Source organism: Halorubrum ezzemoulense, assembly GCF_004126515.1.
Classification (GTDB): domain Archaea; phylum Halobacteriota; class Halobacteria; order Halobacteriales; family Haloferacaceae; genus Halorubrum; species Halorubrum ezzemoulense.
This window is the reverse complement of record NZ_CP034940.1, coordinates 1,341,414-1,397,333: the sequence shown is the minus strand read 5'-3', so window position 1 is coordinate 1,397,333 and position 55,920 is coordinate 1,341,414. Positions and strand designations below refer to the sequence as shown.

General features: G+C 68.3%; 52 protein-coding genes and 3 pseudogenes (2 of these 55 running past the window's edge). 27 read left to right on the top strand and 28 right to left on the bottom strand.

The features are described 5' to 3' along the window. On the top strand, positions 1-537 hold the 3' portion of the coding sequence (locus tag EO776_RS06995; RefSeq protein ID WP_086220460.1) for a DHH family phosphoesterase. It extends 930 nt beyond the left edge of the window; 537 of the gene's 1,467 nt are visible here — the last part of the coding sequence; its start codon lies off the left edge, out of view; it ends in the stop codon at positions 535-537. 71 nt (positions 538-608) lie between these two features. After that, the gene (locus EO776_RS06990; RefSeq protein ID WP_094494639.1) at positions 609-815 is read left to right on the top strand and encodes a hypothetical protein; all 207 of its coding nucleotides are present in this window, start codon (positions 609-611) and stop codon (positions 813-815) included. Positions 816-837: 22 nt separating this feature from the next. On the opposite strand, the gene EO776_RS06985 is transcribed toward EO776_RS06990, so the two are convergent. Next, positions 838-1,812 carry a sugar phosphate nucleotidyltransferase gene (locus EO776_RS06985; protein WP_094519889.1) on the bottom strand — a complete coding sequence of 325 codons (975 nt, stop codon included), beginning with the start codon at positions 1,810-1,812 and terminating at the stop codon, positions 838-840. 96 nt (positions 1,813-1,908) lie between these two features. On the opposite strand from EO776_RS06985, the gene EO776_RS06980 reads away from it, so the two are divergent. Beyond that, a complete protein-coding gene (locus EO776_RS06980; protein ID WP_049929682.1) occupies positions 1,909-2,217 on the top strand; it encodes a transcriptional regulator in 309 nt (102 codons plus the stop codon). Between the two features lie 16 nt (positions 2,218-2,233). On the opposite strand, the gene EO776_RS06975 is transcribed toward EO776_RS06980, so the two are convergent. After that, positions 2,234-3,544, bottom strand: a complete 1,311-nt coding sequence (locus EO776_RS06975) for a response regulator (RefSeq protein WP_094494638.1) — start codon at positions 3,542-3,544, stop codon at positions 2,234-2,236. A gap of 108 nt (positions 3,545-3,652) precedes the next feature. On the opposite strand from EO776_RS06975, the gene EO776_RS06970 reads away from it, so the two are divergent. Then, positions 3,653-5,059 (top strand): sodium:solute symporter family protein, encoded by a 1,407-nt coding sequence (locus tag EO776_RS06970; protein WP_089307707.1) that lies wholly within the window; start codon positions 3,653-3,655, stop codon positions 5,057-5,059. A 15-nt stretch (positions 5,060-5,074) separates the two neighbouring features. Here the strand turns inward: EO776_RS06970 and EO776_RS06965 are convergent, their stop codons facing one another. From EO776_RS06965 to EO776_RS06950, 4 genes are all read right to left on the bottom strand, one after another. After that, positions 5,075-5,752, bottom strand: a complete 678-nt coding sequence (locus EO776_RS06965; protein ID WP_049929685.1) for a type 1 glutamine amidotransferase domain-containing protein — start codon at positions 5,750-5,752, stop codon at positions 5,075-5,077. A gap of 341 nt (positions 5,753-6,093) precedes the next feature. After that, positions 6,094-6,663, bottom strand: coding sequence for a hypoxanthine/guanine phosphoribosyltransferase (gene hpt / locus EO776_RS06960; RefSeq protein WP_008446308.1), 570 nt, complete (start codon positions 6,661-6,663; stop codon positions 6,094-6,096). Positions 6,664-7,184: 521 nt separating this feature from the next. Then, positions 7,185-7,961 carry an enoyl-CoA hydratase/isomerase family protein gene (locus tag EO776_RS06955; RefSeq protein WP_094519871.1) on the bottom strand — a complete coding sequence of 259 codons (777 nt, stop codon included), beginning with the start codon at positions 7,959-7,961 and terminating at the stop codon, positions 7,185-7,187. A 93-nt stretch (positions 7,962-8,054) separates the two neighbouring features. Further along, positions 8,055-8,276 (bottom strand): hypothetical protein, encoded by a 222-nt coding sequence (locus EO776_RS06950; RefSeq protein WP_049929687.1) that lies wholly within the window; start codon positions 8,274-8,276, stop codon positions 8,055-8,057. A 133-nt stretch (positions 8,277-8,409) separates the two neighbouring features. Here EO776_RS06950 and aroC point away from each other — a divergent pair, with 133 nt between their 5' ends. Then, positions 8,410-9,597, top strand: a complete 1,188-nt coding sequence (aroC, locus tag EO776_RS06945; RefSeq protein WP_049929688.1) for a chorismate synthase — start codon at positions 8,410-8,412, stop codon at positions 9,595-9,597. Positions 9,598-9,658: 61 nt separating this feature from the next. On the opposite strand, the gene EO776_RS06940 is transcribed toward aroC, so the two are convergent. Beyond that, a complete protein-coding gene (locus EO776_RS06940; RefSeq protein ID WP_129452379.1) occupies positions 9,659-10,561 on the bottom strand; it encodes a ZIP family metal transporter in 903 nt (300 codons plus the stop codon). A 72-nt stretch (positions 10,562-10,633) separates the two neighbouring features. Then, positions 10,634-11,236 (bottom strand): TIGR04206 family protein, encoded by a 603-nt coding sequence (locus EO776_RS06935; protein WP_129452378.1) that lies wholly within the window; start codon positions 11,234-11,236, stop codon positions 10,634-10,636. A gap of 133 nt (positions 11,237-11,369) precedes the next feature. Between EO776_RS06935 and EO776_RS06930 the strand changes: the two genes are divergently transcribed. Together EO776_RS06930 and EO776_RS06925 are read left to right on the top strand one after the other, a co-directional pair. Continuing rightward, entirely contained in the window at positions 11,370-12,137 is a 768-nt protein-coding gene (locus EO776_RS06930) for a hypothetical protein (protein ID WP_049929691.1), read from the top strand. Between the two features lie 31 nt (positions 12,138-12,168). Next, positions 12,169-12,465 (top strand): hypothetical protein, encoded by a 297-nt coding sequence (locus EO776_RS06925; RefSeq protein ID WP_094520076.1) that lies wholly within the window; start codon positions 12,169-12,171, stop codon positions 12,463-12,465. 27 nt (positions 12,466-12,492) lie between these two features. Here EO776_RS06925 and EO776_RS06920 read toward each other — a convergent pair whose 3' ends face one another. Both EO776_RS06920 and EO776_RS06915 read right to left on the bottom strand, forming a co-directional pair. Continuing rightward, positions 12,493-12,756 (bottom strand): NUDIX hydrolase, encoded by a 264-nt coding sequence (locus EO776_RS06920; RefSeq protein ID WP_089307713.1) that lies wholly within the window; start codon positions 12,754-12,756, stop codon positions 12,493-12,495. A gap of 160 nt (positions 12,757-12,916) precedes the next feature. Further along, complete coding sequence (locus tag EO776_RS06915; RefSeq protein ID WP_049929693.1) at positions 12,917-14,260, bottom strand: alkaline phosphatase family protein; 1,344 nt, start codon at positions 14,258-14,260, stop codon at positions 12,917-12,919. Here EO776_RS06915 and EO776_RS18930 point away from each other — a divergent pair. Beyond that, complete coding sequence (locus EO776_RS18930; RefSeq protein ID WP_158093604.1) at positions 14,259-14,399, top strand: hypothetical protein; 141 nt, start codon at positions 14,259-14,261, stop codon at positions 14,397-14,399. The two genes, EO776_RS06915 and EO776_RS18930, sit on opposite strands and share 2 nt — an antisense overlap. Further along, positions 14,396-15,367 carry a phosphoadenosine phosphosulfate reductase family protein gene (locus EO776_RS06910; RefSeq protein ID WP_049930091.1) on the top strand — a complete coding sequence of 324 codons (972 nt, stop codon included), beginning with the start codon at positions 14,396-14,398 and terminating at the stop codon, positions 15,365-15,367. The genes EO776_RS18930 and EO776_RS06910 overlap by 4 nt, the downstream gene beginning before the upstream one ends. A 36-nt stretch (positions 15,368-15,403) precedes the next feature. Here EO776_RS06910 and EO776_RS06905 read toward each other — a convergent pair whose 3' ends face one another. Beyond that, positions 15,404-16,657: a saccharopine dehydrogenase family protein gene (locus EO776_RS06905; protein ID WP_094520075.1), complete on the bottom strand. Its 1,254-nt coding sequence runs from the start codon at positions 16,655-16,657 to the stop codon at positions 15,404-15,406. Positions 16,658-16,789: 132 nt separating this feature from the next. On the opposite strand from EO776_RS06905, the gene EO776_RS06900 reads away from it, so the two are divergent. Together EO776_RS06900 and EO776_RS06895 are read left to right on the top strand one after the other, a co-directional pair. Continuing rightward, complete coding sequence (locus EO776_RS06900; protein WP_049929695.1) at positions 16,790-17,053, top strand: hypothetical protein; 264 nt, start codon at positions 16,790-16,792, stop codon at positions 17,051-17,053. Then, positions 17,046-17,255: a hypothetical protein gene (locus EO776_RS06895; RefSeq protein WP_049911035.1), complete on the top strand. Its 210-nt coding sequence runs from the start codon at positions 17,046-17,048 to the stop codon at positions 17,253-17,255. Before EO776_RS06900 ends, EO776_RS06895 begins: the two co-directional genes overlap by 8 nt. Positions 17,256-17,411: 156 nt before the next feature. On the opposite strand, the gene EO776_RS06890 is transcribed toward EO776_RS06895, so the two are convergent. Continuing rightward, positions 17,412-18,506 (bottom strand): IS630 family transposase, encoded by a 1,095-nt coding sequence (locus tag EO776_RS06890; protein WP_129452377.1) that lies wholly within the window; start codon positions 18,504-18,506, stop codon positions 17,412-17,414. Between the two features lie 64 nt (positions 18,507-18,570). On the opposite strand from EO776_RS06890, the gene EO776_RS06885 reads away from it, so the two are divergent. After that, positions 18,571-19,575 carry an arsenic resistance protein gene (locus tag EO776_RS06885; protein ID WP_094520074.1) on the top strand — a complete coding sequence of 335 codons (1,005 nt, stop codon included), beginning with the start codon at positions 18,571-18,573 and terminating at the stop codon, positions 19,573-19,575. Positions 19,576-19,635: 60 nt separating this feature from the next. Here the strand turns inward: EO776_RS06885 and EO776_RS06880 are convergent, their stop codons facing one another. From EO776_RS06880 to EO776_RS06865, 4 genes are all read right to left on the bottom strand, one after another. Then, on the bottom strand, positions 19,636-20,547 hold the full coding sequence (locus tag EO776_RS06880) for an NAD-dependent epimerase/dehydratase family protein (RefSeq protein ID WP_086220510.1): 912 nt from the start codon (positions 20,545-20,547) through the stop codon (positions 19,636-19,638). Positions 20,548-20,636: 89 nt separating this feature from the next. Continuing rightward, positions 20,637-21,533: a DUF4097 family beta strand repeat-containing protein gene (locus tag EO776_RS06875; protein WP_089307716.1), complete on the bottom strand. Its 897-nt coding sequence runs from the start codon at positions 21,531-21,533 to the stop codon at positions 20,637-20,639. Continuing rightward, entirely contained in the window at positions 21,526-22,209 is a 684-nt protein-coding gene (locus EO776_RS06870; RefSeq protein ID WP_233125175.1) for a sensor domain-containing protein, read from the bottom strand. Before EO776_RS06870 ends, EO776_RS06875 begins: the two co-directional genes overlap by 8 nt. 112 nt (positions 22,210-22,321) lie before the next feature. Next, on the bottom strand, positions 22,322-23,080 hold the full coding sequence (locus tag EO776_RS06865) for a sensor domain-containing protein (RefSeq protein WP_049929699.1): 759 nt from the start codon (positions 23,078-23,080) through the stop codon (positions 22,322-22,324). A 161-nt stretch (positions 23,081-23,241) separates the two neighbouring features. Here EO776_RS06865 and EO776_RS06860 point away from each other — a divergent pair, with 161 nt between their 5' ends. The 3 genes from EO776_RS06860 to EO776_RS06850 are packed head-to-tail and all read left to right on the top strand — an operon-like array spanning position 23,242 to position 24,250. Next, entirely contained in the window at positions 23,242-23,598 is a 357-nt protein-coding gene (locus EO776_RS06860; protein WP_049929700.1) for an ArsR/SmtB family transcription factor, read from the top strand. Further along, complete coding sequence (locus EO776_RS06855) at positions 23,595-23,981, top strand: hypothetical protein (RefSeq protein WP_241897969.1); 387 nt, start codon at positions 23,595-23,597, stop codon at positions 23,979-23,981. The genes EO776_RS06860 and EO776_RS06855 overlap by 4 nt, the downstream gene beginning before the upstream one ends. Then, the gene (locus tag EO776_RS06850) at positions 23,978-24,250 is read left to right on the top strand and encodes a DUF7521 family protein (RefSeq protein ID WP_094520073.1); all 273 of its coding nucleotides are present in this window, start codon (positions 23,978-23,980) and stop codon (positions 24,248-24,250) included. Before EO776_RS06855 ends, EO776_RS06850 begins: the two co-directional genes overlap by 4 nt. A gap of 58 nt (positions 24,251-24,308) precedes the next feature. Here the strand turns inward: EO776_RS06850 and EO776_RS06845 are convergent, their stop codons facing one another. After that, positions 24,309-25,673, bottom strand: a complete 1,365-nt coding sequence (locus EO776_RS06845) for a hypothetical protein (protein ID WP_099289211.1) — start codon at positions 25,671-25,673, stop codon at positions 24,309-24,311. 98 nt (positions 25,674-25,771) lie between these two features. Between EO776_RS06845 and glmM the strand changes: the two genes are divergently transcribed. Both glmM and glmU read left to right on the top strand, forming a co-directional pair. Further along, positions 25,772-27,112 carry a phosphoglucosamine mutase gene (glmM, locus tag EO776_RS06840; protein WP_089307718.1) on the top strand — a complete coding sequence of 447 codons (1,341 nt, stop codon included), beginning with the start codon at positions 25,772-25,774 and terminating at the stop codon, positions 27,110-27,112. Positions 27,113-27,165: 53 nt separating this feature from the next. Further along, a complete protein-coding gene (glmU, locus tag EO776_RS06835; protein WP_049929704.1) occupies positions 27,166-28,374 on the top strand; it encodes a bifunctional sugar-1-phosphate nucleotidylyltransferase/acetyltransferase in 1,209 nt (402 codons plus the stop codon). 78 nt (positions 28,375-28,452) lie between these two features. Here the strand turns inward: glmU and EO776_RS06830 are convergent, their stop codons facing one another. After that, positions 28,453-30,672: a hypothetical protein gene (locus EO776_RS06830; protein ID WP_094520071.1), complete on the bottom strand. Its 2,220-nt coding sequence runs from the start codon at positions 30,670-30,672 to the stop codon at positions 28,453-28,455. 109 nt (positions 30,673-30,781) lie between these two features. On the opposite strand from EO776_RS06830, the gene EO776_RS06825 reads away from it, so the two are divergent. Beyond that, positions 30,782-31,945 carry a sensor histidine kinase gene (locus EO776_RS06825; RefSeq protein WP_176454996.1) on the top strand — a complete coding sequence of 388 codons (1,164 nt, stop codon included), beginning with the start codon at positions 30,782-30,784 and terminating at the stop codon, positions 31,943-31,945. On the opposite strand, the gene EO776_RS06820 is transcribed toward EO776_RS06825, so the two are convergent. The 3 genes from EO776_RS06820 to EO776_RS06810 form a co-directional block, all read right to left on the bottom strand. Beyond that, positions 31,942-33,921: a glycosyltransferase family 2 protein gene (locus tag EO776_RS06820; RefSeq protein ID WP_094520070.1), complete on the bottom strand. Its 1,980-nt coding sequence runs from the start codon at positions 33,919-33,921 to the stop codon at positions 31,942-31,944. The two genes, EO776_RS06825 and EO776_RS06820, sit on opposite strands and share 4 nt — an antisense overlap. Continuing rightward, positions 33,918-34,985 carry a HEAT repeat domain-containing protein gene (locus tag EO776_RS06815; RefSeq protein WP_094494924.1) on the bottom strand — a complete coding sequence of 356 codons (1,068 nt, stop codon included), beginning with the start codon at positions 34,983-34,985 and terminating at the stop codon, positions 33,918-33,920. Before EO776_RS06815 ends, EO776_RS06820 begins: the two co-directional genes overlap by 4 nt. A gap of 176 nt (positions 34,986-35,161) precedes the next feature. Then, the gene (locus EO776_RS06810; RefSeq protein WP_049929707.1) at positions 35,162-35,542 is read right to left on the bottom strand and encodes a response regulator transcription factor; all 381 of its coding nucleotides are present in this window, start codon (positions 35,540-35,542) and stop codon (positions 35,162-35,164) included. 92 nt (positions 35,543-35,634) lie between these two features. Here EO776_RS06810 and EO776_RS06805 point away from each other — a divergent pair, with 92 nt between their 5' ends. From EO776_RS06805 to EO776_RS06775, 8 genes and pseudogenes are all read left to right on the top strand, one after another. Then, positions 35,635-36,810 (top strand): sugar phosphate nucleotidyltransferase, encoded by a 1,176-nt coding sequence (locus EO776_RS06805; protein ID WP_086215936.1) that lies wholly within the window; start codon positions 35,635-35,637, stop codon positions 36,808-36,810. A gap of 2 nt (positions 36,811-36,812) precedes the next feature. Continuing rightward, positions 36,813-38,705: a glutamine--fructose-6-phosphate transaminase (isomerizing) gene (glmS, locus tag EO776_RS06800; protein WP_099289353.1), complete on the top strand. Its 1,893-nt coding sequence runs from the start codon at positions 36,813-36,815 to the stop codon at positions 38,703-38,705. Positions 38,706-39,098: 393 nt separating this feature from the next. Then, a complete protein-coding gene (locus EO776_RS06795; protein WP_086215937.1) occupies positions 39,099-39,992 on the top strand; it encodes a TrmB family transcriptional regulator in 894 nt (297 codons plus the stop codon). 122 nt (positions 39,993-40,114) lie between these two features. Further along, positions 40,115-40,661 (top strand): annotated as a pseudogene (locus tag EO776_RS19760) (NAD-dependent epimerase/dehydratase family protein); the annotation flags it as partial. 77 nt (positions 40,662-40,738) lie between these two features. After that, a pseudogene (locus tag EO776_RS19755) lies at positions 40,739-41,506 on the top strand (LAGLIDADG family homing endonuclease); the annotation flags it as partial. A gap of 150 nt (positions 41,507-41,656) precedes the next feature. Beyond that, positions 41,657-42,319, top strand: a pseudogene (locus EO776_RS19750) (NAD-dependent epimerase/dehydratase family protein); the annotation flags it as partial. Further along, positions 42,312-43,295 (top strand): NAD-dependent epimerase/dehydratase family protein, encoded by a 984-nt coding sequence (locus EO776_RS06780; RefSeq protein WP_100050446.1) that lies wholly within the window; start codon positions 42,312-42,314, stop codon positions 43,293-43,295. The pseudogene EO776_RS19750 and the gene EO776_RS06780, both read left to right, overlap by 8 nt. Beyond that, on the top strand, positions 43,292-44,314 hold the full coding sequence (locus EO776_RS06775) for an NAD-dependent epimerase/dehydratase family protein (protein WP_100050445.1): 1,023 nt from the start codon (positions 43,292-43,294) through the stop codon (positions 44,312-44,314). Before EO776_RS06780 ends, EO776_RS06775 begins: the two co-directional genes overlap by 4 nt. A gap of 220 nt (positions 44,315-44,534) precedes the next feature. On the opposite strand, the gene EO776_RS06770 is transcribed toward EO776_RS06775, so the two are convergent. From EO776_RS06770 to aglG, 7 genes are all read right to left on the bottom strand, one after another. Then, positions 44,535-45,992 (bottom strand): sulfatase-like hydrolase/transferase, encoded by a 1,458-nt coding sequence (locus EO776_RS06770; RefSeq protein ID WP_129452376.1) that lies wholly within the window; start codon positions 45,990-45,992, stop codon positions 44,535-44,537. Positions 45,993-45,994: 2 nt separating this feature from the next. Then, the gene (locus tag EO776_RS06765) at positions 45,995-46,972 is read right to left on the bottom strand and encodes an alkaline phosphatase family protein (protein WP_129452375.1); all 978 of its coding nucleotides are present in this window, start codon (positions 46,970-46,972) and stop codon (positions 45,995-45,997) included. 64 nt (positions 46,973-47,036) lie between these two features. Beyond that, entirely contained in the window at positions 47,037-48,443 is a 1,407-nt protein-coding gene (locus EO776_RS06760) for an oligosaccharide flippase family protein (protein WP_100050443.1), read from the bottom strand. A gap of 73 nt (positions 48,444-48,516) precedes the next feature. Beyond that, the gene (locus EO776_RS06755; protein ID WP_100050442.1) at positions 48,517-49,962 is read right to left on the bottom strand and encodes a sulfatase-like hydrolase/transferase; all 1,446 of its coding nucleotides are present in this window, start codon (positions 49,960-49,962) and stop codon (positions 48,517-48,519) included. 75 nt (positions 49,963-50,037) lie between these two features. After that, a complete protein-coding gene (locus EO776_RS06750) occupies positions 50,038-50,976 on the bottom strand; it encodes a glycosyltransferase family 4 protein (protein ID WP_199237907.1) in 939 nt (312 codons plus the stop codon). A gap of 146 nt (positions 50,977-51,122) precedes the next feature. Further along, positions 51,123-52,268, bottom strand: coding sequence for a glycosyltransferase family 4 protein (locus EO776_RS06745; RefSeq protein WP_100050440.1), 1,146 nt, complete (start codon positions 52,266-52,268; stop codon positions 51,123-51,125). A gap of 1 nt (position 52,269) precedes the next feature. After that, positions 52,270-53,190: a glucosyl-dolichyl phosphate glucuronosyltransferase gene (gene aglG / locus EO776_RS06740; RefSeq protein WP_100050439.1), complete on the bottom strand. Its 921-nt coding sequence runs from the start codon at positions 53,188-53,190 to the stop codon at positions 52,270-52,272. Between the two features lie 145 nt (positions 53,191-53,335). Here aglG and EO776_RS06735 point away from each other — a divergent pair, with 145 nt between their 5' ends. Further along, positions 53,336-55,920, top strand: the 5' portion of a protein-coding gene (locus tag EO776_RS06735; RefSeq protein WP_100050438.1) for an oligosaccharyl transferase, archaeosortase A system-associated. 565 nt of this gene lie beyond the right edge of the window; only the first 2,585 of its 3,150 coding nucleotides appear in the window; the start codon lies at positions 53,336-53,338; its stop codon lies off the right edge, out of view.

Genomic DNA, 55,920 nt, shown 5'->3' with positions numbered 1-55,920 from the left:
AAGCGGGACACGACGCCCGCCGACCTGACCGCGGCGGCGTACCTCCACCCGTTCGCGAACCACGACACGCTCGAACAGGTGGAGTCGCCGTCGATGAGTCCGGAGACGCTGGACGTGCTCGCGGAGGCGATCCAGAACCGCGAGGTCCAGGGGAGCCACCTCTTCTCGACGGCCGGGTTCATCCGCGACCGCGAGGCGCTCGCGCAGGCCGCGCAACACCTCCTCAACCTAGAGGGGATCACGACGACGGCCGTGTTGGGCATCGCGGACGAGAAGATCTACCTCGCGGCGCGTTCGAAGGACATCCGGCTGAACATCGGCAACGTGCTCGACGAGGCGTTCTCGGAGATGGGCGACGCCGCCGGCCACTCCACGCAGGGGTCGCTCGAGATCCCGCTCGGGATCTTCACCGGCATCGAGGCGAGCGGCGACAAGCGCGACACGCTCCTCCACCTCACCGAGGAGGCGGTCCGGCGGAAGCTGTTCGACGCGCTCGGCGTCGAGGGCGGGAGCGGCGACTCCTCGAACGGGTCCTGAGCCGCTCCGACCGCCGCCGCTCGGCGCGGTCGTTTTCCGGCTCGGGGACGTACCTCCGACCACCGCGCCGCATGTACGTTCCCGAGGATCCGCCGGCGAACTGTCCCGCCTGCGGTGACCCGTACGACTCGGTCTCCCGACACACCGGCGGGTTCGTGGCGAACCTGCTCGACAACGAGCGCTACCAACGGGTCTGTTTCTACCCCGCGACCGACGGCAGCGAGCCCGCGTTCGACTGCTATCACCACACGCACGCGCAGGCCGGCGTCGACGACTGAGACGGCGGTCGCCCCGAAGCGGTCAGAACTCGTCGCCCTCGGTGATGGAGGTGTGCGAGCCGATCAGCGCGCCAGAGAGGTCGACTCCCTCCAGGGTGGCGCCCGTGTCGATCACGGAGTTGCGGACCTCGGAGTCGGTGATCGTCGCGTCCCCGAAGACGACGGCGCGGTCGAGCGTCGAGTCGGTCACCGTCGCGCCGCCCATCACGTGGACCACGTCGCCCAGGTCGCTCCCCTCGACGGTCGCGTCGTCGTCGACGAGCGTCCCGCCGTCGAGGACGTACTCGACCGCGTCGAGGTAGCTGTCGGCGGTACCGATGTCGAACCACGCGCCGTCGAAGGTGTACGCGTTGACCGCCCCGCGCTCTTGGAGCCACTGGAGGAACCAGCCGGGCTCGTCGGGGTTCTCGCCGTCTTCGAGGTAGGTGGTGAGCTTCGGGAGCGTCTCGGCGGGGAACGCGTAGCAGGCGATGGAGACGAGCGTCGACTCCGGGTCGTCGGGCTTTTCCTGGAAGTCGACCACCTCGTCGCCGTCCAGCTGGACGAGGCCGTACGACTTCGCGCGCTCGCGGTCGCCCACGTCGTAGGCCGCCAGCGTCGGCGTTCCCTTGTCCTCGAAGAAGTCGGCGAAGTCGCCCAGATCGAAGCTGATCATGTTGTCGCCGGCGACGACGATCAGATCGTCGTCGACCGACTCCCGCTCGACGAGCTGTTCGAGCGCTCCCACGACGCCGAACTTCTCGTCTTCCTCGACCGTCTCCTCGACCGAGAGCGTCGGCTTCTCGAAGGGGCTGTCGTCGAGGTACTCCGCGAAGGTGTCGGCGAAGCGCTCGTTCGTCGAGACGAACACCTCGTCGACCCGGTCGTCGGCCTCCAAGTCCTCGAATATCTCGTCGATGACGGTGTTTTCCCCAACCGGGAGGAACATTTTCGGCCGGTGTTCGGTGATCGGCCAGAGCCTGGTCGCGTAGCCACCCGCGAGTACGACGGCTTTCATACTCTCCCGCTCTCACTCCGGTGACATACCTCTTGTGCCCGTGTCGGCGTCGGACGCCGACCGGGCGGTTTTACTCGCCCGTGTCGAACGTTGGGTATGGAGACGACTCGCCAGCGGATCGCCGACGCCCTCCGCGAGGAGCCGCGGACCGCGAGCGACCTCGCGGCGACGCTGTCGCTGCCGACGCCGACGGTGTACGAACACCTCGAACACGTCTCGCGGTCCGTTACCGATGAGAGCGGATCCGAAGAAAGGGACGGCGGGGCCGACGAGGAGTTTCTCGTCGCGCCGCCGACCTGTCGCGAGTGCGGGTTCGACGGCTTCGACGATCCGGTCAACGAGCCGTCACGGTGCCCCGAGTGTAAGAGCGAACGGATCGAAGAGCCTGCGTTCGTGATCCGCTGAGCGGTCGCCCGACGACTCACCCCTCCGCGACGACCGCGTCGCAGCGAACGCCACCCGGGATCCGCCGCATGAAGAGGTCGATCCCGTACATCGCGTCGCCGGCGAGGCCGACATCGAACGGTAGTTCGGCGACGCAACACTCCTCGGCGGACTCGGACCGCGGGTCGCGGACGAGCACTCGGAAGCCGTCGGCCGTCGTTCGCGCGTCGACTGCGACCGCGTCGACCGCCTCGTCGAGCGCGGCTTGGAGGATGTTCCGGACGGCGAGGACGACGGTTCCGCGGTCGCGGTCGATGGACCCGTCCGGGTCCACCGTCACGGTCGCCGTCGCCGAGAGGCCGGCCTGTGACACCGCTTCGCCGACGGCGTCGGAGAGCTGTACGGGGCGGGTCGGATCGGGGGTAGTCGGCGACGAGTCGCCGGTGTCGAGCGCTCCGAGGACCTCGGCGAGGTGCGTGTTCGCGGTCGACAGGAGCGGCGCGTCCAGTTCCGACGGCGGGCGCGAGAGGATCCGGCTCGCGGCCTCGATGCGGCCGCGGACCGCCTGCGAGGCCGCCGCCTCGTCCGCGCCGGTCGGTTGGATGAGCCCGAGGATCGCGGGCTCGCCCCGGTAGGTGACGCGGCTCCCGACCACCGTCGCCTGAAACGTGGAGCCGTCCGCCGCCAGGAGGTCGATCGTGTATCTGACGCGGTCGTCGTCGCCGGACTCTCGCCGTCGGATCGCCCGGACCACTCGGTCCCGATCGTGCGGGGCGACGATCGACGACACCGGCTCGCCCACGAGTTCGTCGCGCCGCATCCCGAGCATCTCGGCGAGGCGGCGGTTCGCCAGCTCGAAGCTCCGGTCCTGTGACAGCCCCGCGCCGATCAGCCGCTGTTCGAACAGCTGCGAGTACCAGTCCTCGACGCGCTCGCGGTCCCGTCGTTCCCTGAGCCGCGTGACGCACGTTCGGATCCGGTTCGCCAAGAGCTCGTACTGCTCTTGGCCGCCGCTCTTCTGGAGGTAGTCGGAGACGCCGGACGAGATCGCCTCGCTCGCGATGGCCTCGCTGCCGCGCCCGGTGAACAGGATGAACGGCTTCGACGGGTAGCGCTCGCGCACGGCGTCGAGCAGTTCGAGCCCGTCGACGTCGGGCATGTCGTAGTCGCTGACCACGCAGTCGAACGTCGACTCGTCGAGCCGGTCCAGCGCCGCCTCGGCGGAGGTGACGCCGACGGCCCTGATGTCGTCGTGCTGTTGGTCCAAGACGTCCGCGGTGAGCGTCGCGAACCCCGGCTCGTCGTCCACGCAGAGGACGCGTATCGGCGGCCGGTCGGCCATAGACATGCGTTCACACGAGACGCGATCGCATAATAACTGTTGTATATAATATCGGATGCTTTTGCCGCGAAACTGAGGACATCGCTTATTCGTTCGCTCGGGCAGGTTGGTAGCGTGATCGGTTCCTCGGAGGCGCACAGCGAGGCCGACGCGTCGAACGCCGAGTCGTTCTACGCGGCCGACCGCCGGATCGGGGGCGTGTTCGGTGCAATGTCGTTGACCGCGACGCAGGTCAGCGCGGGGACGCTCATCGGCACGATCGGGATCCACTACGCCGTGGGCGTGAGCTTCGGCCTGGTGTGGCTCGGCATCTGGGCCGGCTGGGTCGCGTCGCTGCTGTTCGTGGGGCCGCACCTGCGCGCCCGCGGCGGGATCACCGTCTCGGAGTTCCTCTCGGCGCGCTTCGACGGCGACAACGAGGTGGTCGGCGGGACGACCGCGGCCCTCGTCAGCGTCATCTACCTCGTGTACACGACCGCCCAGTACGTCGCCGGGGCGGTCATCCTCGACGCCGTCTTCGGAGTGCCGCGGGTCCTCGGCATCGCGGTGTTCGCCGCGGTCGCGCTCTCGTACACGCTCGTCGGTGGGATGCGGCTGAGCATCTATTCGGACGCGGTTCAGGTCACGGCCCTCCTCCTCGGCGTCGCGGCGGCGGCCGTCGTCGGAGTCGCCGAGACTGGGGGCGCGAGGGCGCTCATCGACGCGGCTGCGGCTATCGACCCGGCGTTGCTGTCGGGCACCTCGGCGCCAGCGCTCACGACCGGGCTGGCGCTGTCGTTCGGGTTCGGTATCGCGGTGGCCCCGTACGAACTCTCGCGGGTCTACGCCATGCGAGACCCGGAGACGGTCAAGCGGGCGATCCCGATCTCCATCGCGATCCAGGCCGTCATCGCCGTGTGTATCCTGACGCTGGGGCTGCTCGCGCGCGTCCGGTTCCCCGGGCTGGCCGACCCGGACGCGTCCGTCGTCCGGCTCGCGCTCGACCTGTTCGGTCCCGCGGTGGGGCTGCTGCTGCTCGGTGCGGTCGTCGCGGCGGTGCTCAGCACCGTCGACTCGGTGCTGCTGGTCACGTCGGCGGCCGTGGCCCACGACATCTACGAGCGGACGCTGCCGGCCCTGGGCCTCGTCCCGGAGCCGACGCCGGCGCGCGTGCGGCGAGTCAGCCGGATCGCGACCGTCGGCGCGGCGGTCGTCCCCGCCGCTCTCGCCGTCAACCCCGGTCCGTTAGGCGGGGTGGTCCAGCTCATCGTCGCGCTCTACACGTCCGTGCTCGGGTCGACCCTGTTCGTTCCCGTCCTCGGCGGGCTTCACTGGGACGCGGCCACGGGCGACGGGGCCTTCGCCGGCGTCGTGGTCGGGTTCGTCACCGCAACGGCGTGGCAGGTCCTCACCGAAGTGTGGACGGTCGACAGGCTCGGATCGCTGACCGCGGTCGACCCGGTCGTCCCCGGCGTCATCGCGAGCGCCGCCGCGTTCGTCGCGGTGTCGCTGGCCGACACCGACCGGCTCGGCTCGGCGTGATCGCATCGGGCACGCTCAGAGCTCGCCGAGCAGCGTCTCCGCCGCCTCGGCCGACGAGCCCGGGCCGCGGGCCGTGATCAGGTCGCCGTCGACGGTGACGCTGGTGTCGGCGTCGAGTTCGGCGTCCCACTCCGCGCCCGCCAGCCGGACCTCGTCTTCGACCCAGTACGGGAGCTTCCGGCCGTCCGGCATCACGTCGTGGTCGTCGACGATCCCGTCCTCCCAGTCGTTCGGGAAGCCAGTGACGGCGCGCCCCTCGACGAGCGGCGTCCCGTCGGCCTCGCGCGTGAACGCGAGGATGCCGACGGCGTGACAGACGACGAGGGCGACGCCGTCGTCGCCAGCGACCGCGTCGAGCAGCAACTGCCGGGCGTGCCGGTCTTGGTTCACGTCCCAGACGGTGCCGTGGCCGCCGGGGAAGACGACCGCCTCGTAGCCGTCGGCGTCGACGGTCGCGATCGGTTCCGGATCGTTCAGTTCGGGGTGCTCCTCGTCGACCTCGCGGAGCTCCGCGACTCGCTCCTCGCCGCCCGCGGCCTCGGGGTCGAGCGAGCGCTCGTCGACGACCGGGGGCGACCCCGACGGCGTCGCGACGGTCACGTCGACGCCCTCCGATTCGAGCGTCGTCAGCGGCTCGATACACTCCTCGGCCCAGTACCCCTCCTCGCTCACGACGAACAACGCGTCAGTCATGTGTAGTCCGCCATTGAGGACCTCGATATAAAAGACGCCCGCGCCCGGCAGCGCCAAAGGGCGGCGTCGGGTTTATAAGCAAACGTCACGGTCGCGGCCGGCGCGCGCCGTCGAGCGGCCGCCCTCGGCGGCCGCGAGAAGCGCGTGCGAGGGAGTCGCTGGCGCGACGAGGACGACCGAAGGGAGTCCGACAGACGCGCCCGACGGGGCTGGGGAGGCGTGAGGCGCGGTGCGGTGCCGGGCGGGGCTTTGGAGGTGTTAACCGCCGGTCCGTCGTCGACTACTAATAAACCTGCGAGTAGAAACTTCGAGGTGGTCCCCCCGGGTCGACAGTTACCGACCTATTCGTCGCCCTGCGCGTCGACGACGACGACCTCGCCGTCCTCGACGGTGACGTTGATCAGCGTCTTCACGTTGTAGTCGGTCTCGTCGAGCTCGTTCTCGCCCGCCTTCTTGATCACGGCGACGACGTCGACGACGTCCGCGCCGACCTCGTCGGTGAGCGCGTCGAGGATGGCCTTCATCGTGCCGCCGGTCGAGAGCACGTCATCGAGGACGAGGACGCGGTCGCCCTCCTCCACGTCGTTGATGTACATCTCCGACTCGGAGTAGCCGGTCTCCTGGAACAGCGGGACCTCGCCGTCGAGGCCGTACTGGCGCTTCCGGATGACGACGAGCGGGATGTCGGTCATCAGCGAGAGCGCGGTGGAGATGTGGATCCCCATCGCCGCGGGGGTGACGATCTTGTCGACGTTCTCCAGCTCCGCCTTCCGGATGATCCGGATGACGATCTCCCGGAGCAGCTCCGGTTCGAGCATGGGGACGCCGTCACTGATCGGGTGGACGAAGTACTGGTACTCGCCTTTCTCGATGATCGGCGCGTCGAGGAGCGACTGCCGCAACTGGTCCATGTCGCGGGTACTCGGCCGGATTAATAAAGCGTGGCGGTTGCGGGATCGCGGTGTGAGTCGATCGCACGACGACTCTCCGCGAGCGAGACGCGGTCGAGACCCAACGCCGGATCGGCTCGAAACCCCGGCTCCGAGGCCGTACGACAACATCATTTATAAGCAGCTGATCGACACGATCACCACCGAACCCCCGGCCGCGAGGCGGGCGCACGCTCGCTGCGGTCCTCGGTCAGTCGCTCGTGTCACTCGCTCCCGCCCTGCGGTCCTTCTGTCGCCTGCGCCCGCCTCGCGCCCGCCCTTCGAGTCCCGCCCCGCACAGCGACCGCACCTCACGCCTCCCCGGCCTCGTCGCCGGCGGCCACGCCGCCGGCTGCCAGAGGCGTCGCGCCTCGCTACCGCTCACGGCCTGTTGGCGGTTCGCGGCGTCCCTCGCACGCGCTTCTCGCGGCCGCCGAGGGCGGCCGCTCGACGGCGCGCGCCACCACACCTCGGCACAGCACCGACAGCGATCCGCTACCGCGTTATTCGAACTCCGGATCGCGCTTCTCCAGGAAAGCCGTCATCCCCTCGCGCTGATCGTGCGTCCCGAAGAGGCCGGCCCACGCACGGCGCTCCAAGGCGAGCCCGGTCGCCGCCGACCCCTCGCCGGCCGCGTTCAGCGCCTCCTTCGCCGCGCGCAGCGCGGTCGTCGGCTTCGCTGCCAGCTCGCCGGCCAGGTCGTCGATCCGGTCTTCGAAGTCGTCGTCCGCGACGACCTCGCCGACGAACCCGACCTCGGCCGCCTCGGTCGCGTCGATGCGCTCGCCGAGGAAGATCAGCCGGCGGGCGACCTCGTCGCCGACGAGCGCCGGGAGCCGCTGCGTGCCGCCCCAGCCGGGGATGATCCCCAGATCGATCTCGGTCTGCCCGAGGACGGCGCTCTCGGCGGCGACCCGCAGGTCACAGGCCAGGGCGAGCTCGCACCCGCCGCCGAAGGCGTGACCGTCGACGGCGGCGATCGTCGGCGCGGGGAACGTCTCGATCGCGTCCGCGACGCGGTGGCCAAGCTCGGCGTACGCCTGCGCCTCGGGCGTCGAGAGGTCGACCATGTGCGAGATGTCCGCGCCCGCGACGAACGCCTCGTCGCCCGCACCGGCGATCACGAGGACGCGAGCGTCGCGCTCGGCGGCCTCGTCGAGCGCGTCCTCGATCGCTTCGAGCGTCTCGGCGGTGAGCGCGTTGAGCTGCTCCGGTCGGTCGACGGTGATCGTCGCGACTCCGCGGTCGTCGACGTCGAAGGCGATGGTGTCCCAACTCATACCCGCCCCGTCTCGCGGCGACGTGAAAACGGTTCGGCAGGCGGATCCGACTCGGTCGGAGGCGGGGCTCCGCGGGCGGCGGCGACTCGACGGTCAGACCTCTTCGCGGCTGTCGATCCCGGTGTAGATGAACCACGCCGTCGTGTACACGCCGACGAACAGCAGGTAGCCGACGATCAGTCCCCCGAGCTGGCGGCTCGCGAGCCCGCCGGGGAGCGTCCGCGAGAGGATGCCGAGCGCGAGGGCGAAGACGACGAGCGAGAACAGCCCCGAAAGGGCGTACACGCCGAGGTCGGAGGTGAAGCGGTCGCGCACGCACCCACCAACGCGTTCCCCTTACATACCGCCGTCGGTCGCGCGCCGGTCGGCGCGTCGTCTCGAAGTCCGGGCGAGCGCCGCTCGTTGCGCGGATTGCAACCCCTATAAGCCCCCGGCCACACGTACCGGTATGAACGGGAACCGGTTCGGCCGACTCTTCCAGCTGACGACCTACGGCGAGAGCCACGGCGACGCGATGGGCGTCACCGTCTCCGGCGTGCCAGCGGGCGTCGAGCTCGACGAGGAGGCGATTCAGGCGCAGCTCGACCGGCGCAAGCCGGGCCAGTCGATGATCACCACCTCGCGGGGCGAGCCCGACGAGGTCGTCGTCAACTCCGGCGTCCAGGACGGCTACACCACGGGCACCCCGATCGGAATGGTGATCCAGAACAAGGACGCCCGCTCGGGGAAGTACGAGCCGTTCGTCACCGCGCCGCGCCCCTCGCACGGCGACTACACCTACTCCGCGAAGTTCGGCACACGCAACTGGGGCGGCGGCGGGCGCTCCTCGGCGCGCGAGACGGTGAACTGGGTCGCGGCCGGCGCGGTCGCCGAACAGGTGCTCGACGCCTCTGACCACGACGTCGAGATCAAAGCGCACGTCAATCGCATCGGCGACATCGAGGCCGCCCCGGTGAGCTTCGGGCAAATCCTCGAACACAGCGAGGAGAACGACGTGCGCTGCGCCGACCCCGAGGCGGCCGCGGAGATGCAGGAGCTGATCGAGGAGTACCAGGAGGAGGGCGACTCGATCGGCGGTTCGATCTACTTCGAGTGCCGGGGCGTCCCCCGGGGGCTCGGATCGCCGCGCTTCGACAGCTTCCCCGCCCGCCTCGGGCAGGCGATGTTCTCCATCCCGGCGACCACCGGCGTCGAGTACGGGCTGGGGAAGGACGCGACGCACGTGGCGGGCAGCGAGCGCAACGAGGACTGGACGTTCGACGACGGCGAGTCGTTCGACCACGTCGAGAGCGAGGAGGGCGACCCCGTCCCCGTGGGCAACGACCACGGCGGCCTCCAGGGCGGGATCACCACGGGCGAGCCGATCTACGGCGAGGCGACGTGGCACGCGCCGACCTCGATCCCGAAGAAGCAGCGCTCGGCCGACTGGGAGACCGGCGAGGAGAAGGAGGTCCAGGTCGTCGGCCGCCACGACCCCGTCCTCCCGCCGCGGGCCGTCCCCGTCGTCGAGGCGATGCTGTACTGTACGGTGCTCGACTTCATGCTGCTCGGCGGCCGGATCAACCCGGACCGCGTCGACGGCAACCCGGGACAGTACGACACCGATTACCACCCGAGTAGCCCGCGCAACGAGTAGCGACCGACGCCCGCACCCGGGCCTGTGCCGCGGTCGTGCGCTTCCAGCGTCCGGCGCCCGCTCACACCACGACGACGGCGTCGACGACGACGAGCAGGACGAAGCCGACGAGGAACGCGCCGGTCGCGGCGTCGGCGTGCCCGTGCCCGTGCGAGGATGGGATCAGCTCGCGGAAGACGACCGCGAGCATCGCGCCCGCGGCGAACCCCGACGACACCGGGAACAGTCCGGCCCCGACCGACACGAGCGAGAAGCCGAAGACCGCGGCGACGACCTGCGGGACCACTCCCGAGAGGGTCGTGTACCAGACCACCCGGAGGTTCGACATCCCGGTCTCCGCCATCGGCACCGCGAACGCGAACCCGTCGGGCACGTTCTGAAGGCCGATGACGACCGCGAGCAACAGCGCGACCTCCTCCAGCCCGGAGGCGAACGCGACGCCGATCGCCAGCCCCTCGGGGGCGTTGTGGAGGGTGATCGCCCCGCCGATGAGCAGCGCCTTCCGGAGCGAGGACTCGCGCTCGGCGAGCGTCCCGGCGTCCTCGTCGACCGATTCCGGCTCCGCGTCGCCTCCCTCGGCGGCGGAGCCCCGGGTGGCGGCACCCTCGGCGACAGAGTCCCCGGTCGGCGGCTCCATGACCGCGGCGTCGTCTGCGGTCGCGCCGCCCTCGACGAACCACGCCCGGTACTCCGCGTGGAGGTGCGGAATGAGGTAGTTTCCGCCAAGCAGCGTCGCCCCGCCGAGGAGCACCCCCGTCATCACCGCGCGGAGCGTCCCCTCCTCCATGCCGGGGATCACGAGGCCGAACACGCTGGCGGCGACCATCAGCCCGGCCGCCAGCCCGAGGGCACCGTCGTAGATCCGGTGTGTCACGCGGTGCCGGAAGAAGACGGGGAGGGCCCCGATCCCGGTCGCGACCCCGGCGACGGTCGTCACGCCGAGGACCGAGGCGAGCGTCGTCATACACTGCGAGACCGCGCACTGGGATATAAATGGGCGGGGACGGCGGGAGGCGGGGCGGGTTCCGGCGGCCGCTCAGCGAGTCGCTATCCCGGCGAGGTCGCGCCCGTAGGCCCCGAGGGCGACGAGGAGCGCCGCGACCGCGCCCGCGGGGATGACCGAGAGCCAGCCAGCGGTCGACCCGACGCCGAAGCGCACGCCCAGCCCCGCGGCGACCCACAGCGTCGCGGCCGCGGCGAACACGAGCAGGCCGCCGGTGACCCGCCGGTCCTCGCGACCGAGCGCGACTCCGCCCGTGGCGCTCCCGAGCGCGAGCAGGTGGAACCCGACGGCGAGCGGCCACGCGCGGATCGACGGAGGGAGCGTCGCGAACGGCCGCGGCTGGTCGAGGAAGTACGACCACACCGGGTACCCGCCGATCCCGCCGTCGGCGCCGAGCGTCACGAATCCCCAGAGGCTCACCAGCGTCGCGGTCCCGTCGCCGCCGGGCACGACCGCCATCGGGACCGCGAGCAACGCGGCGGCGAGGAGCCATTCGACGCGCCCGCTGGTCGACGGGCCGTCCGACTTCGACGCGGGTCGGGGCCTCGATTTCGCCTCCGGCCGTGCGGTCGATTCGGCCGGCGACTGCGACCCCGACCCTGCCCCCGACCCCGAAGCGCCGTCCGGTCTCTCCATGCGAGCGGTTCGACGCCCGGAAGTAAGTATGGTCGGGGCGTCGGGGCGGCGGTGCGTCGGGTCGGCGGTGCGTCGGCGCCGCCGCGCGAGCGGTCCCCGTCAAGCGTAACTCATCGCCGCCCGTAAGCAGGGTGTGAACACTGACGACGGCGGCCACCACGACGCGGCGGTCGACGCGCTGGCGGCGCGAGCGTACGAGCGGGCGGGCGACCGCTACACCCGCGGGGGGCGACGCGTGCTGGCCGACCCGCGGCCGGAGGTCGACCCCTTCGAGCCCGACGAGAAGGGGTGGATCGGACAGGGGCTCCAACAGCTGCTCGCCGCGGCGGTCGCGTACCGCGTCGCGGGCGCCGACGGTCGCGCGACCCAGCGCGCGGTCGAGGGGATCGCCGCGAGCCGCGACTTCGGACGCGTCCTCGACGAGCCGGGGCAGGGGGCCTGCCTGAGCGAGTTCGTCGCAGACTTCCGGGTCGCCGGCGGGCTGGGCGGCGCCGACGACGCGTACGACGACGCGGCAGCCCGCTACGAGGCGGCGGGCGACGGCGTCGACGCGCCGCAGGCGCTCGCGACGACGCCGCTCTTCGAGGCCGCGGCCGCGACGATCAAGCAGGTCGCGCGGGGGCAGGCGGACGGCGAGATCGCGATCAAGTGGGAGGACCTCCACGGCGCCGACCCCGACCGCCCGGGCGATTTCCTCGCGCACCGCGCCCGATTCAAGAAGCAGCGGTTCCGCGGCCTGATCGAGCGCGCGGTTGATGACGGCCACCTCGCCGCGCCCCGAGGGACGACCGAGTACAACAACGACGGGAACCGCTGTCCGAACTGCGGGTCGACCCACGTGAACTGGGCCGGCACCGGGATCCTCTGTCTGCGGTGTTCGACGCCGACCGAGAGCATTTAACGGTCGGAGTCGAACCGGCCGATCGACACCGATGTCGCCCTCCATTCCCTCGTTCGGGAGCGACGAGCGGTCGGACCTCCCGTCCGACCACCTCGCGGTCGACGCGACGGGAGCGTACGTCGCGGAGAACTCGGGCGGATTCAACGATCCCACCCGGGGGCGCATGGTCGCGCTCGGTTCCGGCGGGTCCATGCGGTGGGAGGCGCCGTTTCCCGACGAGATCGAACCGCGGGCCCTGTTCGCCATCGGCGGCCGACTGGTCGCCGTCGAGCGCGAGACCGCGTACGCGTTCCGCGCGGCCCCGGGCGAGCGCTGGTCGCCGCTGTGAGGACTGTGAGTTCGGGGCGTCGTCCGGCTACGCGGTGAGCGCGTCGAGCACATCCGAGACGGAGAACGTCGTGTTGGGTTGCCGTAGTCGGTCGATCGGAATCCACCGCGAGACGTGTTCGGTCCCTCGCTCCGGTTCAACGAGCGCGAACGAATCGCCGCAATACGGCCATTCCTCAGCGATTCGACCCTCGTAGACGCGCCACACCTCGTGGGCAGGCTCTCCACCGCGCTCGAAGACGCGCTCGAAGGTACCGACCGCCGTCGGGTCGAGCGGCTCCACGCCGAGCATCTCGTCGAACTCGCGGACGACCCCCTCGCGGCTGTGTTCGTCGAACGGCGCCGAGCGCGACGAAGCGAACGCCGTCGGTCATCACACGCGATACGCCGTCCGCCCGGAGGGTGACCGTGTCGGATACGCCCGCCGCGGGACGGCGGCGTCGGCGAGGTCGCTACGACAGCAGGCTCTCGCCGTCGAACTCGGCGTCGGCGTCGACGTCGAGCAGGTCGAGCACCGTCGGCGTCACGTCGAAGAGGTTCGCGTCGGCCAGGTCGAGGTCTGGATCGGTCGCGTACAGCAGCGAGTTCTCGAACTTGTGCATCCCGTTGCGCGGTCCCTCGGTGAACACCGCCTCCTTGCCGGAGAAGCCCGACTTGAGGTCGAACCCGTCCGCGGGGATGACGACCAGGTCGGGGGCGATGTCGTCGTGGGCGCCGTCGAAGGCGTCCTCGCCTTTCACGATCCGCTTACACACCTGTCGGCCGTCGGGGCCGGTGAGCGATTCGAGGTCGTCGATGAGCTCCTCGCGCGTCGCCTCGTACTCGTCCTCGGGCACGACGCCGTTCGGCTCGCGGCCCTCCACGTTGAGGTAGAAGCGCCCGGGAATGAGCGAGTACGCGCGCGCCTCGTCGTCGATGTCGGTCAGCGAATCGTGGTCGTCGTCCTCGTATGAGAGCCACCCCTCGTCGGCGAGGAACTGGTTACAGTTCACCTCCCACTCCAGCCGGGTGAAGCCGTGGTCGGAGGCGACGACCAGGGTGGTGTCGTCGTCGAGCGAGTCGCGGATCGCACCGATGTACTCGTCGAGCGTGCGGTAGAACTCGAGGAACTCCTCGGCGTACTCGCCGTCCGTCGCGTAGTCGCCGAAGAGGAAGTGGTTCACGCGGTCGGTGCTCATGAACACGCCGAAAAAGAGGTCCCAGTCGTCCTCGGCGAGGTAGTGGTCGAACGCCTCGTACCGGGCGTCGAGGGTCGCGTGCGCGTCTTCGATGAACTCCGTCTTGTCGTCGTCGTGGCCGAGCTTGGCGTTGACGTCGATCTTGTAGTCGAAGCCGTCGAGCGTCTCGCGGAGCGACTCGTCGCTCGTAGCCGACTCGAGGTCGGGCGAGAGGAAGCCGGAGGCCATCCGCTGGATCCGCGTCGAGGGCGGGAAGGTGACCGGGACGTTGAGGACGGTCGCGTCGCGCCCGGCGTCGGTGACGCGGTCCCACAGCCGGGTCGCCTGTACGTGGCGCCCGAGCGGGACGTACGTCTCGTAGGAGTCGACCTCGCGGTCTTGGAAGCCGTACACGCCCGTTTCGCCGGGGTTCACGCCGGTCGTGAGGCTCGGCCAGCAGGCGCTCGACTCCGGCGGCACGATGCTCTCCAACCGCCCGCCGGAGCCGGTCTCGGCGATGTCGGTCAGGTTCTCGAAGACTTCCGGGTGGTCCTCGACGAGGTCGAGCGGTACGCCGTCGATGCCGAGGAAGACGACGCGGTCGTCGTCCTCGCCGCGGAGCCGGTCGAACAGACCCATGACCGACGATTCCGGGGCGGTCGGCATATCCCTTGTGTTCCGCGAGGGCGCGGCGACGACGGCCCGGCAACGGACCGGCGGCCCCCGGTCGCGATTCAGAAGGCCTATTTCCTTTCGCGGCGACATCTCGGGCGTATGAGCGACGACTTCCCGGCGAGCGTCGACGTCGATTACGCCGACGGCGAGGGGGAGACCCCCGACGACTACCCGTCGATCCAGCACAAAATCGAGAAGGCGGTCGAGGTCACGCGCCGCGGGCTCGAACAGTACGACAACCCCGCCGTGATGTGGACGGGCGGGAAAGACTCCACGCTGACGCTGTACTTCATCAATCAGGTGGCCGAGGAGTACGGCTACGAGAAGCCGACGGCCGTGTTCATCGACCACTTCCAGCACTTCGACTCGATCACCGACTTCGTCGAGCACTGGGCGGACGAGTGGGAGATCGACCTCGTGTACGCCCGCAACGACGACGTGGGCGCGTACGTCGAGGAACACGGCCTCGAACCCGGCGACGACATCCCCGTCGACGCGCTCTCGGAGCACAACCAGCACCACATCCGGGAGATCCTCGAGTTCGAGGAGGACACGTTCCCGTTCCTGCTCGACACCTACGTCGGCAACCACCTGCTGAAGACGGTCGCGCTCAACGACGCCCTCGAGGAGTACGACATCGACGGCGTCATCTCCGGCGTCCGCTGGGACGAGCAGGAGGCCCGCGCCGACGAGACGTTCTTCTCGCCGCGCCACGACCCCGACCTGTTCCCGCCGCACGACCGCATCCAGCCTATCCTCCAGTTCGCCGAGGCCGACGTGTGGGACGCCTTCTGGAACTTCGTCGTCCCCGACACCGTCGAGGCGTTCCCCGACGAGGGGTACATCCCGCAGGCCGACGACGACCTGCCGGAGGGTGTCACGCAGGAGGACATCCCGATCTCGCCGAAGTACTTCGCCGGGTTCCGCTCGCTCGGCAGCGAGGTTTCGACCGAGAAGACGACCGAGGAGCCCGCCTGGCTCCAGAACCTCGAAGGCACGACCGAGCGCGCCGGCCGCGCCCAGGACAAGGAGGACCTGATGGAGCGCCTGCGCGACCTCGGCTACATGTAATCGACGGGCGGGAGCGGTCCGCCCGATACGCTTCTTTTACGACTCGCCGACCGCTGCGGTGAACCCCACGTCGCGGAGTCGCTCCGCGAGCGGGAGCCCGATCCCCGACGCCGGCGTCAACACGCCACCGTCGAACGGGGAGTCGACGTCGTCGCGCGCCAGACAGACGGCCGACTCGCCGAGCATCCGCGCCGTCGCGCCGTAGCCGGGGTCTCGGTCGGCCCCGAACTCGGCCTCGACGGTGAACGGCCCGTCAGCGCCCGTCCCGCGGCCCAACACCCGGATCAGGAAGCTCCCCGCTTCCGCCTCCTCCCGCGTCGGCCCCTCGCCGGGGTCGGGGAAGACGTAGCGCCGCAGCGCGTCGCGCACCGGCCCGACCGACATGGCCGCGGAGAACAGCCCGAGTCCGCCGGCGGCGGCGGTCGCGGTCGCCGCGCCGACCGGTCCCGACCCGGTCGGCACGACCTCTCCGCACTTGAACTCGCGGCCCCACGGGTAGCCGAGCAGGGCGTTGCTCCGCCGGACCACGCGCTCGTTCACCGGCGCCATCGGCGACGGGGCGGTCCACTCGCCCCGGAGCGGATCGCGCCGCGGCCAGCGCTGCTCGCCGGGGTCGACGCCGCTCCGCTCGCCGCGGGGGGCCAGCGAGTACGGGTTCCGGAGCGCCTCGCGGGCGAGCGGGTCGGTCGCGGCCGCCTCGAACAGCTCGCCGAAGCTCGCGAGCGTGCCGCCGCTGACGCTCCCGCTCCCGCCGTCGAGGTAGATCCGGACTGACTCGCAGGGCGCGCCGTGGGCCTCCGCCGCGAACGACTGGACGAGCAGCGTCCCGATGTCCGCCGGCACGGAGTCGAACCCGCAGCTGTGGACGATCCGCGCCTCGTTCTCGACGGCGGCCTCGTGGAACCGGTCGACCGTCTCGCGCACCCAGTTCACCTCGCCCGTGAGGTCGCAGTAGTCCGTCCCGGCCTCGACGCAGGCCTCGACCAGCGGCGTTCCGTACGCCGTGTACGGGCCGACCGTCGTACAGACGACCTCGGTGTCGCGGGCGATGGCGCGCAGGCTCTCCGGGTCGGTCGCGTCGCCGACGACGACGGGCACGTCGTCCCACGCGTCGCTCCGCCGCGTGAGGTCGTCGACGAGCGCGTCGAGCCGCTCTCGACTCCGCCCGCCGACGGCGAGCGAGAGGGCTTCGGGGTCGTATCGCTCGGTCAGGTACTCGGCCGCGAAGCGCCCGGCGACGCCGGTCGCGCCCCACACCACCACGTCGTGTTTCCGATCCGCGTTCGACATCCGTGAGCGCGTACGGGCCGGCCGCCTAAACCAACGGGGGTACGCGTCGCCGGAACCGGGACGCCGCCGAACCCGACGCGGCAGGACGCTGTGACGCGCTACCTCTTTACACTGGCAGCCGCAACGGATCGCATGGCCGTTGGCACTCGGTTATCACTACAGCTCGCCGACTTCGGCACCCGATCGCTCGTCACCCACGCGCTCATGGCGGTGGGGTTCGTCGGCGCAGTCGTCACGGGGTTGTTCGTCGACGGACAGCTCGGCGTCGTCTCGATGGCGGCGTTCATCAACTTCACCGCCGGCTTGTGGATCTGCCAGTCGATCCACTCGCTCGGCAACGCCGCCACCGAGGACGAGTATCAGGGCGTGCTCAAGGAGATATTAAATCGTGTCTAGCGAGCCCGGCATCGACACGGGCCGTTTCGGGCGAACGCTCGTGCTCATCGGCTTCGTCACGACCGTCTTCCTGTTTCTCATCGCCGAGCGCCTCTCCGGCGACACGTTCCGGATCGGCGCTATCGCGATCGGGACGGTGGCGCTGATCACCGCGATCACCGGATTCCTGATCGCCGCTGGCAGCGCGGTCGAGGGGCACTAGCCCGGCCGCGACCCGCGACGCGCCCGTCTCGACAGGAGCAGCCCCCGCGCGCTCGCGTCGCCGCACGCGTCGGCCCGCATCGCCGTGCGCGTCGGTCCGCGCCGGAAATTGTCGGATCACCCGCGTTCTGCCCGAAATATTATTGTGTAGTAATGATTAAGATAACATTCGAAAGTCAAGGAACTGTTCACACCACTTCTTTGCGAAGCTGACGCGTTTCGTTATTTTCTCAAAAGTTTCCTGAACGAGGTCTTTGAATTCCGCTTCGCTCTCAACGACGATTGGTGCCATCGTCCATTTGAGATACTTCCAGACTTGCTCGATTGGGTTGAGGTGCGGTGAGCCTGATGGAATGAAAATCAGGTCAATCCCGAGTTGATGCGCACGCTTGCGCGTGTGTTTACATCTATGTGAACCGTGCTTATCCAAGACGAGCAGAATCCGCTTGCCCGGATTCTGCTCGCGGATCTTCTCTAATACCCCGCAAATCTGCTCTTTCTCTTCGTTCTCAGTGAACGTTACCAGACTCTCACCGTTGAGCGCGTAGAATCCGACCGCAGAATCGTGTGTCTTGACTAACTCCCGTTCGATGTGAGGGTCGTCAACGTACCAAACACGCCGCGAGTTATCGTACGGCTGTGGCTTCGATGCATCAAAAAACCCGAGGACGGTACCCCCATCAGTACAAATATCATCCTCAACAATCCACCCTTCTTCGTCTTCTCCCTCACGTTTGTTGTGTGGCTGGTCGTCCTCGTCGAGCGCGTCATCGACGCGCTCTTCGAGGATTTCATCAGGATTCTCTGGCCGATGTGGACGCTTTGGTCGTGGTTTCGCGTACGAGAGACCGAGTTTCCGAAGGAAAGTACCGAGGTAATTTGGGCTGTAGGAAACGCCAAATTCCTCCTGAAGAAGATGCTGAATCTCCTGTGATTTCCACGGTTGGCCGTCACGAAGCATCTCCACCAGCTCGTCTTGCTCATCCTCGTCGAGTTTCGGGGGCCGGCCGCCCCCGAAACTCGGCATCAGTCCTTCTAGGCCATCCTCGTTCCAAGCATCCGCCCAGCGACCACCGGTGGCGGCCGACCGACCTTCGCGGTCGGCGGCCTCCGGAATTGAGTCACCCCGGTAGAGATTCTTCAAAAATCCAAGACGGCGGAGGTGGTGATCGTCTTCGGCCTCACGTAGCAGTTCATCGATTTCTTCCTCAGTCAAGTGATGCTCAATCTCTTTTCGACGTGAGCGCTCCATTACTCTTCTATCAAGCTTAACTAACAAAAGTTTTCATACTCATTAAAACACAATAATATACACGATGATACGGCGGTTCCTCACAGGGATCAAGTCGAACCTGATCTACGTCGTGGTCGGGTCGCTGGCGGCGGGGCTGATCGTCGGGCAGTTCACCGGGGCGTCGTTCAAGCGACTCCTCCAGTCCGCGGTGGTCCCCGTGCTGTTCCTGATGATCTACCCGATGATGATCAACATCGACCTCAGGGAGGTGGTGAACGTCCGCAGCCACGCGCGGGTCGTCGCGCTCAGTCTCCTCGTCAACTTCGGGGTCGCCCCGCTACTCGCGGTCGGGCTCGCGCGGCTGTTCTTCGACGGGAGCGTCGGCTACGCGTTCGGGCTCTACTTCATCGCGCTCATCCCGACCTCCGGAATGACCGCCGCTTGGACCGGGCTCGCCAACGGCGACTTGGAGTCCGCGCTCGTGGCGATGGCGGTGAACCTGCTGGTCGCCGTCGCGGTCCTGCCGACGTACCTCGCCGCGCTGATCCCGGCGAGCGTCGGCTTCGACGCCGCCGCGCTGTACGGGCAGCTCGCCCGAGTGGTCGTCCTCCCGATGATCGCCGGCACGCTCACGCGGCGGGTGCTGCTCGGTCGGCTGGGCGCGGACGGGTTCAGGCGACTGAAGCCGACGCTCGGCGGGCTCAGCTCCTTCGGCGTCATGCTGATCGTGTTCATCGCCATGGCGATGCGATCCGAGAGCATTCTCGCCGACCCCGTCGCATCGGGGGCCACGATCGTCCCCATCGTGGCGTTCTACGCGCTCCTGCTCGCCGTCGGGTCGGGGCTCGGACGCGCGGTCCGGGACGCCGCCAGCGGCGTCGCGCTCGTGTACGCCACGAGCATGCGCAACCTCTCGATCGCGGTGGCGGTCGTCGTCGCCGCGCCGGCGGTCCCCGAGACCGCCGTGCTGCCGATCACGTTGGCCTACGTCGTCCAACCGCCGCTGGGCGCGGTGTATATGCACTACCGCCGCGACGTCGCCGACGGCGACGCGTCGCTCTCCGACGCGGTCGCCTCGATCATCTGAGCCGTCGAGCGGCCGGTCGTCGCCGGAGGCCGCGGCCCTCCCTACCGGGCCGTCGTCGCGCTACTGATACGGTTCGCAGACCCTCTCGACGCCCTCCTCGAAGCCGATCTCGGGCTCCCAGCCGGTGGCCTCGTGGAACGTCGAGTAGTCGGCCATCGTGTCGTGGACGTAGCCGTCGAACGGGCACTCGATGTACTCGGGGTCGACGTCCGTCCCGAGCGCGTCGTTGATCATCGCGACCATCTCGTTGAACGTGTACGCCTCCTGGGTGCCGACGTTGTACACGCCCGTCAGCTCGTGGTCGGCGGCGAGCTCGCAGGCGCGGGCCACGTCTGAGACGTGCGTGAAGTCGCGGGTCTGGCTCCCGTCGCCGAACAGCTCGGGTGCCTCGCCGGAGGCGATCGCGTCCGCGAACTGCGCGACCGTGTTCGCGTACTCGCCCTTGTGCTCCTCGTTGCCGCCGAAGCCCTGGTACACCGAGAAGAAGCGCAGGCCGGCCACGTTCATGTCGTGGTGGTTGGCGAAGTACTCGGCGTAGCGTTCGCGGGCGAGCTTCGAGGCCTCGTAGGCGGTGTGCGCCTCCACGTCCATGTCGACGGGCGAGGGCTCGGTGCGGCTCCCGTAGATCGAGGAGGTGGAGGCGTACACGACCGTCTCACAGCCCGCTTCGCGGGCACGCTCGACAGCGTTGACGAACCCCTCGACGTTGACGCGGCAGCCGCGCTGGGGGTCGTTCTCGTGCATGTTCCGCGAGGAGAGCGCGGCGAGGTGGAAGACGACGTCGACGTCGACGGGGTAGTCGTCGTCGACCACGGAGGCCTCGACGAACTCGACGGCGTCGTCGAGGTTCTCGGCGGCGCCGAGGTAGAGGTCGTCGACGGCGATCACGTCGTTATCGACCGCGAGGCGGTTCGCGAGGTTCGAGCCGATGAACCCGGCGCCGCCCGTGACGAGGACGCGTTTGCCTTGCATGATCGAGTGTCCTCGGAGGCGACAATTCAGCGCTTCGGTTTCGCGCGGGAGCGCAGGTCGCCGCTGTCGACAACGGCGACGCCGACGGCTCACGCCCGGATCGTGATGTCGCCGTCGCGGGTCCGGGCTGTCACCGCGGCGTCGCCGCCGTTGACGGCCGCTCGGAGCCGAGACTCCGTCCGCTCGCGGACGCTGACCGCGCCGCCGCCGTCCGTGACGACGAACTCCCCGTCGTCGGTTCTCGCGGTCAGGGTCGCGCTCAGATCGTCGCCGAGCCGGAGCAGGAGGTCGCCGTCGGTCGACGCGACGACCGCGTCAGACGCCGCGGCGGGCACGTCCGCGACGACGTCGCCGTCCCGCGTCCGCAGGGCGTCGACGCGGGCGGGATCCCGCGCGCGTATCTCGCCGTCCACGGTCGTCGCCGAGAGCGTTCCGTCGGTCCCGTCGACGAGAACGTCGCCGTCGCGGGACTCGGCGCGCACGTCGCCGCGGGCGTCGGTGACCGACACGTCGCCGTCCGTCGTCGCCAGCGTCGCGCCGTCGGGGACCGACTCCGCCCGCACGTCGCCGTCGGCGGTGCGGACCTCGTCGACTGCGACGCTCGGCGGCGCGCGGATCTCGAGGTCGACGCGGCCGCCGCCGAACCCGACGACCCGCGGCTCGTCCGTCGTCACTTCGAGGCGGTCGCCGACGGTCCGCACGGTCGCGCCGAGTTCGTCGAACGAGACGCGGCCGAGGGCGCGCTTCCGGGCGACGACCGCGATGTCGTCGCGGGACTCCGCGCGGAAGTCGATATCGCCGGTGGCCTCCGTCACGGCGAGCGTCGAGACCGTCGAGGGGTCGACGCTGCGCCGCTCCGTCTCCGTCCGGCGGTCGACGTCGACGACGCCGCTACAGCCGGCGAGGGTCGTTCCCAGTCCAACACCGACCGCGCCGAGCAGTCGCCGCCGCGTCGACGACCCGTCGGCTGCCGAACGGTCACGCATCGGCCGCCTCCGCGGACCGCGCCGCGCCGCCGAGCAGCGCGTCGGTGAGGAAGCCGCCGAACCGGGCGACGCCGTTGGTCACGTGGAGCGACACGAGGACGAGAAGGACGCCGAGGCCGCCCCCGGCGACCGCCTCGCCCAGCGTGTCGACCACGTACGGGCCGAACGTGTAGGTGACGCCGGGCGCGTCGTAGAGCGCCGGCGCGGCGAGCAGCGTCGCAGACACCGCGAACGCGGTGACGAGCGCGGTGAACGCGACGACGCCGTAAACGAACTTGAGCCCGACGAGCAGCAGCCCGGTCCACGCCGCCGGCGCGGTGAGGACCCGCTTCGTCGTGCCGATCGCCTCCTCGACCGACCCGAAGGCGAGTTCGATCCCTCCGTCGTCGCCGTCGACCTCGACGTCGAGGAGGTGGTCGGCGAGCCGGCGCTCGAACGAGCTGATACCGAGCGTCACGACCAGCGTCGCGAGGACGATCGGGACGCCGGCGAACGTGACGAGGAGCCCGAGTCCCGTCGAGAGGCCCGTCGTGACGACGGTGAAGTAGGCGATGCCCAGCGGGAACGCTAACAGGAGGTACGCTAGGTTGCGATACGTCTGCGCGTCGAACGGCACACCGACGAAGCGCGCGAGCGCCGCGACCGGTGAGCGTGGGGACCAGCGGTGATCGCTCATGCTGTACCTACCGCTTGCGACCGAGCTCACATATAAAGAATCGAACGCTGCTCAGCGGGCAACGCCACCAAAAATATAAGTACGATGTTTTTCGCAGCGGGCGAACGCCGGGTCAGTCGTCGCTCACCGGCGAGGTGCCAGCGCCGAGCGCGAACTCTGCCCACCGCGCGCAGAGCCAGCCGGCGGCGCTCACGACGTTCAGCCCGACGAGGGCCGCCAGCACGCCGAACAGAGACATGAGGAGCGCGCCCGGCAACGTCGACACCTCCCACGACGTGAGTCGGACGATGAACGAGACGCCGACCTCGAACTGCTCCCACGGGACGACGACCGACAGCTCCCGACGGATCGGCTCCGGGAGGATGAGCCCGACGGACGCGCCGGGCGCGTCGTAGTACAGCGGCGCCGCCAGCAGCGACGCGCCGACGCTGAGCACGACCGTGAGGAGCGTGAAGCCGGCGACGCCGATGATCAGCTTCGACAGGACGAACAGGAGGGCGCCCCACACGGCGAGGTCGGTCGCCGCGGCGAGGGCCCGGTCGGCGATGCCCGACGCCTCCGTCACCTTCCACGACGGGTCGGCGATGTCGGCGCCGAGGAGCCGACGAGCGAGCACGCGTTCGCCGATCGACACCAGCACCACGCCGCCCAGCGTCGCCGCGAGGATCGGTACGCCGACGAGGAGTACGGAGAGGCTGACACCGAGCGACAGCCCGACCACGGTACAGACGAAGTACGCGATCCCGAGGGGAAACGACAGCGCCAGGTACGCCGCAGCGGCGTAGGTCCGAATCCGGAACGGCGCTGAGAGCACCGCTTCGGCGACCCGTCTGTTCGCGGGGGGATCCGAGAGCGCGTCCGAGAGGGCCATCGGCTGAGTGAAGCGTCGGCCAGCAGCCGTAAGAAATCTCGGTCTCGTCAGCGATCCGACGGTTCTCGTGACGCGGACCGACGCTGCGCGCCGGACTGCGGCGCGACCGAACTCAGTCCTCGGCGGGAAGACTAAGTTTCCCGATTACGAGGTTCGACCGAATGGGCACGGAGGCGTCGGTCGATCCGCGGGAAGTGTACTCGCTGCTCGACGACGAGTACGCCCGGCAGATCCTCATCGAGACCTACGAGGAGACGCGGTCGGCGAGCGCGCTCAGCGAGGCCTGCGACGCCTCCGAGGCGACCGTCTACCGCCGGCTCGAACGCCTCCGCGAGCAGGACCTCGTCGAGACGGTACAGGAGGTCGACCCGGACCGCGGTCCCCAGCAGGTGTACGCCGCTCGGCTCAACCGCGTCTCCGTCGACCTGACCGCGAGCGGGTTCGAAGTGAGCGTCGACTACGTCGAGGAGACGGCCGCCGACCGACTGACGCGTCTCTACGAGGAGCTTTCGGGATGATCGGAACGTGGCCCGTGGCGACGGCGCTTGCGGCGGTCACGGAGCAGAGCGTCTCGGTAATCGGGCGACAGAGGCTCCCGATTCAGGTCGACGTGGTCGGCGGCGGCGGCGGTGGGCTCGCCGCGATCACGATCGCCGCGTTCTTCCTGTCGGTGCTGCTCGCGGTGTTCGTCACCTACCGCTTCGCGCGTGGATACCTGCGAACGCGCCGCCGGCCGCTGCTGTTCCTGACGCTCGGGCTACTGCTGTTGGCGCCCCTCCCGATGTTCCTCCGGCTGGCGTCCGGCAACGTCGCGTGGGTGACCGCCACCGAGCGGACCGTGGTCGTGACCGCGAGCAAGCTCTGCGGGCTCCTGCTGATCCTCGGGGTGGTCTACCGGTGACGCTCTCCGTCGTCGCGACCGCGGGCGGGGTCGCCACCGCCTGCCTCGGGGCGTACGTGTCGTACCTCGCCTACGACGGCTGGCGCCGGAACGAGAGCCGGACGATGCTGCTTCTGGCCGTCGGCGTCGCCTGTATCGCGGTCCTCCCGTACGTCGTCGCGTACGGCCTGACGCCGCTGTTGGGGCTCCCCGACGCGGCAACCGTGTTCGGCGTCACCGTGGCGCACCTAATTGGACTCGGCGCGCTGGCGCGGTCGGTGACCGACTGACGCGGTCGGGCGTGCCGGCGGCCCGTCGCCCCCTCGACGGCCGGAGTGCCGCGGCCGATCAGTCGGGGTCGAGAATCGCGTCCCGTAGCGGCGGGAAGGCCTCTAACTTGGCGCGCCCGACCAGCGCGTAGAGGTACGCCTCCAACCGTTCGCGCCACATCGGCCGGTCGCGGCCGCCGCCGGACCCGACCTCCGCGACCTGGAGGTCCTCGACCGCGCGGCCGATCTGCGTGACGAGCAGGGGTTCAGGGGCGGAGCCGACGACCGACTCGTAGGTCGCCTGCGCCCGGCGCTTCGCGGCGAGGGTGTGGCCCGAGTCGAACGCGGTGTCGTCCGGCTCGACGACGAGCCGGTCGACTGCCGTCCCGTGGGCACGACGGCGCGCTACCCCGATCGAGAGCGCGACGGTCCGCAACGCGAGCAGGTCCGTGTCGATCGGCGTCCGCCACGGAACGGGCGCGGTCGATCCGAGACACCACCGCGCCAGCCGCGAGTGCGCGAACTCCCACGGCCCGTACTCGTCGACCTCCCCGACGTACCGGTCCCGGACATCGTCCCGGGACGGGTACTCGCGGAGGTCGGCGCGGAAGCGCTCGGCGGCCGCGCGCAGCGCCTCCGCGTGCGGGCCCGTGTCGCTCCCGAGGCGGTCGAAGAGGGTGTCGCGGTACCGCTCCGCGGTCATGGCGTCGACCTCGCCTCGGAGCAGCGCGGCCGTCACCTCACCTGCGACTTCCGGGTCGACCGCGTCGGCGGAGGCGTCGCTTTCGCCCCCGGAATCGGCGTTTTGCCCCGAGTCGGCGTCTTCCGGGAGCGCGCGGGCCGCCAGCGCGCTCGCCGACTGCACCTCGCCCTCGATGCGGACGTACCACCCGAGGTCGCGCGCGGGATCCGTCGTCGGGTAGAGCTTCAGGTCGTCCGCGACCGCCCGCGCGCGGTCCGTCAGTACGGCGGCGCGGTCGCGGAGCGTCGCCCGGTCGACCGCGTCCTGCTCGGCGCGGGCGTACCCCAGCGCCTCGCCCGCGAACTGGAGGCCGTACCGCGCTCGGAACAGGGCCGTGTCGTGGTCGGCCTCGTCGAGCGCCTCGCGGGCGTCCTCGAGCCAGCCGCCCGCATCCGTCGTGATCGGCGCGGCGTCGTCCCCGACGGAGTCCATCTCGGCCCACCGGCGCCGGCTCTCCGCGACCGTTTCCGCGAGCGTCTCGACGGCCTCGCGGGCGTGCGCCTCGGTCACCGGCGGCCGCCAGAGGGCGTCGACCTCCGGCGGGGTCGGGTAATGCGTCGTCGCCGCGTCCGTGATCGAGTCCGGCAGCGCGGTCGGTTCCGTCACGCCGACGACCGCGGTGCCGCCGGCGAGTACCGCGGCGCCGCCGCCGAGCGTCGCCAAAACCGTCCGTCTGCTAACCGAGGAGGGGTCGGGGACCATGCGCGAGGCTGCGGGGTTCGATCAGTAAAAGCCTTGGAGCGATTCCGTTCTGGCCGCCGTCCCGAACCGTCTTTGCGGTGGCCGGCGATCGCCTCGGTATGTTCGGCACCAGCGGCGTTCGCGGCCCGGTCGGCGACGAGGTCACGGCGGCCCTCGCGCTCGACGTGGGGCGCGCGCTCGCGACGGACGGCGCGGAGACGGTCGTGATCGGGCGCGACGCCCGGGACAGCGGCGCGATGCTCACGCGGGCGCTCGCCGCGGGACTCACCGAGTGCGGGAGCGACGTGATCGACGTCGGCGTCGAGGCGACCCCGACGGTTGCGCGGGCGGTCGCCCGGGAGGGCGCGGACGCCGGCGCCGTCGTCACGGCCTCGCACAACCCCGCGCCCGACAACGGTATCAAGCTCTGGACGGCGTCCGGGCGCGCCTTCGACGAGGACCGGAACGATCGGATCGCCGAGATCGTCGGGACGGAGGCGTTCGATCTCGCGAGCCACGACGGGATCGGCACGGTCGAGACGCGCGACGCGGTCGCGGGCGGCGACGCCCGACGACGCCACGAGCGCGCGCTGCGCGAGACCGTTCCGCTGCCGGACGACCTCTCTGTCGTCGTCGACCTCGGCAACGGCGTCGGGCGCGTCACCGCCGACGCGCTCCACGCCGCGGGCTGCGACGTCGAGACGCTCAACGGGCAGCGCGACGGTCGGTTCCCGGGGCGACCGAGCGAGCCGACCGCGGCGAACTGCGAGACCGCCTGCGAGGTGGTCGCCGCGACCGACGCCGACCTCGGGCTGGTCCACGACGGCGACGCCGATCGCCTGATGGCGGTCGACGAGCGCGGGCGGTTCGTCGCCGGCGACGCGCTACTCGCGCTGTTCGCCCGCCGCGAGGCCGGCGCGGGCGACCGCGTCGCGGTCCCGGTCGACACGAGCCTCCTCGTCGCGGACGCGCTGAGCGAAGTCGACGCCGCGGTCACATACACGCCCGTCGGCGACGCGTACGTGGCCGCGGAGGCGGCGAAGCCCGGCGTCGCCTTCGGCGGCGAGCCGAGCGGCGCGTGGATCTGGCCGGACCGGACGCTGTGTCCCGACGGCCCGCTCGCGGCCTGTATCCTGACCGCGCTCGTCGGCGCGGAGGGATCGCTGGCGGCGCTCGTCGACGGCCTCCCCGAGTACCCGATCCGCCGCGACTCCGTGCGCACGGGCCGGAAGTCCGAGACCGTCGAGCGCGTCGGCGAGGCCGCGGCCGCCGAGTACGACGACGTGTCGACCCTTGACGGCGTCCGTGTCGAGACGGACGCGGGCTGGTTCCTCGTGCGCGCGAGCGGGACCGAGCCGCTGGTGCGGATCACGGCCGAGGCGCGCGACGAGGCCGACGCAGACGCGCTGTTCGAGACGGCGCGCGGGCTCATCGATCGAGCGGACGCGAGCCTCGACTGACGCCCCGGATCCGACCGCAGTCAATAAACCTCGGCCCGCCGTCGGCTCCGCACATGTACGGAGTCGTGCTCGCGGCCGGCCGCGGGACTCGGATGCGACCGCTGACGGACCGCCGCCCGAAACCGCTGCTGCCGGTCGGGGACCGCTCGCTGCTCGAACGGGTGTTCGACACGGCCCGCGACGTGGTCGACGAGTTCGTCGTCGTGACGGGGTACCGCGGCGACGCGATCCGCGATGCCGTTGGCGAGTCGTACCGCGGCCGCCCGGTCCACTACGTCGAGCAGGCCGAGGCGCTGGGGACGGCCCACGCCGTCGCGCAGGCCGAACCGGTCGTCGACGACGACTTCCTCGTGCTCAACGGCGACGTGGTCGTCGACGCGTCGCTCCCGGACGCGCTCGCCGAGGCCGGCGCCCCCGCTATCGCCGCCACCGAGGTCGAGGACCCACGGGCGTACGGCGTGCTCTCGGTCGGCGACGACGGAGCGCTCGCCGGGATCGTCGAGAAGCCCGACGACCCGCCGACGACCCTCGCGAACGTCGGCTGTTACGCGTTCGAACCGGAGGTGTTCGAGTACATCGAGGACACCCCGGAGAGCGAGCGCGGCGAGTACGAGATCACGACGACGATCGACCGATTGCTCGGTGACGGTCGGCGGATCGCGGTCGCGACCTACGACGGGACGTGGCTCGACGTGGGGCGCCCGTGGGAGCTGTTGGAAGCGAACGAGCTGGCGCTGGCGGCACTCGACGACGGAACGGCGATCGGCGGTACCGTCGAGGACGGCGTCGAGCTCCGCGGCCCGGTCGTCGTCGAAGACGGCGCGCGCGTCCGCTCGGGGGCGTACGTCGAGGGGCCGGCGCTGATCCGCGAGGGCGCGGACGTGGGGCCGAACGCCTACCTCCGCGGGGCCACCGTTGTTGGACCGGACGCCCACGTCGGCCACGCCGTCGAGGTGAAGAACTCGGTGCTAATGGCCGGCGCGTCGGTCGGCCACCTCTCGTACGTCGGCGACTCCGTGCTGGGCCGCGGCGTCAACTTCGGCGCGGGAACGAACGTCGCCAACCTCCGCCACGACGGCGAGAACGTGCGGCTGACGGTGAAAGGCGAGCGCGTCGACACCGGGCGCCGCAAGCTGGGCGCGATCGTCGGCGGCGGTGCGAAGACCGGCATCAACACCGCCCTGAACGCCGGCGTCAAACTGGGGGCCGGCGAGACCACCGGGCCGGGTGAGTCGCTGACGCGGGACCGGCTCTCCGAATAGGGGGCTCGGAGTCACGGCGCTCGTCGACGCGTGAACCGGGGTCGGCCGCTCGGGACGCCTGCGCGGCGACCGCTCGCGTTATTCTCCGTTCGCGTAGCGCGCGAACACGTCGCCCACGATCCGACCGGACTCCTTGAGCCGTTCCGTGTACGCCGGTCGGTCCCACGTCGGCGGCTCGAACCGGAGGGAGCGCAGGCTCCCGTCAGGGACGCCCGGAACCGCGTGCGTCAGGTTCGTCTCGGCGTCGAGTTCGGCCGCGGTCCCGTCTGCGTCGACCGGGACGTAGGAGGCCGCGGCGACGTCGATCGCCTCGAACGTCTCGTAGTCGTCGAGTCCCTCGCTCCAGAAGTCGCCCAGCCGACGGCGGCGACTCGGGTCGGCGACGTTGAGCAGCTGCCAGGGGAGCCTGACCTCGATCGCGTCGTTCGACGGCGAGACGTGGACGTCAGCGAGCGAGTCGTACCGGTCGGAGTCCGGGTTCCCGTTACCGTAGCGGAGCCGTCCGGTCTCCACCGACTCGAACGGAACGCGCTCGCCGGTCTTCGGAACCGTGTAGCCGCGATTGATCACCAGCCGCAGCGGCGAGAAGACGCCCGGGTCCGGCTCCCGGTAGCGGTCGAGGTCGAGCCCGGCCTCTGCGCCGTACTCGTACGCGAAGGCGTCGTAGCGGGGACGGACGGTCACTCGAGAGGCATCGGGACCGCCGAGGCGGACGACGAAGTCGGCCGGTGCCGCCGCACCGAGACCGTGCGGGAGCGCTCGCTCGCCCCGGTCGGTGAGCCCGATCGCGAGGAGGTAGTTGGTCGCGTCCCAGTCGACCCCGCCGCCGAGGGCGTCCGCTTCGATCCTGACCGAGAGGTACGCCGCGTCGCTCGTGACGCGGAGCCCGGTCAGTTCGCGGCTCGCGTCCGCGCCGTCGCCGAGCCGGACGGGGTCGCGCTCGGGCGTCGCGGTGGCCGCGTCCGCCCACGCGTCGGCCGACCCGTCGAGCGGAACGGCGCCCGCGGGGTCGAACGCGAGCAGGCCGAACCGCTGTTCGGGCGTCTGGACGTTCGACCAGAACGGCCGACGGTCGGAGTCGGAGAACGGGGCGAGGTTCCACGTCCGCTTGAACCACTCGTCGTGCCAGCTGAAGGCGATCCCGCCGAGCGTGCCGGCCTCACGGATGTCCTCGTACATGGCGGCGAGGATCTCTCCCTGCTCCGTCTCGGTGTGTCGGCCCTGATCGCGGCTGTGAACGTCGCGCTGGGCGATGCCGCGGGAGGCCGGGACGCCGAACTCGGCGACGAGCAGCGGGTGGTCGGTCGCGCCGACGAGGTCGTTCAGGTAGCCGGCGTAGCTGTTCGGCTCGCCGCGGTGGTCGACGTAGTTCGCGTACTCGGGCGTCTCGTTCAACAGCGGCGGGTAGTAGGGGTACACGTGGTACGCCGCGAACGTGCCGGCCTCGGACGCGTCGGTCGCCTGGATCGCGTCGGGGTCGACGGAAACGGAGTCCTCGTCGTGGAACGGCTCGTACGGGTGTTCGAGCGGGTCGGTCGTCACCCAGTTCGTGAACGCCGCCGGGCGCTGCGCGCCGTACTCGTCCGCCTCGTACGCGACGGCGGCGTCGAGGCGGGCCGCGAGCCACGCCTCGAAGGGGCTCGCCGCTGGCGCGGCGAAGAACTCGCCGTCGTAGCCGGTCGCCTCACCGAGCCGGTCGGTCTCCCGAACGACCGCCGGCGGCCACTCGATGCCGACGACGTAGCCGAGGACGGCGTTGCTCACGTCGGCGTCGTACGTGCCGCTGGCGTACCCGGGCTCCGGGTCGATCGTCGTCGCGCCGTGGACGGCGTCGACCACCTGCCGCATTGAGCGGTCGAACGAGGGCGACAGCGCGGTCGCGTCGCCCGCCTCCCGGAGGGTCTCCTCCCCGATCCAGTTGCCGTGGATGACGTAGATCGGGTCCGCGTGCGACCGGTTGTACGCCGCGAGCGCCCGGTAGAACGCGGGCGGGTGGACGGTGTACACCCGGACGACGTTGACGTTCAGCTCGCCCATCAGCCCCAGCCACCGGTCGTACTCGGCGCGAGTGATCGCCGCCTCGCCGGGGAACCGGCCGGGCTTGGCCATCCCGAGGTTCACGCCGCGGACCGACAGAGAGTCGAACGCCCCGCCGTCGACCGCGACCTCGAACCCGTCGTCGCCGACGCGGAACCGGCGCGGCGGGCCCTCGCTCAAGCCGAGACCGCGGAAGCCGCAGCCGGCGGTCCCGACCGCACCGGCGACCCCGACGCGACCGAGGAATCGGCGTCTGCGCATGAGGGCACGTGTCGGCGGACCGGAATAAGGCTGTCTTCGGCCCGGTCCGAGATGCGGTTTTATGCCGGACCCGCGACAAACCGGATCCTAGCCAGCGACCCGCTTCACCATGGTATCTGACACGTCCCGTTCCGAACCGTTCAAGAGCCTGCTACAGCTGACCGCGACCGACCAGTCGACCGAGGAGCGCCTCCTGAAGGCGATAGACGTCGGCCGGGAGTACCTCGGCGTCGACAACGGCGTGCTCTCGTACACCGGCGAGGGGCGCTACGAGGTGGTCGAGACGAACATCCAGACCGGCCCCTACACCCAGGGGGGCGTCGTCGACCTCGACGGGACGTGGTGTCGCCACGTCGTCGAAAGCGGCGAGGCGATGGGCTTCGCGGACGCGAGCGAAACCGAGTACCGCGACGACCGCGCGCTGGAGACGACCGGGCTCCACTGCTACGTCGGCGCCGAGGTGACCGTCGACGGAGAGACGTACGGAACGCTCTGCTTCTCCGACGACGTTCCGCGAGACGACCCGATCACAGACGCCGAGCGCGACTTCGTCTCGGTGCTCGCGCGGTGGGTGAGCACCGAGCTCGAACGGCGGAAACACTACGCGGAGCTGCGCGAACAGAACGAGCGCCTCGACGAGTTCACCGGGATCGTCGCGCACGACCTCCGGAACCCGCTGTCGGGGGCCATCGGCTTCGTCGAACTCGCGCAGGAGCGCGTCAGCGGGCAGACGGCCGAGTTCCTCGACCGCGTCCGGGGGGCGCTCGACCGGATGGAGTCGATGATCGCGGAGTGCCTGATCCTCGCGAAGGAGGGCGCCGACGTGGGCGAGCGGAGTTCGGTCGCGCTCGAACCCCTCGTCAGAGAGGCGTGGGACACGGTCCAGACGCGCGACGCGACGCTGACGGTGGACGTGGCCTCCGAGACGGCTATCGTCGCCGACGAGATGCGCCTCCGACGGCTCTTCGAGAACCTCTTCCGCAACAGCGTGGAACACGGCGGGCCGGGCGTCTCGGTGACCGTGACCGGCGACGCGGACGGCTTCGTGATCGCGGACGACGGGCCCGGGCTCCCGCCGGCGGTCGAGGCGGCGCTCACCGCGGCCGACGCGGAGAATGTCAAGTCGTTCGGGCTCGGGCTGTTGGTCGTCCAGCGCGTGGTGACGGGCCACGGCTGGGACCTCGCCGTCGACAGCGACGACGACGGGACGCGGTTCGCCGTGAGCGACGTCAACGCCGCGGAGCCGGTCCACGAGGCGCTGCGCTCGGACTAACTGCCCCCGTCGAGGACCCAGACGAACCCCTCGTCGCCGGCGCCGTCCAGGGGGTCGCGAGTCCAGACGAATCCGCCGTCAGCGGGGCCGAGCGACGGGTCGGTGACCCAGACGAACCCGCCGTCACCCACCCCCTCCGAGAAGTCGGTCGTCGCCGCGAGCCGCGCGGATCCGTCGTCGTCGAGCGCGATGACGAACCCCCCGTCGCCGGCGCCGAGCGACGGGTCGGTGACCCAGACGAATCCCCCGTCGCCGACCCCCTCCGAGAAGTCGGTCGTCCAGACGAATCCCCCGTCGCCGGCGCCGGCGGTCAGCTCCCCGCTCGGGACGAACCGGCCGGTGCTCTCGTCGGCCGCGACCCCGGCGAGCCAGCGGAACCCGTCCGTGTCCGACGCGTCGACGAGCCGGTCGACCCAGACGAATCCGCCGTCGTCCGCCGCCGCCGCGGCGGCACCCGTTTCGGACGCCGAATCGTCCGGTCCGGCCTCTGAGTCCGTCGCCGCGGCCGTTGCGACACCTGGCCCGGCGGCGCCCGCCGCCTCGGCGCTGTCGGTCCCCGCATCGCCGAAGCCCCGCCGCTCCATGGCGCCCCACGACTGGTCGCCGCGGAGGTACTCGATCAGGCCGTGCCAGGCGACGATCGTCTTCCACTGGCGGTAGCCGAAGTTCTCTAACACGCCGTACCAGAGCAGTCGGAGGACTTCCCACGGGGACTCGTAGCGGTTGTAGCTCCACACCTCGCTGAACACGCCGAACCAGGAGAGGAACACGCCGGCGCCGACCGTGAGCAGCAGGAAGAGGAGGAAGAACTCGACGTTGAGGATGCCGAGGTACCACCCCAGCGGAAGCAACACGTAGCCGAACCCCTCGATGAGCGGGCCGAGCGCCTCGGCGGCGGTGAAGAACGGTAACACGACCGTGCCGACGCGACCGTACGCCCGACGGAAGAACATCCGCCGGCTCGCGACAACGGTCTCTATCATGCCGCGGTACCAGCGCCGCCGCTGGCGCCCCAGCGTCCGGAGCGTCTCCGGGACTTCGGTCCACGCGACGGGCTCCGGGACGAACTCGATCCGGTAGTCGACGTCGTTGTCCGAGAGGTGTTCGTGGAGGCGGACCACCACGTCGAAGTCCTCCGTGATCGTGTCGTGGCGGTAGCCGCCGATCTCGCGGACGCGGTCGGTCCGAAACACGCCGAACGCGCCGGAGATGAGGATCAGCCCCTTCAGCCGGGCGAGCCCGAGCCGCCCCGAGTAGAACGCCCGCAGGTACTCCATCACCTGAACGCCCGCGAGCCCGGTCTTCGGGAGGTTCACCTCCTTGACCTGTCCGTCCTGAACGACGCACTCGTTCGCCACGCGGATCGTGCCCCCGCTGGCGACCGTCCGCGAGGGCTCCTCGAGGAACGGCGCGACGACGTCTAACAACGCGTCGCTGTCGATCACGGTGTCCGCGTCGACCGCGCAGAACAGCTCTTGGTCGGTGAGCCAGACGCCGGCGTTGAGCGCGTCGCTCTTCCCGCCGTTCTCCTTGTCGACCACGAGGAGGTTCTCGTGGGTCGCGGAGCGGTACACGCCCCGGATCGGTTCCGAGGGCACGTCGTACGGCACCTCGGCGTCGACCGGGCGGAGCCCGAACGCCTCTTCGAGCCGTTCGAGCGTGGCGTCCGAGGAGCCGTCGTTGACCACGACGATCTCCTGGTCGGGGTAGTTGAGCGCGAGCATCGAGCGCACGCTCTCGACGATGCTCGCCGCCTCGTTGTACGCCGGCACGACCATCGCGACGCCGGGGTAGAACGGGCTGTCGAACGCGCGGAACGACGGGGTCCACTCCGACTCGCGGACGCTGTCCCGGAGCTGTACCAGCGCGAGCACGTGGATCAGCAGGTAGCCGACGTTGATCAGCAGGTAGTACGTGACGATGAACACGCCGGACCCGACGACGAGCGTCGTCCCGAGGGCTTCGAGCGTCGTCATCCGCGCACCTCGTCGTGGAGCCGGTCGCGGTCGCGGGAGATGTCTCGCGCGAGCCGATCGAAGCGGGCGTGCTCGACCGCCCACGCCCACGCGACATCGAATGCGGCGGTCTCGTCGACGGAGCGACCGTTGGCGGACGCGGTTCGGTCCGCCCCGAGGTCGGCGCGCGGCGGGTCGTTCGGGTCCACCGCTTCCGCCGAGGTCCGCTGTGAGACCAGCGTCTCGGCCGCGGTGACCCGCGCCCGCGCGTCGGGGTCCGCGGTCCCGGCGGCCTCGATCGCCGCGATCGCCTCCGCGTCCCCCCACGTCCCGAGCGCTCGGTACGCGCTCGCGCGGACCGGCGGGGTCGGGTCGGCGGCGATCGCGGCGAGGTCGACGGTGTCCCTGACCGCCCGGTTCCACCCGTACGCGCCCAGCGCCCGCCACGCTGCCGACCGGACGCTCGGGTCGGGGCTCGACAGCGACCCGACGACCCACGAGAGATCGGCATCCCCGACCACGGTGGTGAGGTGGCGGACGACGAGCAGCGCCTGCCGCTGGAGCGCCGGCGGCCACCTCGCGAAGTCGGCGGCCGCCCGCTCGAAGAACGGGCTCGGGTCGCGCTCGGCGACGCGGTACAGCGTGTCGACGCCGAACACCGAGAACGACTCCGGCTCGTCGCGGAGGAGCAGGTCGACGCCGGTCGTCGCGCAGTCGTCCGTCTCGGCCGCGTACAGTACCCGAGCGGCCGCGGCGCGCTCCCGCGGCGTCTCGGTACAGTGCGTTCTGAGCAGGTCGCGGTCGGGCGCGTCGCGGAGCAGGGCGAGCCAGACGAGCGCGTGGGTGCGGTCCCAGTAGCCGCCGTTCGCGATCTCGCGGCGGGCCCGCTCGTGGACGCCCAGTGCTCGCCCGAGTCCGGCCAGCGCGTCGGCGTCGCGACCGTCGAGCTCGCGGAGGTACACGTCGAGCAGCGACTCCAGTTCGTCCCGCTCCGCCGCCGAGAGGCCGGCGACCCACTCGTCCCACGCCGGGTCGTCGCGGCCGTAGAGCCGGTCGAGGAGCTCCGACCGCAGTGCGGCGCGCATCGGGACGCGACGTCGACGTCGCCGGGCCGCGAGAAGCGAGTACCCGAGCGTGAGGACCGCGGCCGCGAACAGCAGCGAGCCGAGCACGACGACGGCGAGCGAGAGCGTCCCCGACTGAGGACCCGCGAGCGGACCGTACACGGACGTCGCCGTGGTCGGGGCCGCGAGCGGCACGGTTACGCCTCGACCAGTCGGTCTATCCGGGCCAGCAGTTCGTTCGGGCTGAACGGCTTCGTGAGGTACTCGTCGGCGCCGGAGTCGAGCCCCTTCAACACGTCGGCCTCTTGGCCGCGCGAGGTGAGCATCACGACGGGGACCTCGGGGTCGACCGCGAGCTCGCCGCGCCGGATCGTCCGCAGCAGCTGAGTACCCTTCATCCGCGGCATCATCACGTCGAGGACGACCACGTCGGGGGCGGCGTCGGCCTCGTCTAACGCCTGCCGGCACTCCTCGCCGTCGAGACACACCGTTAGGTCGTACCCCGCGTTCGACAGTTTGTACTGGAGGATCGACCGGATCGTCTCGTCGTCGTCCGCGATGACGGCCGATTTAGCCACGTTAGAAATACGTTCGGTTGGCCACTTTACTTTTCGGCACCGACGCTCGGTCCCGCGAACGATTTAAATCGCGGCGGACGGACCGTTCCCGTATGGGAAGCGAATCCGTGACCGCGGTGATCCTCGCCGCGGGCGAGGGACGGCGCCTGACGCCGCTGACGAACCGGCGGCCGAAGCCGATGGTGCCGGTGGCGAACCGGCCCCTGCTCGAACACGTGGTCGAGGCGATCACGGCGACGGCGATCGACCGGATCGTCCTCGTCGTCGGCTACGAGCAAGAGCGCATCCGGAACCACTTCGGGGACGGCGACGACTGGGGGGTGACGATCGAGTACGTCGAGCAGTCGACCCAGCTGGGAACCGGCCACGCCGTGTTACAGGCCGAGCCGGTCGTCGACGGCCCGTTCGTCGTGCTCAACGGCGATCGGATCGTCGACCCCGCCGTCGTCTCGCAGGTCCGCGACCGGGCGATCGACGACGACCTCCCCGCGATGGCCGTCACGACCGCCGCGAACCCGCGCCAGTACGGCGTGGTGACGCTTGACGGCGACCGCGTGACAGACATCGACGAGAAGCCGGAAGGGGCCGTCGAGACGAACCAGATCAACGCCGGCGTCTACGCCTTCTCCCCGGCCGTCTTCGACGCGATCCGCGAGACGCACGTGGCCGGCGAGCTGGCGATCACGGCGACGCTCGACGACCTCGCCGCGACCGAAACGCTGTCCGCCGTCCGGTACGACGGCCGCTGGCTCGACGTGTCGAACCTGTGGGACCTCCTGACCGTGAACGCGGCACTGATCGGCGATTCCGGGGCGTCGGACGCCGACGGTCCCACCTTCGGCGACTCGGTGACCGTCGCCGACGACGCCGCGCTCGCGGGTAACGTCCGCGTGGGCCCGAACGTGACGATCGGCGGCAGCACCGCGGTCGGCAGTAACGCGACCGTCGAGGCGGGCGCGGTCGTGGAGAACGCCGTGATCTTCCCCGACGCCGTGATCGGCGCCGGGGCGGTGGTCAGGGACGCGATCGTCGCCGGCAACGCCCGGATCGGTCCGAACGCGACGGTCGCCGGCGGCCCGGCGACGGTCGTCGTGGGCGACGCCGTCCACCGCGGCGTTGAGCTCGGCGGCGTGGTCGGCGACAACGCCACCGTCGGGAGCGGCGCGACGCTCGCCGACGGCGCGGTCGTCGGCGACGACGTCACCGCCGACGCGGGGGTCGTGATCGACGGGCGGATCGAGTCGGGCGCGGTCGTTCGGAGGGGATAACGATGTGTGGAATCACCGGCTACATCGGCGACGGTATCGCGCTGGACGACGGAGAGTCGGCCGCGAACGACGGGGCGACCGGCGACGCCGCGGGCGACGGGGGCAGGTTCGCCCGCGTGGGCGGCATCGTCCACGAGGGGCTCCGCAATCTAGAGTACCGCGGCTACGACTCGGCGGGGGTCGCGCTCGTCGGCGAGGCGAGCGGGCTCACCGTCGCGAAGCGGTCGGGCGAGGTCGACAACCTCACCGTGCCCGACGTGGCCGACGCGGCGCTCGGGATCGGGCACACGCGCTGGAGCACGCACGGTCCGCCGACGGATGAGAACGCCCATCCGCACACCGACTGCGTCGGCGACGTCGCCGTCGTCCACAACGGGATCGTCGAGAACCACGAGGCGCTCAAGACGGAGCTGTCCGACCACGAGTTCACGAGCGACACCGACACCGAGGTCATCCCGCACCTGATCGAGGAGGAACTCGCGGCGGCGTCGGGCGCCGGCGGCCTCCTCGACGCGGTGCGAGCCGTCGAGAGCCGGCTGGAGGGGAGCTACGCGATCTGTGCGGTCCGCGATGGCGACGACCGGATCGTCGTGGCACGCCGGGGCAGCCCCCTCGTGTTGGGCCACGACGAGGACGCCACCTTCGTCGCCAGCGACGTGACGGCGTTCCTCGAACACACCCGGGACGTGACCTACCTCGAAGACGGCGACGTGGCGTCGCTGTCGGCCGAGGGCGTCGAGGTCTACGCCAACGGCGAGCTGGTCGACCGCGAGACGGAGACGGTGACGTGGGAGGCCGACGCGGCCGAGAAGGGCGGCTACGAACACTACATGCGGAAGGAGATCCACGAGCAGCCGGAGTCGCTGCGCCAGAGCATCGCGGGACGGCTCGACGTCGACGCGGGTGACGCCGACATCGACGTCTCGTTCCCGCCGGGCTTCCTCGCCGACCTCGAGGAGATCCAGATCGTCGCGTGCGGCACCTCCAACTACGCGGGCCGCTACGCCGCGCAGCTGTTCGAGGACCTGTCCGGCGTGCGCGCGACCGTCGAGACCGCGAGCGAGTACGAGTTCGGCGCGGGCCGCAGCGCCGACCGCACGCTCGTCGTCGCCGTGACCCAGAGCGGCGAGACCGCCGACACGCTCGGTGCGATCCGCCGCGCGAACGCGGCCGGGGCGCGGACGTTCGCCGTGACGAACACGCTCGGCAGCACCGTCACGCGCGAGGTGGACGACACCGCGTTCATCCGGGCCGGCCCCGAGATCGGCGTGGCCGCGACGAAGACGTTCGCCTCGCAGGTGGCGACGCTGACGATGCTCGCGGTGGCGATCGGCCGCGAGCGCGGCGCGCTGGCCGCCGCTGACGCGCGCCCCGTGCTGGAGGGGCTCCGCGACCTCCCCGGTGCGGTCCAGCAGGTCCTCGACAACGAGGACCGCGTGCGTGAGGCCGCGACCGAGTACGGCGACAGCGAGGCGTTCTTCTTCGTCGGCCGGAAGCTCGGTGTCCCGGTCGCGCTGGAGGGCGCGCTGAAGCTCAAAGAGATCTCCTACGACCACGCCGAGGGATTCCCCGCCGGCGAGCTGAAACACGGCCCGCTCGCGCTCGTGACGCCCGACACCCCCGTGCTGGCCGTCTTGACCGACGGCGCGCGCGCCGATGAGACGATGAACAACGTGACCGAGGCGCAGACGCGCGGAGCGCCCGCGATCGGCTGCGTCTCCGCCGGCGACGAGTACAGTACGCTGGACGTGTCGCTTCCGGTCCCGGACGTTGGGATCGCAGAACCGCTCGTCGCGAACGTCTACCTCCAGCTGTTCGCGTACCACGTGGCGAACGATAAGGGCCGATCGATCGACAAGCCGCGGAACCTCGCGAAGAGCGTCACGGTCGAGTAGCGCAGTTTCGGCTCTTTTCGGCGGCGCTTGTTCCGCGGTGTTTGCTCCGTTCGACACCCGGTGTTTGCTCCGTTCGACACCCGGCGTCTGTTCCGCACCCACACCCGGCGGTACCCGAGGCCCGAACCGGCGTCGAGCCGGCATCGGGCCGGTGAACCGCAGAAATCGGCGCCCAGAAAATTAGTCGCTACTCCTCGTCCGGTTCCTCGTCGCGGCCGTCGGAGAGGCGCTCCCAAATTTCCGTACAGCCCGCGCCGTCGGGGACGTCGGCGAGGTGCGCGTCGTCGGTGGGGTTGGAGTTACTCATGTTCTGAGTAACCGTATTAGCGCCCACGTAATAACCCTTCCGGCGGCACCAGTACGTACTTACGGAGCGAACGAGGACGAACGCCTATGGCCGATTCCGGGGAAGACCTCTTCTCGTTGCTCGATCTGACGGAGTACGAAGCCGACGCGTTAGAGGAGCTGCTGCTCCTCGGCCGGACCACGGCGCCCGACCTCGCCGAGGCGACCGGGATCCCGAAGGCGCGGATCTACGGCGTCCTCGACGCGCTCTCGGAGGCCGGGTACGTGAAGGTGATCCCGGGCCGTCCGAAGCGGTACGAGCCCCACGAGCCGGCGGCGATCGCCGAGCGCGCGGTCGAGAACCGCCGGCACGCCTACGAGCGGTTCCGCGAGGACGTGGCGGCCGTCGAGGAAGCGTTCGTCGACGAGTACGCGCCGGTCCGCGACCGCGGCGTCGACGAGCTCAGCCCGACCGAGGACCTGTTCCACGTCGTCGACGTGGGGGAGCCGAGCGAGCGCGAGACGCGGCGGCTGTTCAGCGAGGCGGAGGAGGCGGTGTACGTGCTCTCGAAGAGCTTCGGGTACGTCGACGCGGTCCGGCCGGCGATGCGGGACGCGGTCGACCGCGGCGTCGACATCGACGTGCTACTGTTGAACCCCGACTCGCTCTCGGCGGAGAACCGGGAGCGACAGGCCGAGATCCGCGATTCGCTCGCCGCGGAGTTCCCGTCGGTCGCGGTGCGCGTGAGCGACCGCGTACTTCCGTGGCGCGGAACCTTCGTCGACCCGAGCCTGTCGTACGAGTCCGGACAGGGGCTGCTCATGGTCGAACAGGAGGACGTGCCGAACCACCACCGGCAGGCCGCGGTGACGGAGAACCCGTCGTTCGTGGCGGGCATGTGGCAGTACTTCGACCTGCTGTGGCGCCACGAGAGCGTCCCCGCCGATCCGGACCCCGACGCCGAACGCGACCCGACCGCGGGCGGAGGCGCCGTCGAGTAGTGTGAGCGCCGACTGGGGCGGCGTCGACCGGCGCGGACGCGTCGCTCTCGCCCCGGTCGCTCTCGCGACAGCGAACCTAACCGCAAAGCATTTACTCGTAGTTACTCGACTACCGAGTAACGATGACTGTGCTACTCACCGGTGCCGACGGGTACCTCGGATGGCCGACCGCGCTGCGACTGGCCGACCGCGTCGACGAACGGATCGTCTGCGTCGACGACTTCTCGCGGCGCGACTGGGTCGCCGAGTCGGGCAGCGTGTCGGCGACGCGGGTCGAAGAGCCCGAAGAGCGGTTCGGGCGCGTCGAGAACCTCAGCCTGGTCGAGGGCGACCTCGCGGACCGCGACTTCGTCCTCCAGCTGCTGGACACCCACGAGCCCGACACCGTGCTCCACGCGGCCGCCCAGCCCAGCGCGCCCTACTCGTCGATCAACGGCGAGCGCGCGCTGTACACCCAGCGCAACAACGTCTCGATGACGCTGAACCTGCTCCACGGCCTCCACGAGACGGGGCTGTCGGACACCCACTTCATCGAGACGACGACGACCGGCATCTACGGCGCCCCGCACTTCCCGATCCCGGAAGGTGGCCTGGAGGTCGACCGAAAGGGCGGTTCGGACGAGGTGCCGTTCCCCGCGATGGGCGGTAGCTGGTACCACCAATGTTACGATGACGAGACTGAGATCCTGACGTCTGAGGGATGGACTTCCTTTCCAGAGCTCACGTCAGACCACACAGTAATAGCAATGAGCGAGGAGTCGGGCGAGACGTACTGGACAGAGCCATCAGACGTCCAATCGTACCAGTACGAGGGAGAGATGGTGACTGTCTCCAATCGTCGACTGGATCTTAAAGTGACTCCGAACCACCGGATGCTGGTCGGGACGAGCTGGGCTGGCGACGGAATACAAACCTTCGAGGACCGACGCGACATAATCCGCGCAGAAGATCTTGGAGAAGAGGTTTCCACACCTTGTTTCTTTAGTGGCTTCCCAGACTGGGAAGGGAACGACCAGTCATCATTCACGATTCCGGAGTGTGAACAGAGTATCAATCAATTCGAAGGACAAATCATCAAAATAGAGGAAAAAGAGATTCCAACGGATGCTTGGCTTCGGTTCTTCGGGTGGTGGCTCGCAGAAGGATCGGTTGGAAAAGCTGAACAAGCTAATAACGTTCGGATATATCAGACAGAGGCACAAAAACTAACGAGCTTATTCACAGATATCGGTTTCGATGAATCGAAAATAAGACACTTCCGAGATGCGAATCAGGAGTATATCGAGATTAGCGACCAGCAATTGGCGACGTATCTACGGGAGTTCGCCGACGAGCGTCGGATTCCAGAGTGGGCCCGAAACCTCCCGAGAGAGCGATTACAAGTACTACTTGATTCATTGATTGAGGGGGATGGAACTGACGCCGGGCGCGGATGGCGCTACTACACGTCTTCTGAGCAGTTGGCAGACGACGTCCAAGAGATTGCGCTGAAACTAGGGTACGGAGCAACACTCGGACAGATAGATCGAAGTGAAAAGCCGGGCATTCAGACCAAGCCGGAGTACCGGATCGGCATACAGCCGTCTTGGTGTCTACAGACGAACCAGCACGGAGATGCGTTCGATAGAGAACACTACGATGGGACAGTGTACTGCTGTACTGTCGATGGCGGCCTCGTACTCGTTAGACGGGGTGGGAATCCGGTTTGGTGTGGTAACTCGAAGTCGTTCGACGCCGCGAACATGCGGCTCGCGGAGTCGCAGTTCGACTTCCCGATGAGCGAGGTGCGGACCGCCATCGTCTACGGGACTGAGACCGACGAGACGCGTGAACACGAAAGCCCGACACGGTTCGACTTTGACTACTACTTCGGCACGGTCGTCAACCGATTCTGCGCGCAGGCCGTGGCGGGCTACCCGATCACGGTGTACGGGAAAGGCGAACAGCGCAAGCCGATGGTAAGCCTCGAAGACGCCGTCGAGAGTCTCGTGCGGTTGGTCGAGCAGGGCCACTCCGGCGACGACGGGATCGACGTGTACAATCAGGTCACTCGGCCGATCGCCATCGTCGAGCTGGCGGAGACGATCGCCGAGGTCGGCGCGGAGTTCGACCTCGACGCCGAGGTGAAGCACTACGAGAACCCACGTGAAGAGGACGAGGAGCACAAAATGGAGATGGAAAACGAGCGGTTCCTCGAATTGGTCGGCGGCCAGCGTCAGGACTTGGAGTCCGGGATCCGCGACGTGCTCGGCACGCTCGTGGAAGAGCGTGACCGGATTGCGGCCCACGAGGACCGGTTCTTGCCCGGCGTGCTGACCGATGAGTGAGTCGGGCGGCGACGTCTCCGATGCCGGCCAGCGGGTCCTCGTTACGGGAGGGTGCGGCTACATCGGCAGCGCGCTCGTCCCGCGGCTGCTTGATGACGAACGTGTGAGTGAGGTCGTCGTTCTTGACTCGTTGGGTGACGGTTCGCCGGCGCACCTCGCCGGCTGTGTCGGCGACCGGCTCGATTTCCGCCGGGGCGATGTCCGCGATTATGGCGCCGTCGAGAGCGCGACCCGCGGCGCCGACGCCGTGATCCACCTCGCGGCGATCACCGGCGCCGCGTCGACGCACGACCGGCGCGAGGAGACGTTTGCCGTGAACCGCGACGGTACCGAGAACGTGCTCACGGCCGCGGGGAAGTTCGACGTTGACAGCGTCGTTGTCGCCTCCTCGTGTAACAACTACGGGCGCGCAGCGAGCCGCGACATCGACGAGACGACCGAGCAGAACCCGCTCAACCCGTACGCCGAGTCGAAAGTCGCCTGCGAGCGCCTGCTCGACGAGGCGGTCGAGGCGTACGACTTCGACGCGACCGCGCTCCGGATGAGCACGAACTACGGCTGGTCGCCGGGTGTCCGGTTCAACCTCGTGGTGAACCACTTCGTCTTCCGTGGGCTCACCGACCGGCCGCTGACGGTGTACGGCGACGGGTCGAACTGGCGGCCGTTCATCCACGTGCGCGACGCGGCGCGGGCGTACCTCGACGCCGCCCTTGATCCCGATTCGTGGCCTCAGCGCGTGTACAACGTCGGCTCGAACGAGGGGAACTACCGGATCGCGGAGATCGCGGAGATCGTCCGCGAGGAACTGGAGCGCGACCTAGACGTGACGTATCTCGAGGACGAACAGCCCGGCCCCTCCTATCACGTGAACTTCGACCGCCTGGCCGAGACGGGCTTCGAGACAGAGTGGACGCTGCGCGAGGGGATCCGCAACATCGCGAGCGAACTGACCGGTACGGAGGCGATTCAGGGATGACCGAGACGACAGATACCGAGATAGACGAGGAGAGCAGCGGTAAGGAGATTGAGACGCCGACGATCGCGGTCACTGGCGCGGCCGGGTACATCGGCAGTCGCGTGATCGTCGAGTTCCAGGAGGCGTATCCCGAGTGGGAGCTCATCGCGATCGACAACCAATACCGCGGGCAGGTGGATTCGATCGGCGACGTCGACATCGAGCACGTGGACGTCCGGAACCGCGACCGGCTGGAGGACGCGCTCGCTGGCGCGGACGTGGTGTGTCACCTCGCGGCGATCAGCGGCGTCGACGACTGCGACAAGAACCCCGACCTCGCGTACGAGGTGAACGTCACCGGGACGAACAACGTGGCGTGGTTCTGCCGGAAGACGGGCGCAGCGTTGGCCTTCCCGTTCAGTATGGCCGTGTTAGGCGATCCCGAGGAGTTCCCGATCACGGCCGACCAGCCGCGGGATCCGTTGAATTGGTACGGGCGGACGAAGTTGCTCGGCGAGCGGTCGATTGAGTCGTTCGCGGACGGCGCGTTCCCGGCGCATCTCTTCCTGAAGTCGAATCTGTACGGCGAGCACGTCGTCGACGGGACGGAAGTGGGGAAGCCGACCGTGATCAACTTCTTCGTGAATCGGGCACTCGCCGGCGAGACGCTGACGGTGTACGAGCCCGGGACGCAGGCGCGAAACTTCGTTCACGTGAAAGACGTGGCGCGGGCGTACGTGCGGAGCGCGGAGCGGCTGGTGGAGCAGTTGGAGCATGGAGAGACCGGTACCGAGACGTACGAGATCGCTAGCGAGGAGGATATGAGTGTGATGGAGGTCGGGGAGATTGTGCGAGAGGTGGCGCGCGAGGAGCGGGGGATCGAGGTGGACGTGGAGCTGGTCGAGAATCCTCGGAGCGACGAGACGATGGTAGAGAAGTTTAGTGTGGATATTTCGTCGACAAAAGGACGACTCGGATGGAAAACAACAGAGAGCGTAGCAATATCAGTCCGGGAACTCTTAGAAGAGCACAGAGGTTGAGGATAAGAGTCGGCCTGTCACGACATCTTTATTTTAATAATCTGATTAGAGATGTTTGTAAGCATCAAGATACTGTTGACCAATTGTTCGCCAATCATATTTTTCCTCGACACGTGCCCGAGCTCGCCGCAATCCCACTGGCGCCCACCGAGAACGGCTCCCTTGTCGCCGGGATGAAACGGTACTTCGACCTAGTGTGGGAACACGAGAGCGAGCCCGGTCAGACGTAGCCGAGGTCTTCGAGCCGGCCGTACGTCTCGTCGTCGAGGTCGTTGAGGTCCTCGCCGTCGGTTCTGACGTCGAGTCGCTCGAATGCGTCGAAGGCCGCATCGACGCGACCGTCGTCGGTTCCGGCGACGCGGTAATCGGTCTGTGCGTCACGTACGCGTATCGTCGCCGCGGTATCCCCGACCCGACAGTACTTTTCGACGACGCCCTCGTGTTCGTCGTACTCGAAGACGGCGCGCTTCGTATCGACCCACGGAGAGATGTCTTCGACGTAGTTGCTGGCCCGCTTCTGGAGCGGTTCGTCGAGGCCGACGGCCGTCGTGATAACCGGCTCGTCGGGACAGAACCCCGCGTCGGGGCGGTCGCCGTCGCGGAACCGATTGACGACGTCGGGGAACGCAGTCAGCGTCGCTGGGCGTTCGATTCTGTGTGGTGTGGTCTGGCCCGGATACCGGACGAGCAGCGGGACGTGTACCACCGCATCGTGCACTGAGACGCCGTGTTCCGCGATGCGGACGCCGTCCTGAAGCCGACTCGGCTCGCCAAAGCCCTCGCCGTGGTCGCTGGTGACCACCAGCAGCGTGTCGTCTAGCTCTTCGCGGACTTCCAGCGCCGCGACGAGCCGCTCCAGTTCAGCGTCCATCTGTCTGATTGCGCCGTCGTACAGCGACTCGACGGCCTTCTTTTGCCACCAGGGGCGCTGCCCGCCGTGGAACGCCCACTTCTGGTCCTCGAAGGCAGACTGGAGCTCGCTGGCCCGGTTGCCGCCCCACAGGTCGTGTTCGGCAGCGGGCTCGTAGGGGATGTGGGCGTCCATGAGGTTCAGACAGGCCGCCCAAGGTCCCTCGCTTTCCTCGCTCCACTCCAGAAAAGCGTCAACGTAGACATCCGCGGGTGTGGAGGCTTTGACGCGTCCTGGGAGGTAGCGCATAAAATCCGACTGGAGCTTCGTCGAGACGCCGTTTACCAGGGACCGGCCAGGGCGGTCACTTGCCAGGGCTGTCCGCACGAACGCGCCGTAGGCGCCCCGGCCCTGGTTCGAGACGAACTCGTGTGGGTTCAGGGCGTCCGGGAACGGGACGTTCCGAGCCCCGACGACGGTGTCGAACCCGTTTTTGAGCCCCACGTCGACCGCCGTGACCCAGTCGTTCTCGGTGAAGATGCCGGTGTCGTACCCGTCCTCGCGGAGCCGGTGGAACACAGACACCGTCGGATCGAGTCGCTCGGCCGCCGAGACGACGCCGTGTTCGGCCACGTGGAGCCCAGAGAAGAGACTCACGTGGCTGGTGACGCTGCGGGCGCCTGGCGCCCGGGCTTGGTCGTAGACAGTCGCCCGGTCGGCGCCGAAAGAATCCAGGAACGGCGTTGTCTCGTTGGCGTGCCCGTACAGGCTACAGTTGCTCGCACGGACGCTGTCGAGGACCACCAGCAGAACGTTCGGGTCGCCCATGATCACATGTACCCCAAGTCTTCCAGCTGTTCTCTGACGGCCTCGCTGTCGGCGTCGTCGCGCTCCTCAAATACTCGCCCCTCCGGCCGGTGGTCGACTCGGTCGAGTTCCATCTCGATAGCGCCGCGAACGTCTGTGACGCTGTCGATATCGGCTACCAGCCGCTCGTCGGTTGCGGCGACCATCGCCTCGTGGGTGTGGACACCGTCCTGTAGGCCGTGGTCGCTGACGAGCAGGAGTTCGTCGTCCTTGCCCAGGTCGGACCGGACGTCGCCGACGAGCTCGTCCAGTTCGTCGTAGGCCGCCCGCTGGAGGCCGGGCTGGTCGTAGGCGACGTGACCGACGAGGTCGAGCCCACTCGTGTAGGCAAAGACCAGTTCTGACTCGCGGCTCCGGAGCCCGCGGCGGGCCCGCGCGAGCCGTATCATCACCATCTCCAGACACTGTTCGTAGAACGCGAGCGGGTCCGCGGAGGTGTGGCCGCCGCGGGCGTCGGGGTCCCGCTGGAACAGTTCCCCCATCTGCTGGCGGAGCTCGTGTTCGCGGTCGGTCTCGTCCGGGTCCACGACGTAGTTCGGAACCCCGATAGCTGTCGCTTCGCGTCCGTCGAAGACGGTCCCGATTCCGTTCTCCTCATAGTACGTCATCGGTGTGCGGAAGGCGTCGGCCGTCGTATTCGTCAGGAGCCACGCGCCGATGCGGGTCTGTAGTGTGTCTGGCAACACCACGTCGGCGATTCGACTCCCGATATCGAGCAGAGGGTTTCCCCAGGCGATGCCGTCCTCGGATAGCGTGAGGCCGTGTTCCGGCGGCGTGAGCCCGGTGATAATCGTCGGCCAGAGCTCGTGAGTACTGGGCTCGCCCTCCAAGCTATCTATCGTGTTGATGGAGCGGTCGGCGGCGAGCGCGAGATTGGGGTGCTCTGCCCGGTCAACCAGATCAGGGTCGAGGGCGTCGAGTCCCAGAACGATGAAAACCATTCGTACGGGGATTGAACCTCCAAGTTAATTAATCTCTTTTGGAGTGAGTGTCACCGAGCGGTTCTCAGGCCCCGATTACGGTCCGAACTTTGCCCCGGATGCGGCCGGAGAGCCCGAGAAGCGCTACCCCGTAGGCACCTGCACCGACAAGAACAAGACCGAGAGTGACCGGGAGTGTTGTCGGCAGCCGTGGCACAGCCAGCCACAGCACCCCCACCATCAGGCCGCTCGCAACCAGTTCGTACCCCAGTTCAGCGACTGGGATATCTATCGTCCCGAAAAGTCTCTCGAACGCGAGCCAGGCGTATACGAGGTGAACGACTGTCGACAGCAAGGTTGCAGCGGCGGCGCCATACCAGCCAAACTGCCAGACGAGGACGAAGTTCAGCACGATGTTTGTGGTGAGGAACGTGGCGTTGATTCGAAAGGCTATCTCCGGGTGGTCCAGACCGTTGATGGCCGTCAACAGCTGCTGTCCGAACCCGTAACACGTCCGGGCAGCGATGAGGATAACTAGGATCAGTCCACCGGCGGCGAATTCGCTTGCGTACACTTCGAGAATACGGTCACCGATGACGAGCGCTCCGAAAAGACCCGGGATCAAAAATATGCCGGCAAACACGAGCGCGTCACTGAGAAGCGACTTCGCGCGTCCATACATCTCTTCGCTGCCGAGTTCGCTTAGCTCTGGGAAGAGCGTCATCCCTATCGACTTACTTGCCAGTGACAGAAACGACGCCATTGTCCAAGATGCCTGGTAGATACCGACGAAGTCGTTGGCGACGAACAGGCCGAGAACAAGCACATCCATCCAGTTGAGCGCAAGGCCTTCGAGATTTCCCAACCAGGAGTACTGCGCGAATTGACGGAGCTCCCGGAAGTCGCTGTGTGCTGGAAGCCGAAGCCTGTCGCGCAGGAGTATAATCCCGAGGGCAGAGAACGCGGCGAGCGACAGTATGTGGCCGTATACGAGCCCGATGACCATCGCACCGCCAACGGCGAAGCTGACCTGGCCGGCCAGCCGGAGCAGCTGCTCGCTGGTGCCGAGCCAGCCTGAGACCGCGACCCGCTTGTCCCCGACGAACCCACTTTTGACAGTATCGAACGTTATATTAACTACCACGAGCAGGACCAGCAGGGCTGCCACGTTCGCGTCGGCATAGTCATTCACGAGACCGTCAAACAGCAAGACAACAATGCCCACTGCGAGCCCGTACACAACCGAGACGAGAAGGCCCGCAGAGAAGTGCCCCGTTCGCTCGTTCGATTCAGACATCCGCTTCGAGATGGCCGTTTTGATGCTGTTGCTCGGCAGTTTAAGCCAGAACACCAGGGCAATAACTTGCGAGTAGATGCCGAGCCCGCCGGCACCGAAGTACCGTGCGGCAAACAGTGTTGTCCCGAAACCGGCCAGCGATCGGACCACCTGCGCAAGAAAGTGGAGGACAGCAGTTCGATCGCGTCGCATCATGTTGAAGGAAATCCGCGTCCCCGATAACTGGTTCGATATACCCACTGGGCAGTCTCGACGGACAGGACAGCAGCTAGCGCAAGTAACCCAGATCGGAGAGTCGCTCCTCTACGTTGTCTTCCATCTCCCGGTCGGCCGACGTCCCGAGCCGGACACCTTCACTGTGGAACTCGTCGAACACCGGCGCTACGACGCCGTCATCGGTATCGGCCAGCTTTACTGGATTTTGCGGATCGGTTACATCGATCGTGACGGCGGCGTCCCCTCGACGGGCGTATTTGATGACAGCGTCGCCGACGGTCCGATACACCGCTCGCCAGGGGCCGAAGTATTTTGACCGTTCGTCCTCGGGAAGCGCCAGTTCGTCTCCGGGCGGAACAATGCGAAACGTCGAGCTGACAACGTCTCCGTCGGGAACGAACCCATCGGCGACGGCAGCCTCGGCGTCCCCGTCGACGACGTCCTCGACAACAGAGGGGAACTCCGTTAGCGAGGCGGGCCGACGGACCCTGCGGCCCGAGTCGCCACCCGGCGGCCGAACGAGCAGCGGGACGTGGGTGAGCACTTCGTCAATTCCCCAGCTGTGGTGTCGGAGGCGGACCGACGGGTCGAGCGCGCTCTGCTCGCCGAGCCCTTCGCCGTGATCGCTGGTGATTACCAGCAATGTATTGTCGAGCAGTCCCACGTCTTCGAGAGCTTCAACGAGCTGTTCGATTGCCGCGTCGGCCTGTCTGATCGTCCCATCGTAGAGTGGCTCCATAGCGGACAAGTGGCGCCAGAATGCGTCAGTGAATGGGTCCGGAACAGAGCCGGACTCAACAGCCGCTCTCGCCTCGCGGGCGTCGCTGTCACTCCACGTGTCGAACTCCGAATTCGGCGCGAAGGGAGTGTGCGTGTCCATGAGATTGAGACACGCGGCCCAGGGACCGCTGCGCGTCTCGATCCAGTCGAGCAGGTCCCCGATGTACACCGAGGCGTTCTCGCTTTCCGGGTTCTGTGAACCGCCTCTGGACTCAAGTTTCTTGTACACACCGTTGAGAACTGACCTGACTGGGGCTTCGTGGGTCAGTGCCGTCTGCAGATACTCCATAACTGAAATGTCGCCTTGTACGTCAAGCGGTGAGAGCCCGGTGTCAAACAGACGAAAATTAGCCCGTTTTGGGCCGACACAAGTGTCGAACGTCTGGCCGAGGTTGGACGTCTGTGTCACGATGACGTTTGCGGTGAATATTCCCGTGTCGTAGTCGTAACCCTTCGAAAGGCGCCGCCATATCGTGGCATCTGGTTTGACGAACGACTTGTGTTCAGTGATCTCGTGTTGCTCTGTGTGGTATCCGGTGAAGATGCTAGTGTGACTGGAGATGCTGTGGATACTCGGTGCCTTGGCGTGTTCGTAGACGACAGACTCGTCGGCCAGAGAGCGAAGAAAGGGCGTAGTCTCCCGACTGTACCCATGAAGGCCACAGTTTCGCGCGCGGGCACTGTCGAGAACGACAAGGAAAATATTCGGTGGGGCCATGCTCAACGCTGATGTTGTTCGCAACCGCAATTATATCATCCGGTTCGGTGAGCCACCACGCGCATCGGCTAGGGCTCAGTACGTCTCGGCAGCCTCTCCGTACACACGAAGGTGGGTCTGGAGGGCACTCTCAAGTGTCAGTTCCATCTCGGCGAGCGTGTCGAAGCCGCGCTGGACCTGGGCCTCGTAGTCCTCCTTGTCGGAGCACAGCTCTTGAACCGCCACCAGTACCGACGCCGCTGTTCGTTCGTCAGCCCAGACATACGTCCCCCGGTCTTGGAACAGGTCGACAATATCGCCCCCAGCGGTCGTCACCATTGGTGTGCCACAGGCGATCGATTCGAGGCCGACGTTCGACGTGTTGTCGTCGCACCGCGGCGCAACGGTCACGTCGGCCAGATTGTAGTACTCCGGCGTCGTCTTGTTATCGACGAATCCTTCGAAGGAGATGTTCTGTCGTCCCTTGAACCGGTCTGACAGCGGCCCGTCACCGACGACGATGTACCGGATACTGTCGTCGCCGGCCGTCTGTAATGCCATCTCATCGACGATACCCGCACCCTGCTCCTCAGTGAGTTTCCCCACATAGAGTATGACAAGCTGGTCCGTGTCGATGCCGCGGTCTACACGGAGCTGCCGACATCGGTCGGCTTCGTACGGGTAGAACAAGTCCCGGTCGATTGTCGCGGTACAGATCTCCGTGTCGTAGCCGAACACATCCCATCGCTTGTCTCCCTCATGGACCTTCATTTTCGTGTCTATCGCGAGCAACCGACCGAATGCTCTGTGGAACACCGAGGACTGCAGTCCCGGACCGACCCCGCCAATGAGCGGCCCGTGGTAGACCAGACGCACAAACAGGACCTGATAGGTGTTGATTGGGACGTGCACAACGTCGGCATCGGAGAAGGCCTGCTTCGCAGTCCAGAGTAGGTCAGCGGGGTCGCCAATCGAGACCGTGTGGACCTCGGCGGGACCCCGAATTTTCTCAGGCTCGTTCGTGAGAACAGTCACGTCATGAGGACTCCGCTCAGCGACAGCGTTTATGATATCAGCGGCTCGGGTGCGCGGACCAGTACCCGAGAGGCGATAGCAGAAGTATCCGATCTCCATGTAGTACTCTGCCTGAAGGCGGTGTAAGTGTTTTTCTCTTCAGTCTATCAGTTGGCGAACGACGCCAGAATCGCCAGGTACCGCTCTGTCGCCGCCTCGAAGGAGTACTCGCTGTCGATGAGCGAGCGCCCGCTCGCGCTGATATCGGCCAGTGGCTCCTCGTTCAGAATCCACGTGATCTGGGCCTGTAGCTGCGCCGGCTCCCGCGAGTCGATATGGTACCCAGTCTCGCCGTCACGGACGACGTCTGGCACGCCGGAGACTGGCGAAGCGAGCACCGGTGTCCCGCAAGCAAGCGCCTCGAGTATTGTCGTCGGGAGCCCTTCGGTTGGCTGGGACGGCATCACCAGCAGAGCGAGGTCGTTCAGCTGCGCCGGAACCGCGTTGTGGTCCACCCAGCCGGTCAACTCGACCGTCCCTTCGGCTCGCTCCGCCTCCAACTCTGTCTCGAGCCACTCGCGGAGGTCGCCGTCACCGATGAACCGGAACATCACGTCATCGGGGAGTTCACGGGCTACGGCAGCTAGTTCACGGATGCCCTTCTCCTCGTCGAGGCGACCCAGGAAGCCGACAACGCGGTCGCGCTCCTCGTACGGCCGTGTTACGCTGAACTCCTCAGTCCGGACATAGCGCGCGCCACTGGGATACACGTTCGGTGCCTCTGGGTGGAGCGAAAGCTGGCGGGCCATTTCAGGGGTATAGGTGACGACGCCGTCAGCCACCGCGAATCCGGCACGTTCGAGCGCGCGGACGAGGTCGGACAGCAGCCTTGCGAGCGCCCCGGGCATCCGCGGTTCCCAGTTGAGCCGCAGGGTTAGCGGGACGTCCCCGCGTGGTTCGACCAGCACTGTCTTGCCGAGCAGTCGGGCGGCGACGATAGGCAGGAGATACGAGGTGGCGCCGTAGAACAACACCACCGACTCGTCGCGGTCGGCGAGCACGCGACACATTCGGAGCTGGTTCAGCGCGAACCGGGCAGCGGCGACGGAAACGGAGGCGCCTGCACCCTTCCTAGTTAGCTCGACGACCTCACGCCGATCACGTATCTCCGAATCCGCTGGGAGATCAGCCGTGACCAGCGCCACGCTGGTTATCGCTGCGAGGATATCCAGCAGACTCCGGGTCGCGTTCTCGCCGGCGGCGGCAAGCGGATGCGTGACGACACAGACGTCCGGGAGGTTCTCGTCCGACATTTTACCCCCACACCGTGACACCGTAGAGATAGCCCGCACCGACGACGCCGGTCAGTACGAACAGGGCAAACAGTTGTAGACAGCCGGCTACGGACGGCGACCGGACGAGATCGCCGACCCGTCCGGGAACCGAGTCAAACAGCAGTTGCCGGAGGAAGGCCGACTCGTCGCCGGTCGATTCGGGGGCCAGTACGTCCATTCCTCGCTTCGAATACCCCTGCCAGAACGCCCGGTCGACTAACCACCGGAACTCCGTCCGGTACTCGAACACCTTGTGTGCCACTTCGGCCTTCGGATCGTACCACACGCCCTGCCCGTACGCCTCTCGCATCCGTGCGCACAGCTCCGTCTCCCCACCCTGAAGATTCTTATCACCCTTCCGCCCGCCAATTTCGACGTCGAACCCGCCCAAATCCGCGAACACGTCCGCGCGAAACGAGATGTTCGAGCCGAAGGTGTTCCGGACCTCTCCTGGTCCGTCCGCGAAGCCGCGATGCGTCACGCCGACCAGCCAGTAGAACTCCTCAGGGAGAAACGAGGGCTTCCCCGCGACCCATTCGGGGGTCATCTTCCCGCCGGCCGCGATCGCGTCCTCCTCCTCGTAGGCGCGGACCAGTCGCTCCGTCCACGCCTCGTCCGCGACCGCGTCGTCGTCGATGAATGCGACCACATCCCCCGACGCCAACTCCGCGCCGCGGTTCCGACTCGCCAGTAGCCCCACGTTCTCGTCGTTACACGTGACCACTGTGTCCTCGCGGTCGCCGTAGTCCTCGGCGACGCGCTCGTACACCTGAGGCGTCCCGTCGACGACCACGACGAGCTCGACGTCGTCGTGGGTCTGCGCGAGGACGCTGTCGGCGGCCTCGCGGAAATGCTCGTACATGTCGAGTGTGTACGTACAGACGACGACCGAGACCTTCACACCGAGACGCTTTCGACCCGTGTGCTTAGAGTTTCCGCCTCGCGTCGCAAGCGGGCGCCCATTCGCGGGCGGGTACCCCCAAGAACGTCCAGCGGGCGCGGATATATGACAAGCCTTATGCGCGTTTTGCCAGTTCCATGCGGTAATGAGCGACTCGAACGATCCGCCGGACGCATCGGACCCGTCCCCGTCCGATCTCCTCGCGCGGTGGTACCACGTTCCCCTCCTCCTCGGGGTGGTCGCGTTCATGCTGTGGACGCGACTACGCTCGTACGGGAATTTCATCCGGAACGGTGAGGTGTACTTCCGCGGCAACGACGCGTGGTATCACCTCCGCACGACGAACTACCTCCTTAAAAACTGGCCGAGCACGCTTCCGTACGACGTCTGGACCGGCTTCCCGTTCGGGACCAACGCCGGCCAGTTCGGTACCCTCTGGGACCACATCATGGCCGTCGGGGTCTGGATCGCCCGGCCGATCATGGGCAGTACGGAAGAAGTCATGCTCGTCATGGCGCCTATCACCGGCGCGCTCGTCGCGGTCCCGACGTACTTCACCGCGCGGCGGTTCGTCGACCGCGTGCCCGCACTCGCGGGGGCAGCGACACTGGCGCTGTTCTCGGGGACCTTCCTCCGCTACACGCTCGTCGGCTTCCCCGACCACAGCGCGGCGGAGGTCCTCTTCCAGAGTACCGCCGTCCTCGCGTTCCTCGTCGCGCTCGGCGTGGCGGAACGCGAGAAGCCGGTGTGGGAGTTCGTGGTCGATCGGGACTGGGACGCGCTTCGCAAACCGGTTGCCTACGCCGCCGCGGCCGGCGTCGCACTCGGCCTCTACATGTGGACGTGGCAGCCAGGCATTCTGATGGTTGGCTTCACGGGTATCTTCCTCGCCGTTAAGCTCACCAGCGACACGTATCACGGGAAGAGCCCGGAGCCAGTCGCGTTCGCCGGCGCGGTCGCGATGACTGTCGCGGGCCTGATGCAGGTGATCCCGCTCGACACGTTCCGGTTCGCACCGAGTGAGTACTCGCTGCTCCAGATCGTCGTGCCGCTCGTTGTCGCGCTCGGCGCCGTCTTCCTCGCGTGGCTCGCCCGTCAGTGGGAAGCCCGCGACCTCGACGCAGACACTTATCCTGCAGCAGTCGGTGGCCTCATACTCGCGTCCGCCGGCGTCGTCTGGCTCGCCATCCCGTCGCTCTGGTCAACAATTATCGGAAACCTCCTCAACACCGTCGCCTTCTCCGCGAGCGCCGGTGCTCGCACTATCGGCGAGGCGCAACCACCGCTCCAAGACGCTTCTTTCGCCGACTTCGTCCTCTCACAGTATGGCCTCGCCTTCTTCCTCGCTCTCGCTGCGGTCCTCTACATCCTCGCGCGCCCGCTGTACCGCTCCGACGACATCAACCACACCCTCTACATCCCGACCGGGCTCGCAGTTGTCGGCACCGTCTACGCCGTCCCACAGGCGTACAGTGCCATCGGCGGGATCGTCGGCGTCGACTGGCAGGTGATCGGCCTGCTCATCGCCGCCGCGTTCCTCGTCGGCGCGACCTTCCTCGTCGAGTACGACGCCGAGGAGCTGTACTTCGTCGTGTGGGCGGCGTTTATCGGGAGCGCCGCGTTCACGCAGGGCCGCTTCAACTACTACTTCGCGGTCATCGTCGCGGTCGGCACGGCGTACTTCCTCCAAGTAACTCTCGACGCCTTAGATCTCACGTCGCTCGACGCGGTCCGAGAGATCGAAGGGTGGCAGATACTGACCGTCGCCGCCGTCCTCGCCGTCCTCCTCGTGCCGCTCGTCGGCGTCGCCACGCCGGTCTGGCAGGCCGGCAACTCCAGCCAGCCGGGCAGCGTCGTCCAGTGGGACGAGAGCCTCCAGTGGATGAACGACGAGACGCCGCAGCCGGGCGAACTCGAGGGCGCGAACAACCCGATGGAGCTGTACGGCACCTACGAGCGCCCGGCTGACGGCGACTTCGAGTACACCGAGGGCGCGTACGGCGTCCAGTCGTGGTGGGACTACGGCCACTGGATCACCACCCGCGCCGAGCGCATCCCGAACGCCAACCCGTTCCAGCAGAACGCGGGCGAAGCCGCCGACTACCTGCTCGCGCCGAGCGAGGAAGAGGCCGCGGAGGTGCTCGCGAGCCAGAGCACCGAGGGCAACGACACCCGCTACGTGATGGTCGACTGGCAGATGGCGTCGCCGAACTCCAAGTTCAACGCGCCGGTCACGTTCTACAGCGGTAACGAGACGGTGCGCGACTTCAACGAACTGCTCTACCAGCGCGTCGAGGGCGCACAGGGCCAACAAGGCGGGCTCCGTCCAGCACTCCAGGTTCGCACCCAGCGCTACCACGAGAGCCAGATGATCCGGCTCTACCAGCACTACGGCAGCGCGGTCGAGCCGGACCCGGTCGTGCTCGACTACGAACGTCAGACCGCACAGACCCAGTCCGGCGAGCAGGTCGATATCAAGGTCCTGCCGAGCGAAGGACAGCCGGTCCAGCGGTTCGATAACCTCTCTGCCGCGCGGTCATACGTCGAGGAAGACGGCTCGGCGCAGATCGGCGGCGTGATGGGCGTCCCGACGGACCGCATCGACGCACTCGAACACTACCGGTTGGTCCACGCCACGCAGGCGCCGGGTCGGTCTCCGTACGCCCAGCAGGCGCAGATACTCGCCCAGCGGTTCGGCGTCGACCTCCGGGCGACGTTCGGTCAGTCGCT

Coding starts and splice junctions, on each gene's coding strand:
- EO776_RS06990 (WP_094494639.1), top strand. CDS start 609: ATGTACGTTCCCGAGGATCCGCCGGCGAACTGTCCCGCCTGCGGTGAC.
- EO776_RS06985 (WP_094519889.1), bottom strand. CDS start 1,812: ATGAAAGCCGTCGTACTCGCGGGTGGCTACGCGACCAGGCTCTGGCCG.
- EO776_RS06980 (WP_049929682.1), top strand. CDS start 1,909: ATGGAGACGACTCGCCAGCGGATCGCCGACGCCCTCCGCGAGGAGCCG.
- EO776_RS06975 (WP_094494638.1), bottom strand. CDS start 3,544: ATGTCTATGGCCGACCGGCCGCCGATACGCGTCCTCTGCGTGGACGAC.
- EO776_RS06965 (WP_049929685.1), bottom strand. CDS start 5,752: ATGACTGACGCGTTGTTCGTCGTGAGCGAGGAGGGGTACTGGGCCGAG.
- hpt (WP_008446308.1), bottom strand. CDS start 6,663: ATGGACCAGTTGCGGCAGTCGCTCCTCGACGCGCCGATCATCGAGAAA.
- EO776_RS06955 (WP_094519871.1), bottom strand. CDS start 7,961: ATGAGTTGGGACACCATCGCCTTCGACGTCGACGACCGCGGAGTCGCG.
- aroC (WP_049929688.1), top strand. CDS start 8,410: ATGAACGGGAACCGGTTCGGCCGACTCTTCCAGCTGACGACCTACGGC.
- EO776_RS06940 (WP_129452379.1), bottom strand. CDS start 10,561: ATGACGACGCTCGCCTCGGTCCTCGGCGTGACGACCGTCGCCGGGGTC.
- EO776_RS06935 (WP_129452378.1), bottom strand. CDS start 11,236: ATGGAGAGACCGGACGGCGCTTCGGGGTCGGGGGCAGGGTCGGGGTCG.
- EO776_RS06925 (WP_094520076.1), top strand. CDS start 12,169: ATGTCGCCCTCCATTCCCTCGTTCGGGAGCGACGAGCGGTCGGACCTC.
- EO776_RS06920 (WP_089307713.1), bottom strand. CDS start 12,756: ATGCTCGGCGTGGAGCCGCTCGACCCGACGGCGGTCGGTACCTTCGAG.
- EO776_RS18930 (WP_158093604.1), top strand. CDS start 14,259: ATGACCGACGATTCCGGGGCGGTCGGCATATCCCTTGTGTTCCGCGAG.
- EO776_RS06915 (WP_049929693.1), bottom strand. CDS start 14,260: ATGGGTCTGTTCGACCGGCTCCGCGGCGAGGACGACGACCGCGTCGTC.
- EO776_RS06910 (WP_049930091.1), top strand. CDS start 14,396: ATGAGCGACGACTTCCCGGCGAGCGTCGACGTCGATTACGCCGACGGC.
- EO776_RS06905 (WP_094520075.1), bottom strand. CDS start 16,657: ATGTCGAACGCGGATCGGAAACACGACGTGGTGGTGTGGGGCGCGACC.
- EO776_RS06900 (WP_049929695.1), top strand. CDS start 16,790: ATGGCCGTTGGCACTCGGTTATCACTACAGCTCGCCGACTTCGGCACC.
- EO776_RS06890 (WP_129452377.1), bottom strand. CDS start 18,506: ATGGAGCGCTCACGTCGAAAAGAGATTGAGCATCACTTGACTGAGGAA.
- EO776_RS06885 (WP_094520074.1), top strand. CDS start 18,571: ATGATACGGCGGTTCCTCACAGGGATCAAGTCGAACCTGATCTACGTC.
- EO776_RS06880 (WP_086220510.1), bottom strand. CDS start 20,547: ATGCAAGGCAAACGCGTCCTCGTCACGGGCGGCGCCGGGTTCATCGGC.
- EO776_RS06875 (WP_089307716.1), bottom strand. CDS start 21,533: ATGCGTGACCGTTCGGCAGCCGACGGGTCGTCGACGCGGCGGCGACTG.
- EO776_RS06870 (WP_233125175.1), bottom strand. CDS start 22,209: ATGAGCGATCACCGCTGGTCCCCACGCTCACCGGTCGCGGCGCTCGCG.
- EO776_RS06865 (WP_049929699.1), bottom strand. CDS start 23,080: ATGGCCCTCTCGGACGCGCTCTCGGATCCCCCCGCGAACAGACGGGTC.
- EO776_RS06860 (WP_049929700.1), top strand. CDS start 23,242: ATGGGCACGGAGGCGTCGGTCGATCCGCGGGAAGTGTACTCGCTGCTC.
- EO776_RS06855 (WP_241897969.1), top strand. CDS start 23,595: ATGATCGGAACGTGGCCCGTGGCGACGGCGCTTGCGGCGGTCACGGAG.
- EO776_RS06845 (WP_099289211.1), bottom strand. CDS start 25,673: ATGGTCCCCGACCCCTCCTCGGTTAGCAGACGGACGGTTTTGGCGACG.
- glmM (WP_089307718.1), top strand. CDS start 25,772: ATGTTCGGCACCAGCGGCGTTCGCGGCCCGGTCGGCGACGAGGTCACG.
- glmU (WP_049929704.1), top strand. CDS start 27,166: ATGTACGGAGTCGTGCTCGCGGCCGGCCGCGGGACTCGGATGCGACCG.
- EO776_RS06830 (WP_094520071.1), bottom strand. CDS start 30,672: ATGCGCAGACGCCGATTCCTCGGTCGCGTCGGGGTCGCCGGTGCGGTC.
- EO776_RS06825 (WP_176454996.1), top strand. CDS start 30,782: ATGGTATCTGACACGTCCCGTTCCGAACCGTTCAAGAGCCTGCTACAG.
- EO776_RS06820 (WP_094520070.1), bottom strand. CDS start 33,921: ATGACGACGCTCGAAGCCCTCGGGACGACGCTCGTCGTCGGGTCCGGC.
- EO776_RS06815 (WP_094494924.1), bottom strand. CDS start 34,985: ATGCGCGCCGCACTGCGGTCGGAGCTCCTCGACCGGCTCTACGGCCGC.
- EO776_RS06805 (WP_086215936.1), top strand. CDS start 35,635: ATGGGAAGCGAATCCGTGACCGCGGTGATCCTCGCCGCGGGCGAGGGA.
- glmS (WP_099289353.1), top strand. CDS start 36,813: ATGTGTGGAATCACCGGCTACATCGGCGACGGTATCGCGCTGGACGAC.
- EO776_RS06795 (WP_086215937.1), top strand. CDS start 39,099: ATGGCCGATTCCGGGGAAGACCTCTTCTCGTTGCTCGATCTGACGGAG.
- EO776_RS06780 (WP_100050446.1), top strand. CDS start 42,312: ATGAGTGAGTCGGGCGGCGACGTCTCCGATGCCGGCCAGCGGGTCCTC.
- EO776_RS06775 (WP_100050445.1), top strand. CDS start 43,292: ATGACCGAGACGACAGATACCGAGATAGACGAGGAGAGCAGCGGTAAG.
- EO776_RS06770 (WP_129452376.1), bottom strand. CDS start 45,992: ATGGGCGACCCGAACGTTCTGCTGGTGGTCCTCGACAGCGTCCGTGCG.
- EO776_RS06765 (WP_129452375.1), bottom strand. CDS start 46,972: ATGGTTTTCATCGTTCTGGGACTCGACGCCCTCGACCCTGATCTGGTT.
- EO776_RS06760 (WP_100050443.1), bottom strand. CDS start 48,443: ATGATGCGACGCGATCGAACTGCTGTCCTCCACTTTCTTGCGCAGGTG.
- EO776_RS06755 (WP_100050442.1), bottom strand. CDS start 49,962: ATGGCCCCACCGAATATTTTCCTTGTCGTTCTCGACAGTGCCCGCGCG.
- EO776_RS06745 (WP_100050440.1), bottom strand. CDS start 52,268: ATGTCGGACGAGAACCTCCCGGACGTCTGTGTCGTCACGCATCCGCTT.